The 52,004-nt window shown below is 64.8% G+C and carries 50 protein-coding genes; 29 read left to right on the forward strand and 21 right to left on the reverse strand.

Features of this window, described 5'->3' with window-relative positions; translation table 11 throughout:
• The 7 genes from SPH52_RS21555 to pqqA form a co-directional block, all read right to left on the reverse strand.
• A partial coding sequence (locus SPH52_RS21555) for an alcohol dehydrogenase catalytic domain-containing protein (protein ID WP_411797105.1) occupies positions 1–590 on the reverse strand: 590 nt, incomplete at its 3' end.
• A 149-nt stretch (positions 591–739) separates the two neighbouring features.
• Positions 740–3,229: an insulinase family protein gene (locus SPH52_RS21560; protein WP_411797106.1), complete on the reverse strand. Its 2,490-nt coding sequence runs from the start codon at positions 3,227–3,229 to the stop codon at positions 740–742.
• Complete coding sequence (gene pqqE / locus SPH52_RS21565) at positions 3,226–4,377, reverse strand: pyrroloquinoline quinone biosynthesis protein PqqE (protein ID WP_411797107.1); 1,152 nt, start codon at positions 4,375–4,377, stop codon at positions 3,226–3,228. The genes SPH52_RS21560 and pqqE overlap by 4 nt, the downstream gene beginning before the upstream one ends.
• A complete protein-coding gene (gene pqqD / locus SPH52_RS21570) occupies positions 4,370–4,654 on the reverse strand; it encodes a pyrroloquinoline quinone biosynthesis peptide chaperone PqqD (protein ID WP_411797108.1) in 285 nt (94 codons plus the stop codon). Before pqqD ends, pqqE begins: the two co-directional genes overlap by 8 nt.
• Complete coding sequence (pqqC, locus tag SPH52_RS21575; protein ID WP_411797109.1) at positions 4,654–5,436, reverse strand: pyrroloquinoline-quinone synthase PqqC; 783 nt, start codon at positions 5,434–5,436, stop codon at positions 4,654–4,656. The genes pqqD and pqqC overlap by 1 nt, the downstream gene beginning before the upstream one ends.
• 67 nt (positions 5,437–5,503) lie before the next feature.
• Complete coding sequence (gene pqqB / locus SPH52_RS21580; RefSeq protein WP_411797110.1) at positions 5,504–6,430, reverse strand: pyrroloquinoline quinone biosynthesis protein PqqB; 927 nt, start codon at positions 6,428–6,430, stop codon at positions 5,504–5,506.
• Between the two features lie 86 nt (positions 6,431–6,516).
• Positions 6,517–6,588 (reverse strand): pyrroloquinoline quinone precursor peptide PqqA, encoded by a 72-nt coding sequence (pqqA, locus tag SPH52_RS21585; RefSeq protein ID WP_081786101.1) that lies wholly within the window; start codon positions 6,586–6,588, stop codon positions 6,517–6,519.
• A gap of 332 nt (positions 6,589–6,920) precedes the next feature.
• On the opposite strand from pqqA, the gene SPH52_RS21590 reads away from it, so the two are divergent.
• From SPH52_RS21590 to SPH52_RS21625, 8 genes are all read left to right on the forward strand, one after another.
• Positions 6,921–8,744, forward strand: coding sequence for a methanol/ethanol family PQQ-dependent dehydrogenase (locus SPH52_RS21590; protein WP_411797111.1), 1,824 nt, complete (start codon positions 6,921–6,923; stop codon positions 8,742–8,744).
• 108 nt (positions 8,745–8,852) lie between these two features.
• A complete protein-coding gene (locus tag SPH52_RS21595; protein ID WP_411797112.1) occupies positions 8,853–9,419 on the forward strand; it encodes a c-type cytochrome in 567 nt (188 codons plus the stop codon).
• Between the two features lie 42 nt (positions 9,420–9,461).
• Positions 9,462–10,304: a quinoprotein dehydrogenase-associated putative ABC transporter substrate-binding protein gene (locus tag SPH52_RS21600; RefSeq protein ID WP_411797113.1), complete on the forward strand. Its 843-nt coding sequence runs from the start codon at positions 9,462–9,464 to the stop codon at positions 10,302–10,304.
• Entirely contained in the window at positions 10,301–10,948 is a 648-nt protein-coding gene (locus SPH52_RS21605; protein WP_411797114.1) for a hypothetical protein, read from the forward strand. Before SPH52_RS21600 ends, SPH52_RS21605 begins: the two co-directional genes overlap by 4 nt.
• A 61-nt stretch (positions 10,949–11,009) precedes the next feature.
• Positions 11,010–12,221: an ABC transporter substrate-binding protein gene (locus tag SPH52_RS21610; protein WP_411797115.1), complete on the forward strand. Its 1,212-nt coding sequence runs from the start codon at positions 11,010–11,012 to the stop codon at positions 12,219–12,221.
• Positions 12,209–13,216 (forward strand): PQQ-dependent catabolism-associated beta-propeller protein, encoded by a 1,008-nt coding sequence (locus SPH52_RS21615; RefSeq protein WP_411797116.1) that lies wholly within the window; start codon positions 12,209–12,211, stop codon positions 13,214–13,216. The genes SPH52_RS21610 and SPH52_RS21615 overlap by 13 nt, the downstream gene beginning before the upstream one ends.
• Positions 13,213–13,983 (forward strand): ABC transporter ATP-binding protein, encoded by a 771-nt coding sequence (locus SPH52_RS21620; protein WP_411797117.1) that lies wholly within the window; start codon positions 13,213–13,215, stop codon positions 13,981–13,983. The genes SPH52_RS21615 and SPH52_RS21620 overlap by 4 nt, the downstream gene beginning before the upstream one ends.
• Positions 13,980–14,783, forward strand: a complete 804-nt coding sequence (locus SPH52_RS21625; RefSeq protein WP_411797118.1) for an ABC transporter permease — start codon at positions 13,980–13,982, stop codon at positions 14,781–14,783. Before SPH52_RS21620 ends, SPH52_RS21625 begins: the two co-directional genes overlap by 4 nt.
• 4 nt (positions 14,784–14,787) lie before the next feature.
• Here SPH52_RS21625 and SPH52_RS21630 read toward each other — a convergent pair whose 3' ends face one another.
• The 4 genes from SPH52_RS21630 to SPH52_RS21645 all read right to left on the reverse strand — a co-directional run bounded on the left by SPH52_RS21630 (position 14,788) and on the right by SPH52_RS21645 (position 17,278).
• Entirely contained in the window at positions 14,788–15,183 is a 396-nt protein-coding gene (locus SPH52_RS21630; protein ID WP_411797119.1) for a c-type cytochrome, read from the reverse strand.
• Between the two features lie 7 nt (positions 15,184–15,190).
• A complete protein-coding gene (locus SPH52_RS21635; RefSeq protein WP_411797120.1) occupies positions 15,191–15,553 on the reverse strand; it encodes a hypothetical protein in 363 nt (120 codons plus the stop codon).
• Between the two features lie 205 nt (positions 15,554–15,758).
• The gene (locus SPH52_RS21640; RefSeq protein ID WP_411797121.1) at positions 15,759–16,136 is read right to left on the reverse strand and encodes a hypothetical protein; all 378 of its coding nucleotides are present in this window, start codon (positions 16,134–16,136) and stop codon (positions 15,759–15,761) included.
• Positions 16,137–16,282: 146 nt separating this feature from the next.
• Positions 16,283–17,278 carry an LLM class flavin-dependent oxidoreductase gene (locus SPH52_RS21645; RefSeq protein WP_411797122.1) on the reverse strand — a complete coding sequence of 332 codons (996 nt, stop codon included), beginning with the start codon at positions 17,276–17,278 and terminating at the stop codon, positions 16,283–16,285.
• Between the two features lie 189 nt (positions 17,279–17,467).
• Here SPH52_RS21645 and SPH52_RS21650 point away from each other — a divergent pair, with 189 nt between their 5' ends.
• From SPH52_RS21650 to SPH52_RS21670, 5 genes are all read left to right on the forward strand, one after another.
• Entirely contained in the window at positions 17,468–19,102 is a 1,635-nt protein-coding gene (locus tag SPH52_RS21650; RefSeq protein ID WP_411797123.1) for a BCCT family transporter, read from the forward strand.
• Positions 19,103–19,189: 87 nt separating this feature from the next.
• A complete protein-coding gene (locus SPH52_RS21655) occupies positions 19,190–19,366 on the forward strand; it encodes a hypothetical protein (protein WP_411797124.1) in 177 nt (58 codons plus the stop codon).
• A 12-nt stretch (positions 19,367–19,378) separates the two neighbouring features.
• Positions 19,379–20,077 carry an extensin family protein gene (locus SPH52_RS21660; protein ID WP_411797125.1) on the forward strand — a complete coding sequence of 233 codons (699 nt, stop codon included), beginning with the start codon at positions 19,379–19,381 and terminating at the stop codon, positions 20,075–20,077.
• Between the two features lie 72 nt (positions 20,078–20,149).
• Complete coding sequence (locus SPH52_RS21665; RefSeq protein ID WP_411797126.1) at positions 20,150–21,097, forward strand: cobyrinic acid a,c-diamide synthase; 948 nt, start codon at positions 20,150–20,152, stop codon at positions 21,095–21,097.
• An 80-nt stretch (positions 21,098–21,177) separates the two neighbouring features.
• Complete coding sequence (locus SPH52_RS21670; protein WP_411797127.1) at positions 21,178–22,395, forward strand: toxic anion resistance protein; 1,218 nt, start codon at positions 21,178–21,180, stop codon at positions 22,393–22,395.
• 32 nt (positions 22,396–22,427) lie between these two features.
• On the opposite strand, the gene SPH52_RS21675 is transcribed toward SPH52_RS21670, so the two are convergent.
• The 4 genes from SPH52_RS21675 to SPH52_RS21690 form a co-directional block, all read right to left on the reverse strand.
• Positions 22,428–22,772, reverse strand: a complete 345-nt coding sequence (locus SPH52_RS21675; RefSeq protein ID WP_411797128.1) for a hypothetical protein — start codon at positions 22,770–22,772, stop codon at positions 22,428–22,430.
• 67 nt (positions 22,773–22,839) lie between these two features.
• Positions 22,840–24,108: a GGDEF domain-containing protein gene (locus SPH52_RS21680; protein ID WP_411797129.1), complete on the reverse strand. Its 1,269-nt coding sequence runs from the start codon at positions 24,106–24,108 to the stop codon at positions 22,840–22,842.
• Positions 24,105–25,469 carry a substrate-binding periplasmic protein gene (locus SPH52_RS21685; protein ID WP_411797130.1) on the reverse strand — a complete coding sequence of 455 codons (1,365 nt, stop codon included), beginning with the start codon at positions 25,467–25,469 and terminating at the stop codon, positions 24,105–24,107. Before SPH52_RS21685 ends, SPH52_RS21680 begins: the two co-directional genes overlap by 4 nt.
• 249 nt (positions 25,470–25,718) lie before the next feature.
• On the reverse strand, positions 25,719–26,843 hold the full coding sequence (locus tag SPH52_RS21690; protein ID WP_411797131.1) for a PQQ-dependent sugar dehydrogenase: 1,125 nt from the start codon (positions 26,841–26,843) through the stop codon (positions 25,719–25,721).
• A 126-nt stretch (positions 26,844–26,969) separates the two neighbouring features.
• Between SPH52_RS21690 and SPH52_RS21695 the strand changes: the two genes are divergently transcribed.
• Both SPH52_RS21695 and SPH52_RS21700 read left to right on the forward strand, forming a co-directional pair.
• On the forward strand, positions 26,970–28,355 hold the full coding sequence (locus SPH52_RS21695; RefSeq protein ID WP_411797132.1) for an MFS transporter: 1,386 nt from the start codon (positions 26,970–26,972) through the stop codon (positions 28,353–28,355).
• Complete coding sequence (locus SPH52_RS21700) at positions 28,352–29,101, forward strand: sulfite exporter TauE/SafE family protein (RefSeq protein WP_411797133.1); 750 nt, start codon at positions 28,352–28,354, stop codon at positions 29,099–29,101. Before SPH52_RS21695 ends, SPH52_RS21700 begins: the two co-directional genes overlap by 4 nt.
• Positions 29,102–29,114: 13 nt before the next feature.
• On the opposite strand, the gene SPH52_RS21705 is transcribed toward SPH52_RS21700, so the two are convergent.
• A complete protein-coding gene (locus SPH52_RS21705) occupies positions 29,115–30,350 on the reverse strand; it encodes an E22 family MetX-like putative esterase (RefSeq protein WP_411797134.1) in 1,236 nt (411 codons plus the stop codon).
• Positions 30,351–30,505: 155 nt separating this feature from the next.
• Here SPH52_RS21705 and SPH52_RS21710 point away from each other — a divergent pair, with 155 nt between their 5' ends.
• The 6 genes from SPH52_RS21710 (at position 30,506) to SPH52_RS21735 (ending at position 37,461) form a co-directional block, all read left to right on the forward strand.
• The gene (locus SPH52_RS21710) at positions 30,506–31,033 is read left to right on the forward strand and encodes a TIGR02281 family clan AA aspartic protease (protein ID WP_411797135.1); all 528 of its coding nucleotides are present in this window, start codon (positions 30,506–30,508) and stop codon (positions 31,031–31,033) included.
• A gap of 26 nt (positions 31,034–31,059) precedes the next feature.
• Positions 31,060–32,049 carry a YihY/virulence factor BrkB family protein gene (locus tag SPH52_RS21715; protein WP_411797136.1) on the forward strand — a complete coding sequence of 330 codons (990 nt, stop codon included), beginning with the start codon at positions 31,060–31,062 and terminating at the stop codon, positions 32,047–32,049.
• A complete protein-coding gene (locus tag SPH52_RS21720; protein ID WP_411797137.1) occupies positions 32,046–33,086 on the forward strand; it encodes an NAD(P)H-dependent flavin oxidoreductase in 1,041 nt (346 codons plus the stop codon). Before SPH52_RS21715 ends, SPH52_RS21720 begins: the two co-directional genes overlap by 4 nt.
• Positions 33,087–33,128: 42 nt before the next feature.
• The gene (locus SPH52_RS21725; protein ID WP_411797138.1) at positions 33,129–34,859 is read left to right on the forward strand and encodes a VRR-NUC domain-containing protein; all 1,731 of its coding nucleotides are present in this window, start codon (positions 33,129–33,131) and stop codon (positions 34,857–34,859) included.
• Positions 34,856–37,177: an ATP-dependent DNA helicase gene (locus SPH52_RS21730; protein WP_411797139.1), complete on the forward strand. Its 2,322-nt coding sequence runs from the start codon at positions 34,856–34,858 to the stop codon at positions 37,175–37,177. The genes SPH52_RS21725 and SPH52_RS21730 overlap by 4 nt, the downstream gene beginning before the upstream one ends.
• A gap of 104 nt (positions 37,178–37,281) precedes the next feature.
• Positions 37,282–37,461 (forward strand): PLDc N-terminal domain-containing protein, encoded by a 180-nt coding sequence (locus SPH52_RS21735; protein WP_411797140.1) that lies wholly within the window; start codon positions 37,282–37,284, stop codon positions 37,459–37,461.
• A 30-nt stretch (positions 37,462–37,491) separates the two neighbouring features.
• Here the strand turns inward: SPH52_RS21735 and SPH52_RS21740 are convergent, their stop codons facing one another.
• From SPH52_RS21740 to SPH52_RS21750, 3 genes are all read right to left on the reverse strand, one after another.
• Positions 37,492–37,698, reverse strand: coding sequence for a DUF3565 domain-containing protein (locus tag SPH52_RS21740; RefSeq protein ID WP_411797141.1), 207 nt, complete (start codon positions 37,696–37,698; stop codon positions 37,492–37,494).
• Positions 37,699–37,728: 30 nt separating this feature from the next.
• On the reverse strand, positions 37,729–38,253 hold the full coding sequence (locus SPH52_RS21745) for a GspH/FimT family pseudopilin (RefSeq protein WP_411797142.1): 525 nt from the start codon (positions 38,251–38,253) through the stop codon (positions 37,729–37,731).
• 120 nt (positions 38,254–38,373) lie between these two features.
• The gene (locus SPH52_RS21750; protein WP_411797143.1) at positions 38,374–38,637 is read right to left on the reverse strand and encodes a PP0621 family protein; all 264 of its coding nucleotides are present in this window, start codon (positions 38,635–38,637) and stop codon (positions 38,374–38,376) included.
• Positions 38,638–38,735: 98 nt separating this feature from the next.
• Here SPH52_RS21750 and SPH52_RS21755 point away from each other — a divergent pair, with 98 nt between their 5' ends.
• Entirely contained in the window at positions 38,736–40,367 is a 1,632-nt protein-coding gene (locus tag SPH52_RS21755; protein ID WP_411797144.1) for an NAD+ synthase, read from the forward strand.
• A gap of 66 nt (positions 40,368–40,433) precedes the next feature.
• Here SPH52_RS21755 and SPH52_RS21760 read toward each other — a convergent pair whose 3' ends face one another.
• Positions 40,434–41,252 carry an outer membrane protein assembly factor BamD gene (locus SPH52_RS21760; protein ID WP_411797145.1) on the reverse strand — a complete coding sequence of 273 codons (819 nt, stop codon included), beginning with the start codon at positions 41,250–41,252 and terminating at the stop codon, positions 40,434–40,436.
• A gap of 118 nt (positions 41,253–41,370) precedes the next feature.
• Between SPH52_RS21760 and rluD the strand changes: the two genes are divergently transcribed.
• From rluD to ilvN, 5 genes are all read left to right on the forward strand, one after another.
• Positions 41,371–42,330: a 23S rRNA pseudouridine(1911/1915/1917) synthase RluD gene (gene rluD / locus SPH52_RS21765; RefSeq protein WP_411797146.1), complete on the forward strand. Its 960-nt coding sequence runs from the start codon at positions 41,371–41,373 to the stop codon at positions 42,328–42,330.
• Positions 42,331–42,339: 9 nt separating this feature from the next.
• Complete coding sequence (gene pgeF / locus SPH52_RS21770) at positions 42,340–43,095, forward strand: peptidoglycan editing factor PgeF (protein WP_411797147.1); 756 nt, start codon at positions 42,340–42,342, stop codon at positions 43,093–43,095.
• A 138-nt stretch (positions 43,096–43,233) separates the two neighbouring features.
• Complete coding sequence (gene clpB / locus SPH52_RS21775) at positions 43,234–45,816, forward strand: ATP-dependent chaperone ClpB (RefSeq protein WP_411797148.1); 2,583 nt, start codon at positions 43,234–43,236, stop codon at positions 45,814–45,816.
• A 553-nt stretch (positions 45,817–46,369) separates the two neighbouring features.
• Positions 46,370–48,094: an acetolactate synthase 3 large subunit gene (locus SPH52_RS21780; RefSeq protein ID WP_411797149.1), complete on the forward strand. Its 1,725-nt coding sequence runs from the start codon at positions 46,370–46,372 to the stop codon at positions 48,092–48,094.
• A complete protein-coding gene (gene ilvN, locus SPH52_RS21785) occupies positions 48,094–48,585 on the forward strand; it encodes an acetolactate synthase small subunit (protein WP_411797150.1) in 492 nt (163 codons plus the stop codon). The genes SPH52_RS21780 and ilvN overlap by 1 nt, the downstream gene beginning before the upstream one ends.
• A gap of 51 nt (positions 48,586–48,636) precedes the next feature.
• Here ilvN and ilvY read toward each other — a convergent pair whose 3' ends face one another.
• Positions 48,637–49,524 carry an HTH-type transcriptional activator IlvY gene (gene ilvY, locus SPH52_RS21790; protein ID WP_411797151.1) on the reverse strand — a complete coding sequence of 296 codons (888 nt, stop codon included), beginning with the start codon at positions 49,522–49,524 and terminating at the stop codon, positions 48,637–48,639.
• A 176-nt stretch (positions 49,525–49,700) separates the two neighbouring features.
• Here ilvY and ilvC point away from each other — a divergent pair, with 176 nt between their 5' ends.
• Positions 49,701–50,717: a ketol-acid reductoisomerase gene (gene ilvC / locus SPH52_RS21795; RefSeq protein ID WP_411797152.1), complete on the forward strand. Its 1,017-nt coding sequence runs from the start codon at positions 49,701–49,703 to the stop codon at positions 50,715–50,717.
• A 152-nt stretch (positions 50,718–50,869) separates the two neighbouring features.
• The gene (gene pssA, locus SPH52_RS21800; RefSeq protein ID WP_411797153.1) at positions 50,870–51,748 is read left to right on the forward strand and encodes a CDP-diacylglycerol--serine O-phosphatidyltransferase; all 879 of its coding nucleotides are present in this window, start codon (positions 50,870–50,872) and stop codon (positions 51,746–51,748) included.
• Positions 51,749–52,004 lie beyond the last annotated feature (256 nt).

Consider the following 52,004-nt stretch of genomic DNA (forward strand, 5'->3'; position numbering starts at 1 on the left):
GCACCCAGGCCGAACACCGCCACGGTGGAGCCCGGCTCGACCTTGGCGGTGTTGAGCACCGCGCCGATGCCGGTGGTCACGCCGCAGCCGAGCAGACAGATCTTGTCCAGCGGCGCCTCCGGCGAGACCTTGGCCAGCGAGACCTCGGGCAGCACGGTGTACTCGCTGAAGGTGGAGCAGCCCATGTAGTGGTGCAGCATCTTGCCGTCGAGCGAGAAGCGAGAGCTGCCGTCGGGCATCAGGCCCTGGCCCTGGGTGGCGCGCACCGCCTGGCACAGGTTGGTCTTGCCCGAGCGGCAGAACTTGCACTTGCCGCACTCGGCGGTATAGAGCGGGATGACGTGGTCGCCGGGCTTGAGGCTGGTGACCCCTTCGCCCACCGCCTCGACGATGCCGGCGCCCTCGTGGCCCAGCACCGAGGGGAACAGCCCCTCCGGGTCGGCGCCGGAAAGGGTGAAGGCGTCGGTATGGCAGACGCTGGTCGCAACGATACGCACCAGGACTTCCCCGGCCCTGGGGTCCTGCACATCGATTTCGGTGAGCTCGAGGGGCTGGCCCGCGGCCATGGCGACGGCGGCGCGTGATTTCATGGCAGGTCTCCCTGGGTTGTTTGTTGTCGTGGGCCGCGTGAGGCCGTGAAAGGGTCGACGCTGATGACAGTCTAGGTGAGGCGGGGCAAACGGATTGTGACGTAGCGACACAACAGAGTTGCCTACCGGCAACATTGCTGCAGCGTGGTTTACGCGCTGGCTTCGTCCGGGCAGTGGAGCCACCAGCGCACTGCCAGGCAGCCCGCGGTGAGCTCGTTCGCCAGGGAGAGGAGATCGTCGGAATCCAGCTCCGCCAGCGCCTGCTCCTCGGCTTCCCAGGGTAGCGGCTGCCAGGGGGCGCAGGCGTTACCTGCCGCTTCCTGGCGGCGTAGCGCCTGCCATAGGCGGGCAATGGCTTCGGCGTGAGTCTCGGGGCGGCCGGCGTGGCTGAGCAGGCCGTGCCGGTGGCGTGCCATTTCCGCCGGGGAGAGCTGCACCAAGGCTTCACCCTGCCGGGTCAGAAAGTCGAGAATCGCCTGGCGCAGCTCACCGGCCTCGGTACCGGGGGATTGCACCACATAGCCCAGTCGCGGGAAGCCCGACGACTCGCGATAGCGCACCGCCGCCACGTAGCCCAAGGCACGGCGCTGCCGCATCTCGGAGTGGAAGGCGGCATCGTGGCACTGGGCCAACAGCTGCAGCAACCAGCGGCTGCGAGGGGTGTCGTCGGGGCCAGCGACTTCCAGCATGGCGGCATGGTCGTTGCCCTGGAAGTGCAGCCAGTGGGTATCTGCTTGCGCTTCATGATGCGGCTCGTCAGCCGGCGCTGGCGTGCTGGCCAGTCGCTCGGCCAGGTGCTGGATGATCGTCTCGGCCGCCTGTGTATCGGCCTTGCCGCTCACCCAGCCCAGCAGACGCCTGGGTCCGGCGGCATGTGCCGCTGAAGGTGGCAGGGTCTCGAGTCGTGCCAGCATGCGCTGGGCCAGCAGCCCTTCGGTGTGGCTGCTGGAAGTTAGCGGTGCCGTCTGCGGCCAGCAGGCCACGGCCAGTTCCACCAGCGTGTCGAGGCGCTCGGCCGTACCCGTGGCGATGAGCCAGTCGCCGCGGGCATCGCCCATACAGCTCAGCTGCATGCCATGGGCGGCAGCGGCCTGGCGCAGCGGCAGGGTGTTCTGACGCCACTGGGCCAGGCGTGCGGCCTGCTGCGACGCTGGTGCGGGCCAGCCCAGGCACAGGCTGCCCGGCGGCGTATCCGCCAGTTTCACCGGGTCGCCGCTCCAGAGCGTAAAACGCTCGTCCCGATGCAGCTGGCGCGGAGTCGGTTCGCTGGCACAAGGGCGGAGCGGGCGGATGGCAAGCGCGGGAGGTGCCCGCCAGGGCAGCGGCACGCTCTCGCTCGGCAGCGGTTGGACATGCCAGGCGGTGCCGGTTTCCGCCAGCGTCGCCCAGCGCTGCGGCGTGAGGGGAGATTGCCACAGCAGCCGGCATTGCTCGGGAGCGAGCCAAGGCAATAGCGACTCGGTAGACGCGTCGGCCGACTGGGGCATGTCTTGGGGACTGGCTACCAACTGAGTGGCATGTCGACGAGGCCAGGCATCGAGATCTACCGGAGCAGGGGGCAGGGAGGATAGCGGCTCGGCAAGCGCACGCTCCAGTGCGCTGCGACAGGCGGTCAGCATCGCCTGTACTACCTCCAGGTCGGGCGCCGGCGAGAGGCGCAGGGCCAGGGCGCGGCCCATCCCCTCAGGATTGAGTTTCACCTCGAGCCGGTCGAGCTCGGCGGCGGCCTGCAGGGTGGCGGCGAGGCGGCCATCCGCCAGCCGGGCTGCCACGCTGGCCAACCAGTCGGCATGCACCCTCACCTGCTCCTCGGGCAGGGGCCAGAAGAGCTCCAGCATCGTGGCGCTGGATCGGGTCTCGGGTGGATGCCAGGCCACACCGCCCGGCTCACTCCAGCGCCAGTTTCGCACCAGCCTCATGGTTTCTCGCGCCGGCAGTGCCGCGCCATGCCGTGCGAGCATCTCCAATTGCTCCTCGAGCGGTAGCGGCCCCAGCAAGACCAGCGCCATACGTTCGGCGCCGTAGTGCAGACGATGAAAATCGCGGAGCTGGGTGATCAGTCGCGCCGTGTCATCGCCCAGTGTCTGGCGGTTTCCGGCATGGCAGAGCCGGGTAGGATCTCCTTCGCGACAAAGCCGGCCAAGTGCTGCCAGTCGGTGCAGGGCGGGGTCGGCCAGCCGGGCCTGGAACTCCGCATCGAGCACCTCCACCTCCTGGGCGATGCGCTCAGCCTCGAACTGAGGGCGGGCCAGCATATCCACCAGCCGGGCCAGCCCTTCGTCGGCATCGTCGGGCGGCAGGTGCAGGTGTATGTCGGTGGCGGTTTCGTCGGTACGCGCGTTGTAGCGTCCGCCACGCTCGCCGACCCAGCGGGCCAGCTCGCCCGGGTCGGGGAAGTTTGTCGACCCCAGGAACAGGGCGTGTTCGAGCAGGTGGGCCAGGCCGCGGCAGTCGCCGGGCTCGTCCAGATAGCCCACGCCCACCGCACCGACCAGACGCTGCAGGCGAGCACCTGGCACCTCCGCTGCAGCGATAGTCAGGCCGCTTGCCAGCCGGGTTTCGCACAAGCGACTACCCGGCGGTAGCCCTGCGCGCCGGGCAGCCTCATCGTCCTTGGAGGCAGTCGTTGGAGCATTCATGTACGGCAGAACACTCGCGATTCGTGCACGTTGCGCAGGGTCAGCGCCTCCATGGAGGGTGTGCTGGCATCGGCCTCGCGGCGGGCGGCTTCGACAAGGTGGTGATCCGGCGACAGCGAGCAGACCGGGTCGGTGGCCGTGGCGTCGCCGGTCAGCAGGTAGGCCTGACAGCGGCAGCCGCCGACATCCTTGTGGCGTTCGTCACAGCTACGGCAGGGCTCGCTCATCCAGGCGTCGCCACGGTAGCGATTGAACGGCTCGCTGTCGTACCAGATCTCCCTGAGGCCAAGGTCGCGCACGTTGGGGAAGCTCATCGGCAGCATTCGCGCGCTGTGGCAGGGCAGCACCGCGCCGTCAGGGGCCACGGTCATGAAGATCGAACCCCAGCCGCCCATGCACGCCTTGGGACGATCGCCGTAATAGTCGGGCACCACGAACAGCAGGCGCATGTCGCGGCCGCGCTCGGCCAGACGTTCGCGCCAGCGGGCAGTGGTGGCTTCGGCGGCCTCAAGCTGCGCCCGGCTGGGCAACAGCCCCTCGCGATTCAGCTGCGCCCAGCCGTACATCTGGCAGTTGGCCAGCTCCACGGCGTCGGCACCCAACTCATCGCATAGGGCGATGATGTCGTCGAGGCGGTCGATGTTATGACGGTGCAACACCACATTGAGCACCATGGGGTAGCCAGCGGCCTTGACCGCTCGCGCCATGGCGAGCTTCTTGGCGTGGGCCTTGGGCGAGCCGGCCACCGCTGCGGCGACTTCGGGATCGGAGGCCTGCAGGCTGATCTGGATATGGTCGAGCCCGGCTTCGTGCAGGGCCGCGATGCGCGCCTCGTCGAGGCCCAGCCCGGAAGTGATCAGGTTGGTATAGAAGCCGAGCCGGCGTGCCTCGGCCACCAGTGTCTCGAGGTCCTGGCGCACCAGCGGCTCGCCGCCCGAAAAGCCCATCTGCACCGCGCCCATGGCGCGGGCCTGGGTCAGCACCTCGATCCACTCGGCGGTGGAGAGCTCCTCCTTCACCGCGGCGAAGTCGAGCGGGTTGGAGCAGTAGGCGCACTGCAGCGGGCAGCGATAGGTGAGCTCCGCAAGTAGCCACAGCGGGGCGCCGGTGGCGCCGTTGACGGCAGCGGTATGGGTACGGTCAGTCATGTTGGATCCACCCTTGTCGGGCGGCATCGAGCAGGAATTCATACACGTCCTGTTCGATCGCCGCGGCGGGAGCATCGGGGAACCGGGCCTGCAGGTTCGCTACCACGTTCGCCACGTCGCGCTGGCCGTCGAGCTGGGTGAGGATGGCGCCGGCACTGTCGTTGAGCTGCACCATGCCCTCGGGATAGAGCAGCACGTGGCGGCCCTGGGCCTCCTCCCACTGCAGGCGCCAGCCGGGGCGCAGGCGGTAGACGATGGCTGGTTCGATCATGGTCATCATAGCCCCCGGTGGTAGACGCGCCGGTCGGTGACGCTGTGGTAGGGCGGCCGCTCGAGCTGGTAGGCCAGAGTCATGGCATCGAGCATCGACCATAGCACGTCGAGCTTGAACTGCAGGATCTCCAGGGCGCGCTGCTGGGTAGCAGCGGTGGTGCACACCGACAACGCCACCTCCAGGCCGTGGTCTACATCGCGGCGCGCCTCCTTCAGGCGCTTGCGAAAGTAGCCGTAGCCGGCCTCGTCGATCCAGGGGTAGTGGGTCGGCCAGGTGTCGAGTCGACTCCTGTGTGCCTCGGGGGCAAACAGCTCGGTTAGCGAGGAGATAGCCGCTTCCTGCCAGCTTGCTCGGCGCACGAAATTGACGTAGGCATCCACCGCGAAGCGTACACCCGGCAGTACGTGCTCCTGAGCCCACAGCTCGTCGCGGGTCAGTCCCACCGCCTGGCCCAGGGTCAGCCAGGCCTCAATGCCGCCACCATCGTCGTCGTGACCGTCGTGGTCGAGCAGACGCTGGATCCAGCGCCGGCGCGTGGCGGCATCGGGGCAGTTGGCCAGCAGGGCGGCGTCCTTCTGGGGGATGTTGACCTGGTAATAGAAGCGGTTGGCCACCCAGCCACGTATCTGCTCCGGCGTGGCGCGCCCCTCGGCCATGTCGACCTGGTAAGGGTGATGGATATGGTAATAGGCGCCCTTGGCCAGCAGGGCCTCGCGGAAAGCCTCGGGAGAGAGGGCCGGCGCGTCGGTCTCGGCCGCGGCGAAAGGGGATGCGATAGAGCTCATGGGGCGCTTCCTTCCCTTGCATGGCGTAGTGATGATTATTGTTGTGACGTTATCCGAAGTCTCCGGTTCATATCTCCAGGCGCATGCCGTCGACAGCAACCTCAATGCCGGCTTCGCCCAGCATGGTTCGTTCGGGCGAGCGCTCATCGAGGATCGGGTTGGTGTTGTTGATATGGATCAGCACCCGGCGGGTGGTCGGCGGCAAACGCCCCAGCTCTTCCAGCAGACCGCCCGGCCCGGCCAGGGCCAGGTGACCCATGTCGGTGCCGGTCGACTTGCCCACCCCGGCACGTAGCAGTTCGTCGTCGTGCCACAGGGTGCCGTCGACCAACACGCAGTCCGCTTGGCTGAGGTAGCCGCGCACCCGCTCGTCGAGCCGGCCAAGTCCCGGCGCATAGAACAGCCGTGTGCCACGCTGGCGGTCCTCGATCAGCAGGCCGATGTTGTCGCCCGGGGTCGGTGCGCCGCGGCGCGGCGAGTAGGGCGGCGCGTTGCTGTCGAGTGCCACTGCGGTGAACGACAGGCCCGGGCAGGCAGGTACCTCGAACTCGGCCTCGAGGTGCGCTTCGTCGATGTCGATGGGCCGCCAGTTCAAGCCGCCCCAGTGCTCCAGCATGGTGAACAGCGGAAAACCGCTGCTCAGATCCTGATGCACGTTGGGTGTGCACCACACGTCGAAGGGGCATCCTTCGCGCAGCGACAGCAGGCCGGTGGCATGATCGATCTGCGCATCCACCAGCAGCACCCCGCTGATGCCGCTGTCGCGTGGGATCCTGCGCGGATGAAGCTCGGGGTTGGCGGCCAACTGGGTGCGGATGTCGGGCGAGGCGTTGCACAGTAGCCAGCGTTCGCCGTCGCTACTGATGGCGATCGACGATTGGGTTCGGGGGGTTGCCTCGATGCGGCCTTCTCTCAGGCCGCGACAGAGGGAACAGTTGCAGTTCCACTGGGGAAAACCGCCGCCTGCGGCTGCGCCCAGGACCAGTACATGCATGCAGAGCTCCCTGTCGGTGACAAACGAACGACCGGCTGACGCCCTAGATGAACGTCAGCCGGTCGATACTGCTTCATGCGTTGGGTTCAGCGATTGGAGATATATAGCGTGACTTCGAAACCGAGACGGAGATCGGTATAAGCAGGCTTGGTCCACATAGGAGGCCCTCCACGTTGGGTGGATTTCATTGCATGCACTCCCCAGTAAAGCAGCGAATTGCACTCTTGCCTTTCGACCTAAGTCGAAGAAAGAGATGTAAGCCACGAATGTAACGGCATGAAACGCCGCTGTGGTGCGGCTTGGTGGTTAAGTCAAAGGATTGTTGCCAAGGGGCAATAGTCTTTTGAGCTAAAAGCAGTGCCTAAATCACTACTGTTGCCCTGTGGTTACGCAAAGTTGTGCTAGACCTTCCAGAGTCAATACCTGAAATACAACTACACAAGATGTGCCGCTTCCCCAGGCACACCTTCAGTGAGACGGAGACGACGCCATGCTTAGGGAGACCGGTTACGGAATCGCGGCCATAGGGTTGTTGGCCGCGTCGGTGGCACATGCCAACCAGAATCAACTCGAGCTCCAGCAGAACCCGGAATACTGGGCGACCCAGCTGGGCAACTACCAGGGCAACCGTTTCAGTGAGCTGGACCAGATCAACCGCGACAACGTGGGTGAGCTACGCTCTGTCTGGCAGTTCTCCACTGGCGTACTGCGTGGCCATGAAGGTGGCCCCCTCTACGTCGGCGACGGCCGGCTATACATACATACCCCCTTCCCCAACAAGGTATTCGCCCTCGACCTGGAAGACGACGGGCGTGTGGTCTGGAGCTACGAGCCGGACCAGGACTCACGTGTCATACCGGTGATGTGCTGTGACACGGTCAATCGCGGGCTGGCCTACGCCGATGGCCGCCTGTTCCTCGGCCAGGCCGACAATACCCTGATCGCTCTGGATGCCGAGAGCGGTGAGCTGCTGTGGGACGTCAGCAATGGCGACCACACCGTTGGCGAGACCAATACCATGTCGCCGCTGGTGGTGCACGACAAGGTGTTGATAGGCGTCAGCGGCGGCGAGTACGGCATTCGTGGCCACATGACCGCTTACGACGTCGAGACCGGTGAACAGGTCTGGCGTGGCTACTCCACCGGGCCTGACGATGAAGTGCTGATCGATCCCGAGACCACCACCATGCTGGGTGAGCCCATCGGCGAGGCCGACCTCGGCGTCTCCACCTGGCCCGAGGGTGAGTGGGAGCGCGGCGGCGGCGCGCCCTGGGGCTGGGTCACCTACGACCCCGACCTCGACCTGGTCTACTACGGTACCGGCAACCCCGGCACCTGGAACCCCGAGCAGCGCACCAAGGATGGTGAGCCTGCCGACAACAAGTGGGCGATTACGGTATTTGCCCGTGATCCCAATGACGGGACGGTCAAGTGGGTCTACCAGAAGGTACCCTTCGACGAGTGGGACTACGACGGCGTCAACGAGAACCAACTGATCGACGTCGAGTACGAGGGCGAGCAGCGCAAGGGCCTGGCGATCATCGATCGTACCGGGTTCGGCTTCCTGCTCGACCGCGAAACCGGCGAACTGCTGGTGGCTGAGAAGTTCGCTCCCGAAACCAACTGGGCCGATGACTACGACATGGAGACCGGTCGGCCCAACGTCAACGAGGAGTACAGCACCTACCGCCAGGGTGTGAACGTCAATACCACTGACATCTGTCCTACCGCCATGGGCGCCAAGAACATGCAGCCGAGCGCCTACTCTCCGCGCACCGGGCTGATCTATGCCGGCATCAACCGGATCTGCATGAACTACGAGCCATTCGAAGCCGAGTACGTGGCCGGCCAGCCCTACGTCGGCGCCACCCTGACCATGATGCCTTCGCCGGCTCAGAACGGCGGCATGGAAGGCCGCATGGGCAGCTTCATCGCCTGGGATCCGGTAGCGGGTGAAACCGTGTGGGAAGTGGACGAGCGCTTCGCAGTGTGGAGCGGGGCATTGGCCACGGCCGGTGACCTGGCCTTCTACGGCACCCTCGAGGGCTATGTGAAGGCGGTGGACATCGAAAGCGGCGAGGAGCTGTGGCGCTTCAAGACTCCCTCCGGGATCATCGGCAATGTCAATACCTTCCAGCACGAGGGCAAGCAGTACGTGGCCGTGCTTTCCGGCGTTGGTGGCTGGGCCGGTATCGGGCTCGCGGCCGGCCTGGAGAACCCCGAGGACGGACTGGGTGCGGTGAGCGCTTTCTCCGCTCTGGGCGACTACACCAAGCTCGGTGGCGTGCTGACGGTCTTCGCCCTGCCGGACTGAGCCGGCTGGCTGGTGACCGGGCGGGTATGGCAGCCGCCATACTCGCCCACTCTCCTCTTCTCGGCGTGTCGTTTCCGGCGCGTCTGGAGCTGTAGAAGGAAGTCCTGCATGACGCTATCTGCACGTGCTTATCGCTGTTCTCTTTTCATGTTCGTCATTGGCCTGTTGGCATTGGGATTACCCGTGGCCGGCTTGGCCGACGAACATCGCATCACTGGCGAAGGGGTGGGTGCCTTCGTCGTCGAAGACGGCAAGGTCGACCCCGATACCTACCAGGGCTACATCGCCTATACCCGGTCCTGCATGGCCTGCCATGGTCCCGATGGCCTGGGCTCCTCCTTCGCACCCAACTTGATCCGAGTGGTCGAGCGCAGAGGCTGGGAGAACTTTGCCGGCACCATCGCCTCCGGGCGCGAGGTCCAGCCTGGCCAGGTGATGCCCTCCTTCGCCGATGATCCCTACGTCATGGGCAACATCCCCAAACTCTTCAGCTACCTGCGCGCGCGCGGCGAGGGTGGTCTTGGGCGCGGACGGCCACAGATCATCGAGTCGATGCAGGAGCAGGACGAGGAGAACGGCGAACGAGGAGATGAGGCCGAAGAAAAAGCCGAGCAAGATGGCAAAGAGGAGAAAGAGGAGAAAGACGAGGCTGCCGAGGAAGCGAACGCCGAGTAACGTAGCACTGTTCGCAAGGTTCTTTCCGCAAGCGGAGGATGCATGAGAGCAGCCTGTCGTCAGATGGTACGAGCCGTGACCCTGGTCCTTGGCCTGGTCACTTTCGGCGTCGCCGTCGCCGAACCTCCCGAGCGCCAGGAGCGCGAGACCCTGCGGGTCTGCGCCGACGGCAACAATCTTCCTTTCAGCAACCAGGCCGGTGAGGGCTTCGAGAACCGCATCGCCGAGCTGTTGGCCGAAGACCTGGGGGTACCGCTGACCTACGTGTGGGCGCCTCAGGTCATGGGCTTCGTACGGCATACCCTGGAGCTGCGTGTCTGCGACGTGATGATCGGTACCGTGGCCGGCTATGAGTTCGTCCAGAATACCAATGCCTACTACCGTTCGGTCTATGCCCTGGTGGTGCCCGAGGACTCCGAGCTCGAGGCGACCCGACTGAGCGACCCGGGTTTCGCCGGGCGGCGCATCGGCGTGGTGGCGGAGACCCCGCCGCTGGTGCCGCTGCGGCGCAGTGGGGCAAGGATCCAGGGCTATCCGCTGATGGTCGACACCCGGGTGCGCGCGCCGGTGCGCGACGCCATCGAGGACGTTGTCAACGGCAACACCGAGGGGGCTGTGCTGTGGGGGCCGCTGGCCGGCTACTACGCGGCCCGGCAGGACCCGCCGCTCAAGGTCATTCCTCTGGTCGACGACGACTCCGGGGCGCAGCTCGATTACCGCATCACCATGGGGGTGCGGCGCGGCGAGCCCCATTGGAAGGACCTCATCAACGATTTCATCGACCGTCACCAAGAGGAGATCGACGCCATCCTGATCGAATACGGGGTGCCGCTGCTCGACCGCCGTGGTCGGTTACTGGGCGTTGATGAGGGAGGTGACTCATGAACCGATTGGGTCGACTGCCTTCGTCACTGCTGTCGCTGGGATTCGCCATGGGCCTGACGCTGGCCGGTGTGGCCCAGGTCGAGGCCCAGCGGGCGGCGGCAGGGCCGCCGGACTGGCCCTGCGTGCAGCGCCTGATCCCCGAACTGGCCTGGGGCACCATGTGGACCGGGCCACCGCTGGACGAACTGGAGCAGTCCTGGTGGGAAGACGAGGAGATCGGACGGGTGGTGCGCTTTGCCACCTCGCGCTCGACTCCCGATGAGCAGGCGCTGGAACGGGTCCGGGAGTTCGTCGACTCGGTGGATGATGAGGACGCAGAGCAGCGGCTAACCCTGCTCTTTTCCGGTTTGTTCGAACTCACCGACCGCGAACGCAGGCGCACCATCGAGGGGATTCGCCGAGCCTCCCGGGCGCAGCTGACACGCCTGGAGACGATTTCCGCCATGGTCGACGAGCTGGAGGAACGGCGTGCCGCCGACGAGGCGGATCAGGTCGGAATAGAGCAACTCTCCGAGACGCTGTTCTGGGAGCAGCGGACTTTCCAGCAGCGCCAGCAGGCGCTCCCGGCCATGTGCGACCAGCCCTACCTGCTGGAAGAGAAGCTGTCGCGGATGGTGCGGGTCATCATGGCACGCATGCCGTGAAGGGGCTGTAGTGGGAAGCATAACGACAACAGTGGCAGCGCAGACTGCCTGAGGAGCACGCATGACAACTCTACCGCGTTCCCTTCGCTGGCTGGCGATGGGTGGGCTGGTCTGCGGCCTAGGGTGGCCGACGTTGCTGCCTGCCGATACGCCGACTCCCATCGTCGTGGGTTACCTGGGCATGGAGCGACCCGATGACCAGGAGCCGCTCTCGGTGCTCGATCCGGTACTCGATGACGAAGGGGTTCAGGGCGCCCGCCTGGGCATCAACGACAACAACGCCTCGGCCCAGTTCCTGGGACAGGAGTTCGTCCTTCACGAGGTAGAGGTGGCCCAGGGAGAAGATATCGGCGAAGCCCTGGAGAGCCTGATCGAGCAGGGCGCGGAGTGGATCGTCAGCGGCCTGCCCGGTGAGGCATTGAGCGAGCTGATGGCACACCCCGCCCGCGGCGACCGCGTCGTGTTCAATGCCTGGGCGCCGGACGACGAGCTGCGCGGCGAGGCGTGCCACCCCGAGCTCTACCACACCACCCCCAGCCGGCGCATGCTGGCCGATGCCCTGGCCCAGTTCCTCGGCTTCAAGCAGTGGAATCGCTGGGCGCTGGTCTACGGCAACACCGACGAGGATCGCATCCTCGCCGACGTGCTGCGTGCCTCGGCCGAGCGCTATGGCCACCGTATCGTGGGCGACCAGATGTGGCCACACGACCCCCTGGCGCGCCGCGCCGAGGGTGGCTTCCATGCCATCCAGCGCGAAATCCCGGTGTTCGTGCAGGAGCTGCCCGAGCACGACGTGCTGGTGATCGCCGACGAAACCGACTACTTCGGCGAATATTTCCCCTATCAGACCTGGGCGCCGCGCCCGGTGGTGGGCACCCAGGGGCTGATCGCCACACCCTGGCATCGCGCCCATGAATCCTGGGGAGCGGTACAGCTGCAGCGTCGCTTCGAGAAGCTCGCCGACCGCTGGATGACGCCGCGCGACTTCGGTGCCTGGCTGGCGGTGCGTTCGCTGGGCGAGGCGGCCGCCAGGACCGGTTCCGTCGAGCGCCAGGCAATCCTCGAGTACATGCTCAGCGAGGAGTTCGAACTCGCTGGCTATCTGGGCTTCCCGGTCAGCTATCGCACCTGGAATCACCAGCTGCGCCAGCCCATCCTGATCACCGGGCCGCGCATGGTGGCCTCGGTGTCGCCACAGGAGGGCTACCTGCATCCACGCACGCCACTCGATGCATTGGGCGCCGACGAGGGGGAATCGACATGCCGTTTCTGAACCAAGGGAACACAATATTTTCCTTCAAGCATGCCGCTCTCGGACTGGTGCTGGGCAGCCTGCTGATGTTGCCTTTGGCCGCCCAGGCCGAGCGCATCTTCGTCTCTAACGAGAAGGACAACACCATTTCGGTCATCGATGGGGTGAGCCTCGAGGTGGTGGAGACCATTAGCGTCGGCCGCCGCCCACGCTCGATGGCCTTCAGCAGCGACGGCAGCGAGCTGTTCGTGGCGGTGGGCGACGACGAGGCCATCGACATGATCGACTTGGAGACGCTGCAGGTAGTGCGCAGCCAGTCCTCGGGCGATGACCCGGAGGTGATTCGCGTCGACCCCAACCGGCCCTACATCTATGTCTCCAATGAGGACGACAACATCGTCTCGGTGCTCGACTACGAGCGGCGCACCTTGGTCACCGAGATCCCGGTGGGCGTCGAGCCCGAGGGGCTCGGCATCAGCCCCGACGGGCGCTGGCTGGTCTCCACCACCGAAACCTCCAATATGGCGCACATCATCGACCTCGAGATCATGGAGTCGGTGCACCATCGCCTGGTGGGGGCTCGACCGCGACACGCCGAGTTCAACCACGACGGCAGCGAGGCCTGGGTCTCCTCGGAGATCGCCGGCACCGTAACGATTCTCGACATGGAGGAGACCTTCGACGTCAAGCACACCATACGCTTCGACGTGCCCGGCGTACCGCGGGAAACCGTGCAGGCGGTGGGTGTCGTGTTGACCTCCGACGGCCGCTACGCCTTTGTCGCCCTGGGCCCCTCCAACCGGGTCGCGGTGGTCGACCAGCAGAGCTACGAGGTGCTCGACTACATCCTGGTCGGCCAGCGGGTGTGGCACCTGGCGCTCAACGGCGACGAGAGCCGGCTCTACACCACCAACGGGGTCAGCGGTGACGTCACCATGATCGAGGTGGACGGCCTGCGGGCGGTCAAGTCGATTCCGGTGGGGCGCTTCCCATGGGGTGTGATCGTCGAGCCGTGAGTGAAGCAAGCCTCCACCGCGAGGAGCCAGCGCCTGCCCTCGAGATCGGCCGACTGAGCTTTGCCTATGGTGCCAAGCTGGCGCTCGATGACATTTCCCTGGCCGTGGCGGCCGGGGAATTCGTCGTGCTGCTTGGGCCCAACGGCGCTGGCAAGACCACCCTGTTCTCGCTGATTACCCGGCTGCACGACCGCCGCAGGGGCGAGATCCGCATCGGCGGCTTCGACGTGCGACGCCAGGCGGTGCAGGCCCATGCCCGCATCGGCGTGGTCTTCCAGCAACCAACCCTGGATCTCGATCTCAGCGTGGCACAGAACCTCGCTTATCACGGCGCCCTGCATGGCATGGGAATCGGCGAAGCTCGGCTGCGCGGAGAGGCGCAGCTAGAACGGGTAGGGCTTGCCGATCAACGCCGCACGCGGGTACGTCAGCTCTCCGGCGGCCAGCGGCGGCGGGTGGAGATCGCCCGCGGGTTGATGCACTCGCCGCGCATGCTGCTGCTCGACGAGCCCACCGTGGGGCTTGACATCGCCTCGCGCCGCGATCTCGTCGAGCACGCTCACCGGCTGTGTGTCGAGGAGGGGGTGGCGGTGCTGTGGGCCACTCACCTGATCGATGAGGTGCGTCCCGGTGACCGGGTGCTGGTGTTGCACCGTGGTCGCTTGCTGGCCGACGAACGGGCCGAGGCACTGCCCTCCCGGCTCGGCGTAGGCAGTCTGGGCGAGGCTTTCGACCGCCTGGTGGATGGGGAGGAAACAAGCGAATGATGGCATGGCTGCACTGCCTGCGTGGCGTAGTGGGGCGTGAACTGTTGCGCTTCGTGCACCAGCGCAGCCGCTTCCTCGCCGCCCTGGTGCGTCCGCTGGTGTGGCTATTCGTGTTCGCCGCCGGTTTCCGCATGGCGTTGGGCGTGGCCATGACCGAGCCCTACCAGACCTACATCCTCTACGAGGTCTACATCGTGCCGGGGCTGGTAGGCATGATTCAGCTGTTCAACGGTATGCAGAGCTCGTTGTCCATGGTCTACGACCGCGAGATGGGCAGCATGCGGGTGCTGCTGGTCAGCCCCTTCCCGCGCTGGTACCTGCTGGTGTGCAGGCTGCTGGCCAGCACCCTGGTGTCGGTGGTGCAGGTCTACGTGTTCCTCGCCATCGCCTGGACCTACGGCATCCAGGCGCCCGTGATGGGCTACCTCTACCTGCTGCCGGCACTGCTGGTGACCGGCTTCATGGTCGGTGCCCTGGGGCTGCTGCTCTCTTCCTTCATCCGCCAGTTGGAGAATTTCGCCGGGGTGATGAACTTCGTCATCTTCCCGATGTTCTTCCTCTCCTCGGCGCTCTACCCGCTGTGGCGCATCCGCGAGGGCAGCTATCTGGTCTACCAGATCGCCGCGCTCAACCCCTTCACCCATGCCGTGGAGATGATCCGCTTCGCCATGTACGAGCGCTTCAACGCTGATGCGGTGATGATCAGCGTGACGGTTGCGCTGGTGCTGCTGGCGCTGGCGATACTCGGTTATAACCCTTCCCGCGGCATGATGGCCCGCAAGGGGCCTGCCGGTGACTGAGTGCTCAGGGCGCGGCGATGCTCTCCAGGTAGTCGATGATGCGCTGGCGCGAGCGCTCGTCGAGCCCCCACAGCACCATGCGAGTGCCGGGCAGGAAGCTGTCTGGGCCGGCGAGGAAGGCGTCGAGGGTATCGCGGTTCCACACCAGATCGGCTTCCTCGAGGACCGCGGAGTAGTCGAAGTCATCGAGGCTGCCGGCCGGTCGGCCGATCAGGGCGTGCAGGCTGGGGCCGGCCAGGTGCTGGCCGGGCTCGACGCTGTGGCAGCCGATGCACTGCGAGCGGAACAGGCGTTCGCCCTGGGTGTGTTCGGCAGCGGTACCTGGCGTGGTTGTGAACGGTATGACCAGCAGTGCCAGGACTGTTGGCGGCAGGCCGAAAAGCCGACGAGAGCGCGACACGGGCAGCTCAGAAGCAGCGCAGATTGGCATCGGCCTGGGCCTGACGCAGTGCCTGGAGCTGGTCCTGCATGCCGCGCTCGGTGCGGAACAGCACACCCAGCTCGCCGCGCTGGTCCTGCATGCCCAGCACCGTCTCGACCTGCTCGTAGGTCTCGTAGGGCAGGTGCTCGGCGATCACGTCGATGCTGCAGGAACACTTCTGCATGGTGAGGTAGTTATTGCCGTTGGACGCCATGCAGCCCAGCACGTAGTCGACACGCGCCTCGGTGGGGTAGTCGTTGGCCAGGCTCGGTACGGCGAGGAGAAGAAGCAGGCAGGCAAGGGCCATCTGGCGCAGTACGCCGGCCGCTGTCGTCCGAAGTCGAGGCATTGTTGTTGTCTCCGGAAGCATCGGGGTGTGGCTTCAAGTTATGGCAAACAGATGTTTTTTGCCAGCGGGAGCACTAACTTATCGAGGCCATGAGGAAAGGCTATTGGTTGATAGCGAAGCGCAACGATAACGTAGCGGTGTCGGTTAATACCGACTGTCTGCATCCCTGCATGACATCTTCATGACCTGCCTTGGCAGGTCTTTTTCATGGCGGGTCCTTGCGCTCGTCGTCGTGGACCTCATAGTCGCCTTCCAGCAGTTCATGCTCGTCGGTAGCGCGGCTTCCGCGGTAGTGGGTCTCGTGATAGTGGTAGCCGCTACCGGCCTCCTTGGCCTGTTCGGCGCGGATCTGCTCAAGGCGCTTCTTCATGCGGTAGCGCACGATCGGCAGCATGGCCCAGCCGAGCAGCAGAAAGAACAGACCGAGTACGGTGCCGACGATCAGCAGCAGGCCGAACAGTAGCCAGGTCAGGATCAGCTTCAATCCACCCAGGGGGCCGCGAGGTGTGTGATTCGCCCGGGCCCGCCACTGCTGGGCGGCCTGCCAGGCGGCGTTGCGACGAGGATCGTTGGGATCGAACATGCACGTCTCCGATGGTGACGCCGCAGCGCGGCGTGCGAAATGACTGTCCCTTTGAGACTGTGGGACAAGGATCGTTCCCTGGGGCTATGCGACCAGTCGCCACAGGGCGTCTATGCCGTAGGTCACCGTGAACAGCGATAGCGGCATCATGCACGCCATACCTCGCTGATGATCTCGTAGCTGCGCAGGCGGTCCGCGCTGGCGTAGGTATCGGTGTTGAGCATGAGTTCGTCGGCGCCGGTCTGTTCCAGGAAGCGCTCGAGCCCGACGCGCACGGTGTCGGGACCGCCGATCACCGCTGCGCCCAGGAACTGCTCCACCTGGACCTGCTCCATGGGCGTCCAGTCGAGGGTCTCGACCGGAGGCAGCGAGCGGGTGCGCTTGCCGCGCACCATGCCGAGGAACTTCTGACGGGTAGTAGAAGCGAGGAACTGGGCGTGCTCATCGCTCTCGGCGGCGATCACCGGTAGCCCCACCATGGCGTAGGGGCGCTTGAGCACCGCCGAGGGACGGAAGTTGTCGCGGTACAGCCGCAGCGCCTCATGCAGGTAGCCCGGGGCGAACTGGGCGGCGAAGGCGAACGGCAGGCCTTCGTGGGCCGCGAGTTGGGCGCTGTAGCCGCTGGAACCGAGCAGCCAGAGCGGAACTTTGGTGCCTTGGCCCGGTACGGCGCGCACACGCTGGTCCGGTCTCTCCTCGTCGAGGAAGCCTTGCAGTTCAGCCAGCAGCTCGGGGAAGTTCTCGGCACCGGCATAGGGGTCGCGGCGCAGTGCGGTCATGGTGGCACCATCCGAACCGGGTGCGCGGCCCAGCCCCAGGTCGATGCGCTCCGGGTAGAGCGTTTCCAGGGTGCCGAATTGTTCGGCGATCACCAGGGGGGCATGGTTGGGCAGCATGATGCCGCCGCTACCCACCCGGATGCGCGAGGTGGCGCCGGCAATGTGGCCGATCAACACGGCGGTAGCGGCGCTGGCAATGCCGTCGAGGCTGTGATGCTCGGCCAGCCAGTAGCGGGTGAAGCCGAGGCGCTCGGTCAGCTGAGCGAGTGCCACGCTCTCGGTGAAGCTGTCGGCAATGGTGCCGCCTTGCCGAATCGGCGCCAGATCGAGTACGGATAGCGGGGTGCTGGAAAGTCGGGACATATTAAGCTCGTCAAAAAACCTTAGCCTGCTTGGTTTCTCCAGAATCGTCGTGTCGCCGCCGGGATGCAATGGTTTTATGGCTAGTCACTGGCTTATGGCCTGTCATTGGCGGCAGCGGTAGCGAATTGTGTGGCGCTGGGGTTGGCCTGCTAGGATGAGGGCGTTCACGGACGGAGCGAGGAGCGCCATATGGCCAACCACGGAGGGCAGCGGGTCTTTACCGTATCGGCCCTGATCATTCTGGTATTGGTGGCCGCCGGTGCCAGCTTTCCCGAGGCATTTGGCAATGTCGCCGCTACCGCGCTGGCCGGGGTCACGCGGCTGTTCGGCTGGTTCTACCTCTTTTCGGTGTTCGGTTTCGTGGTCTTCCTGCTGGCGCTGGCCTTGAGCAAGTATGGCAAGATCCGCCTGGGGCCGCAGGACAGCACGCCGAGCTTCAGTTTCTTCTCCTGGGTCAGCATGCTGCTGGCGGCGGGCTTCGGCGTGGGGCTGGTGTTCTACGGCATGGCCGAGCCGATGCTCCACTACATCGAGCCGCCCTATGGCGACGTATCCGCCGAGAGCGCCGAGGCGGCGCGCTACGCCATCCAGTACAGCTACTTCAACTGGGGCATTCACCAGTGGGCGGCCTTTTCGGTGGTCGGGCTGATCATCGCCTACTTCCAGTTCCGCAAGGGGCAGGCTGGCCTGGTCTCCTCGGTGCTGTCGTCGATCGCCGCCAAGTACCCTCGGGTGCGCCCCTACGCGCCGACCCTGGACGTGTTCGCCGTGGTGGCCACGGTGATGGGGGTGGCGACCTCGCTGGGGTTGGGTGTGCTGCAGCTCAACGGCGGCTTCAATGCGGTATTCGGCTTGCCCGAGAACGTGCTGTGGCAGTTCATCATCCTGTTCGTGATGTTCCTGGCTTACATGGCCTCGACCTGGTCGGGGCTGGACAAGGGCATTCGACGGCTCTCCAACCTCAACATGATCTTGTGCATCGGGCTGATGCTTTATGTGCTGATTACCGGCCCCACGGTGGCGATCCTGGAAACCATTACCTTGGGCATCGGCGATTACCTGCAGAACTTCATCGGCATGAGCCTGCGCATCTCGCCCTTCACCGATAACACCTGGGCGGCCAACTGGACGATCTTCTACTGGGCCTGGGTGATCGCCTGGTCGCCGTTCGTTGGTACCTTCGTGGCGCGGGTGTCGCGCGGGCGCACCATCAAGGAGTACGTGTTCGGCGTGCTGATCGTACCGCCGCTACTGGCCTGCCTGTGGATCGGCGTGTTCGGTGGCGCCGCCTTGCACATGGAGCTGGCCGGCGATGCCGGCCTGGCGAGCGCCACCGAGGCCAACATCACCGTGGCGCTGTTCGAGATGTTCGATCTGATGCCCTTCACCGGCGTGCTGTCGGTGATCGCCATGCTGTTGATCTTCATCTTCCTGGTCACTTCTGCCGACTCGGCGTCCTATATCGTGGCGCAGATGACCGATAACGGTTCGATCAATCCGCCGCTGTTCAAGCGGGTGATCTGGGGCGTGCTGATCGCAGCCATCTGCCTGACCCTGATTGCCGCCGGCGGGTTGACCGGGTTGCAATCGGCGGCGGTACTCTCGGCGCTGCCCTTCACCTTCATCCTCTACGGCATGATCGTGGTACTGATCCGTGAACTGCGCGCCGACCGTCAGGCCATGCTCACCCAGCTCTATCGACGCCATGGTGAAACCCCGGTGGGAGCCGATGCCTTCGAGGCTGAGCTATTGGGCGAACAGGAGCGGCTGCGTCGCGCGCCCAATGTCATCAACCGTCGTATCAATCGCCGCGAAGGCGGTTAGGAGAGATGCATCCTGGCAGCGATTGCCTGTAGCCAGCTGCGTTCGCAGGTCGTAAGCTTGAGAAGAATGGGGAATCGGACGTCTACCATGTCTCTCATCGGCTCACGCCGTCGTGCGCTTCAGCGAGGCGCCACCCGCCGTCGGCAGCCGAACCGCTGGCGTCAGAACAATTTCGATCGCTGGCTCGACCGTGCGGTGGACATTGCCGTGCTCACTGCCCTGGCGGTAGGGGGTGTGGCACTGGTACTTCACCTGTTGCTGTAGCGCCGAGGCGAGATGCGCTTTCTGCTGGTACTGATCGTGCTGATTGCTGTTGCGGGTGCGACCTGGTGGCAGTTCGAGGAGCAAATCCCCTCCCACTGGCACCCTTGGAAACCGCTGAGCGTCGACGACCCCCTGACTCCTGTCACCAAGTGGAAGCTGCACCACCTGGCCGATGATCGCGAGGCGTGTCTGGTGGCACTCGATACGGCTCCGGAGGGGACGCTGCGGATGACGCCGCTCGATGACCACGAGCCGGCACCCGGCTGCCCGCTGAGTAACGTGGTGCGCGTTCACGGTAGCGACGTCGAGTTCAATGCCAGCTTCGTCGCGCGCTGCCCGCTGGCCCTGGCCTGGGTCATGTACGAACGTCAGCGGCTGCAGCCGGCAGCCGAAGCCCATTTCGGCACCCGCGTGGCAAGCGTTGAACACTATGGCAGTTTCGCTTGTCGCAACGTCTATGGTCGCGAAAGCGGCCGGCGCAGCGAGCACGCCACGGCCGAGGCCCTCGATATTGGCGCCTTCCGCCTGGAGGACGGGCGTCGGGTTTCCCTGCTGGAACACTGGGACGACGAGGGCGCACGGGGGGCCTTCCTGCGCGAAGCGCGCGATGGTGCCTGTGACCTGTTCGGCAACGTACTGGGGCCGGCGTACAACCGCGCCCATGCCGATCACTTCCACTTCGGCATGCGTGGCTTCCGCCTGTGCCGCTGAGGTTGCCATGCTCGCACGGCGTCGTCGGCCCCCGTACACTCAGAAGCATCTACCCGCTGGCGCACGAGGCTTATGCTGGGATTCTTGCAGGGATTCGCTTACGGGCTTTTCGTTACCTGCCTACCATGGTGTCTGGTCGGGCTGGCCAACCCGCGGTTGGCGGTCGCCACGGAAAACCCCAACCGCTTACAGGTGCTGTTCCGCTACTGCCTGCTGGTGCCCTTCATCAGCATGGTGCTGTGGCTGACCTCGCTGTGGGGCGGTTTCGGGCCGAGCCTTGGCGGCTGGCTCGCCGGCCTGGTGGCGGTGGGGGTGTCGCTGCCGGTGGAGCGCGGCTGGCGTCGCTGGCGTGCGCGTCGCCACCAGCGCCGGTTGCAGGAACGGCTCGCGGCCGAAAGCGAGCGGCGGCGTGCCGAGCAGGAGCGCGCCGCGCGGGAGATCGGCGTGGCCGAGCTGGATCCGGCCCGGCCGCCGGTGGGCGCCGACGAGCTGGTGCTGTCGCTGTGCCGGGCCAAACTGCAACTGCTTGAGGTAAAGCGTGCCGACCTGGCGAGCCAGGTCGACCGCTTCTACACCCGCTATGCTCACGTGATGGAACTGCTGACAGCCCGCTTCGACCGCAGCGAGCTGGCTTTCGAGCGCTCCCGAGGCCTGATCACCGAGGTCTGTCTCGGTGCGGTGGACACCTTCACTTCCATGGCGGCCCAGGCGCGTGGCGTGATGGGGCTGGATGGCGACTACGTGCGCCGACGCCTGGAGCAGGAAGGGAGCAAGCTGTCCGTCGAGGAGCGCATCGCGCTCAAGCGACGCCTCGAACTGATCGAGGAGACCGATCGTCGCCTGCGGCGCCTGGTGGCGCGCAACGAATCGGCGCTGACCCTGCTCGACGATACGACGGTGGCGTTGGCCCGGGTCGAGACGGGGCGTCCGCAGGCCACGCTAGCTACCGATAGGGCGCTGGAGGAATTGCGGCGCTTCATCGAGGGGGCGGAGCGCTACAGCCGCAATGAACGCCGTTGAGCGTCTTGCTGGCCGATGTTGAGCCATGTGCCGGCATTGGTTGCTAAGGTGTGGGGAAAGAGCCTGAAGGGGAAGCGCTTATGAACCAGTCGTCCGAACGTGGCTCGCCGCTCTCGCTGCCGCCGGTGGAGCAGATCGCCAGTGAACTCGAGGAGGTCGCGCCCGAGCCGATGAATAGCGAAGAGATCGTGATCGACGATCCGGAGCTCGAGCAGTTGGCGGACTCCTTCGTCGACGAGGTGCTGGCCAGTGAAGGCGCTGCCCTCGAGCGTCAACGACGTGCGGTGGATGAGATGGGCCTCGAGCTGCAGCAGCAGGCGGCGCATCACAGCGAAATGCTGCAGGCACCGCTGCGCAAGCTGGCCCATCAGGGTGACGAGGGCGGCCCGGTGGCCAAGGCGCTGATCGACCTGCGTGGGCACATGCAGGATCTCGACCCGCACCAGCACCGCCTGGCGTCGGGGCCGTTCGATCGCCTGTTGGCGCGTATTCCCGGCGCCGGCAGCCGTGTACAGCGCTACTTCCGCAAGTTCGAGAATGCCCAGCAGGCGCTGGACGCCATCATTGCCGACCTGGAGGCGGGGCGCGACATGCTGCGTCGTGACAACATCACGCTCAGCGACGACCAGGAGAGCCTGCGTCAGCTGCTGGGGCGGCTGCAGCGCCAGGTCGACCTGGGGCGGCTGATCGATCGCCGCCTGGTGGAGGCATTGGGTCGGCTCGGCGACACGCATCCGCAGCGCGCCTTCATCGAGGAGGAGCTGCTCTTCCCGTTGCGACAGCGCATCGTCGATTTGCAGCAGCAGCAAGCGGTCAGCCAGCAGGGCGTGCTGGCGCTGGAAGTGATCATCCGCAACAATCGCGAGCTGATTCGCGGCGTCGACCGGGCGATCCATGTCACCGTGTCGGCACTCACCGTAGCGGTGGCCGTGGCACTGGCGCTGGCCAACCAGCGTCTGGTTCTCGACCGCGTCGAGTCGCTCAATACCACCACTTCGGAGATGATCGCCGGCACGGCGAAGACACTGCGCCAGCAGGGCGTGGAGATCCAGACTCGCGCCGCCTCGGCCCAGCTCGACATGCAGGCGCTGGAGCAGGCCTTCGACGATGTACTGGGTGCCATCGACGATCTGTCCCACTACCGCCAGGAAGCGCTGCCTCAGCTTGATGCCCAGATCGATCGCCTGGCGCAACTGGCGCGCCGCGGTAGTCATTCGATCGACAAGCTGCAACGCGGCAGTGAGGTTCACTCATCCGATGCGGAGGAGAAGGAGCCGCCATCCCCGCGCGAACCTTAGGCTACCTTGGCTGCTGGCCAGCTTTCTGTGCTCTAGGGTGAACCCCCAGGGGAGTGCCGGGGGGTGTCATCCTCGTCGACGTCCGTGGGCGGTGGCTCGTGCCGCTGGGCGTCGCGCAGCGCCTTGCGTAGCAGCTCCCAGGCATCGTCGAGTCCCTGCTGCAGGGAGTCCCAGGCGGCCTCGCTGGCATACTGCAGCTCCTCGAGCCGGCGGCGGGTTTCGTCGCGCCGCCGCCGGAGCCGTTCGAGGTCGTCATGATAGCGAGTCTGTGCCTCGGCGCTTGCCTTGCGCGCGCGGGCGGCCAGTGCCTCGATCTCGGCGTTCCATTCGTCCAGTTGGGTCTTCATCTGTTCGATGAATTCATCGCGTCTGCTCATGCGGCTTCTCCGCTCTGATTGCTACTCCTATCGATTCCCCGCTTCCGGGCCGGTTCCCTGGCCGTGCTCAGGTCTGGGCGGCCACTTGGTCGCGGCCCTGACGTTTGGCGCGATAAAGCTGGCCGTCGGCCTGGGCCATCAGCTCATCAACGCTGGCGTTATCGTGTGCCGGTACGCTGCTGGCTACCCCGAGGCTGGCGGTGAGCCGGCCGGATTGGGTCGAGTAGGCATGGGGGATGCCCAGTGCGCGAATCTCCTTGCGGATCTGGTCGGCGACGCGTAGGGCGCCCTGCAGGTCGGTGTCGGGCAACACGCAGACGAACTCCTCACCGCCATAGCGTGCCACCAGGTCGGAAGCGCGATTGACCGCTCGGGTCAGCGCCTCGGCGACGGCCCTCAGAGTATCGTCACCCGCGACGTGTCCGTAGTGATCGTTGAACTCCTTGAAGTGGTCGATATCGATGAAGACTACCGAGAGGGCATACCCGTTGCGCCGGGCGCGCTGCCACTCGCGGGCGATGAAGGCGTCGAAATGGCGACGGTTGGCGATACCGGTCAGACCATCCATGGTGGAGATCTGATGCAATTGGTCGCGCTGATCGAGGCCTTCCTGGAAGGCCAGCATCAATTGATCGACGCTCTCCACCAGATGACCCAGCTCATCGTTGCCGTGACGGCCCATGTCGGGTTTGGGCCAACGACCGGGTTGGCGCGGATCGGTACCGGCTATGGCCGCATGCACTCGGAGCAGGGGCCGGGTCACGAACCCATGGAAAACCAGGGCAAGCAGGGCCGCGATGGCCAGCGCCTTGGCGACACCCAGCGTGAAGATGAGCAGACTGCGGTCGGTGAAGTCGCTGATCAGGCGGTCGAGGGCCAAGGTCAGCTCGAGCTCGCCCACTGGCTGGGGTGAGTGGTCGGGACCAGCCAGATAGTACAGCGTTTGCTGATATTGAAGGATGTCGCCGAACAGGGCATGAGCCACCCAGCCGGAGACGGGCTCATACTCGCGTTGGCGCGTGGCCATGGCACGGCCGAAGTCGTCACTGATGGTCACGCTCGCCACTTGGCCGCCGCTGAACAGGCCATCGGCGACCTGCGTCGCCAGCTCGGGATTGAGCTGAAAGGCGGCCTCGGCGGCGGTGCCATGTACCAGCTCGAGCCGATAACTCGTGTCGCGAATGATCTCTTGGTGCATGGCCCGGGCATCGAGAGCCAGCTCTATGGTACCGGCGAGAATGCTTAGCAGCAGCGCGATGGCCAGGGTGAGCCCGGCCTGTTTGGCGGTCAGGCTGCGTCTGCCGTGCTGGCGTTCCATGCCAGGGGGGTGGCTCACTGTTGTGCCTCCATGTCGACCAACGCCCGGTCAAGCGCTGCCTGCAGTCGAGCAATGAACTGATCGGGGACCGAGGGGTGACAGGCGAGGTAGAGATCAACCTCGTTGAATACGAACAGGCGGCGCAATGGCAACTCGACTTCCTCGGCGAGGAACCGGGCCGCCTGCTCACCAGTGACCCAGACATCGATCAGCCCGGCTCGCAGGCGACCAATATTTTCGCGCTCGGCACTGGCTACGATGATGGGAACGCCTTGATTGGCGGCGTATTGGCCAACGGCATCCTCGCGAAAGCTGCCCACTCGCAGCTCCGCGAGGTCGTCCAGAGAGCTGGCCTCGATGTCGGCATCCTCGAGAGCAAAGGCAGCCCAGGTACTCGACACCAACGGACCGACCCAGGTGAACAGCGATTCTCGCTCCGGCGTACGAGTGGTCGAATAGACACAATGGCGCTCGCGCAGTTGGGCCTCGGTAAACGCCCGCGCCCAAGGCAGCAGGCGGAAATCCGCATCGAGGTCGGCGTCATCCAGTGCGGTCCGTAGCAGTTCGGTGGCGCTTCCGGTAATCCTGCCGTTATCGTCCCGATAGTTGTAGGGCGGGTATTCCTCGGTATTGAAGGCAATGGTGGTACCGCCGAGGATCTCGTTGAATACGCCCTGCTCACGCAGATGGTCCAGTGCCGCCTGCATGCGTGCGATCAGGCTGGGGTCGGTGTCGCGGTGCAGGGCATAATAGAGATCGGATTCACTGATGGTCAGCGTGGGAATGTAATCGGCAGCAGGAAGCCCCTCCTCCTGCATCAACCAGAAGGCGACATCTTCGCCGTAGGCCCACAGGTCGACGCGGCCACGTTCCAGCATACGCAGAGCGCTGACATTGGAAATCGCCGCATGGATCTGGCTCTCCGGCACTCCGGCTTCCTGTAGCCGCTGGGCGCCGATATCCTCGCGGATGACGGCGATGCGATAGCCGCCGGCGATGACATCCTCGATGTCATGCAACTGGATGCCGCTGTCGCGACGGGCAATCAGCGTGACCTTGTTGGTGGCGATGGGGCCCACCCACTGGAACAACTCCTCACGCTGCTCGGTGCGCGTGGTGGAGAATAGTACCGTGCCCGGCTCGGAGAGGGCGGTATCGTAGCCGCGTGCCCAAGGGTAGTAGAGAACGTCTTCGCGGGATAACGGAGTGTCGGTTTCGGCAAAGATACGCTCGAGCAGCTCGATGGAAATGCCTTCGAGGCGCTCGTTCTGACGGTAGTTGTAGGGTGGGTATTCCTCGGTGATGAAGGTCAGCCCGGTCAGGTTGGCTGCCGCGGGAAGGGGCAGCAGTGCCAGCATCAGTATTAGCCACTTCTTCATGCGCCCTGTTCCTGCCTGCTTGTTGTTCTGACTGTCGCATGGTGGCGTCAGTCACGGTTCTAAGCCGCTAGTCTGCGCTTGCCTACCCAGGCATGACTGCACGAAGCCGGTAGCAGGACAATACTGCTTAACCCAGGTTAACAAAGATAATGCCCGTGGGATCGTAAGAAGTGAAGAACACCGCTCTCCACGCTGCGTGAACTAGTGCGGCCGGCCTGTCAACGGGCCGGCCGAGTCAGGGATAGGATGTCATTCCTCGGGCTCAAGGCGATAGAGCGTGCCTCTCTCATCGCCGACGAGAACATAAAGATAGCCGTCGGGCCCCTGTCGCACGTCGCGAACCGGGCCTCGTGTCTCGTCGAACAGCTCTTCTACTGCGGTAACTTCGTGACTGTCGCTCATTTCGAGGCGATAGAGCTGTCCGCTGTCCAGTCCGCCGATGAGCAGGTTGCCTTCCCAGTGTGGGTAGTATTCGCCATTGACCACGGCCAGGCCGGAAGGCGATACGTCTTCGGAGAAGCGATGGACCGGCTCGATGATTTCCTCTTCGGTGAACAGCTCGCTACTGGCGACTTGCTCGAGAATATCCGAGTCTTCGTCCTCCTCCTCTGCCCAGCCATGTTTCTCACCACGCTGGATCAGAAGAAGCTCGTCATGACCGTTGCCGCGGGCTTCCACGGCCCAGACATTGCCGCGGTCGTCATCCACGGCCAACCCCAACACATTGCTATGCCCCCAGGAGTAGATCTCCGGTAGATAGCCGGCGTCTTCGAGCATCGGGTTGTCATCCGGTGCCAGACCCTGTGGGTCGAGGCGCAGGACCGAGCCGGCATGGTCCTGGGTATCCTCGGCCCGCTCGGGGGAGCCGCGGTCACCGACGGACATCAGCAGGGTGTCGTCACCCATCCAGGCCAGGCGTGCACCCCCGTGGGGGCCGGGCTCGGAGCGGCGGTTCTGTTCGAACAGCTCCTCCACCTCCACCAGCTGGTCCCCGGCCAAGCGGCCGCGCGCCAGGGCCGTGGCGGTGGCATCGTCGTCTCCGCTGGAATAGGCGAAGTAGAGCCAGCCGGTGTCGGGGTAGTCGGGAGAGGCGGCGATGTCGAGCAGGCCTCCCTGACCCTCGACGTGAATGCCAGGCAGGCCTTCGACCTCCTGTCGCTCGCCGTTGTAGAAGGTCTGGATCTGCCCCGTGCGCTCACTGACAACGAAGAGCTCGCCGGGCAGTACGGCCAGACCCCACGGATGCTCGAGGTCTTCTGCCACCGGCACCAGGCGCAGCTCCTGTTGCTCGGTGCTCAGTGACGTTTCCTCGGCATGCACCGTTGCCACGGCCATGGTCAGCACCGCCAGTGGAATAGCGCTCAAGCGTTCCATTGCTTGCCTCCAGTCGGGAATGTAGCTCTCAGTGTAGTGAAAGCACTCTTGTCGTCATTCTTGCCCCGATAAGCTGGTAGTCTAGGCGCTTCGATCAGGGCAGGCAGGGAGAGGAGGCAGGCATAGATGAGCGCGATACCGGCCGCTGGCGGTACGGCACCCCGGCAGCGGGCGCCGAAGAAGGAGATCTTCGGCTGGGCGATGTTCGATTTCGCCAACCAGGCCTATACGCTGCTGATCATCACCGTGGTGTTCGGCGAGCTGTTCACCACCGTCATCGTCGGAGACCGCGGCGACGGCTTTCGTCTGGCCAACCTGCTGTGGAGCCTGGCACTGGCCACCAGCTACCTGCTGGTGGTGATCACCGGCCCCCTATGCGGTGCGGTGATGGATTACCGGGCGGCCAAGAAACGCTTCCTCTTCATCAGCTATATCGTCACCGTGTTGGCCACTGCGCTGCTTTATTTCGTGGCCCCGGGCTATGTCATGCTCGGGCTGCTGCTGATCGTGGTGTCCAACTACGCCTACTCCATGGGCGAGTCGTTCATTGCCGCCTTCCTGCCCGACCTCGGCCCGCCGCAGGATCTCGGCAAGATTTCCGGCTTCGGTTGGGCGCTGGGCTATGTGGGCGGGCTGTTTGCCGCCGGCTTCACCCTGGTGGCGCTGGGCGAGGCTACCGCCGACAACTTCGAGCGTATCCGTTGGGTGGGCCCGTTCGCCGCGGCATTCTTCCTGGTTACCGCCATTCCTACCTTCCTCTGGGTAAAGGAGCGCAGCACGCCCCAGCCCCACGCCAAGACCTACCGTGAAATCGCCTGGGAGCGCGTCTCCACTACGCTGCACGAACTCAAGCACTTCCGTGACCTGGGCATCTTCCTGGTGTCACTGCTGTTCTCCATGGCCGGGGTCTATATCATCATCGCCTTTGCCTTCATCTACGGCGCCCAGGTGATCGGCTGGGACGAGGCGGTGCGCAACATCATGTTCATCATCGTGCAGGTCACTGCGGCGGCAGGGGCGCTCGGCTTCGGCTTTCTGCAGGACCGTATCGGCACCAAATTCACCTACCAACTGACCCTGCTGCTGTGGGTAGCGGCGATATTCGCCATCTGGGCCACGCCAGAGGTTACGGCTTTCCTCAATGCCAGCCTGGGGCTGGACTGGGAGGCGCAGCACCTGTTCCTGTTCGTGGGCTGCCTGGCGGGGCTTTCACTGGGCTCCAGCCAGTCGGCCAGCCGCGCCCTGGTGGGGCTGTTCTCGCCCACGCGCAAGGCCGCCGAGTTCTTCGGCTTCTGGGGCCTGGCGAACAAGCTGGCCGGTGTGATCGGCATCATCGGGCTCGGGCTGCTGCAGTCGGTGGTGGGGCTGCAGGCGTCGATCCTGCTGTGCGCCGCGCTGTTCATCGTGGCGATCCTGATCTGCCTGGCGGTCAACCAGGCCCGGGGGCAACAGGCGGCCGTCGAGTGGGAGGCACGTAACGGGCACGCCATACTGAGAGATGCCGAGCAATGAGCCTGGATCCCTTGCTGCTGGCGCTGGTGGCGGTAACCTTTGTCGTCGCAGGTACCGTCAAGGGGGTGATCGGCATGGGCATGCCGACAGTGTCTCTGGCACTGCTCGCCGCCACGGTTGGGTTGCCATCGGCCATGGCCTTGCTGCTGGCACCGACCATCGTCACCAACGTCTGGCAGGCAGTGGTGGGGGGATATCTGCAGCAGATCCTGCGGCGCCTGTGGCCCTTCCTGCTGGCCTCGGTGGTGACCGTATGGTTGGGCGTGGTCGTATTGGCCAGAGTCGACGTGCGCTGGCTCTCCGGCCTGCTGGGCGTATTGATCGCCTTCTATGCCCTTTCGGGGCTGTTCAATCTCGGCCTCGGCAAGCTGGTCAGCCGTGGCCGACATGCGGCTCCGATCAATGGCGCCCTGACTGGCCTACTCACCGGCATGACCGGCTCCTCGGTGTTTCCCGGCGTGGCCTATCTGCAGGCTCTCGACCTTCCGCGGGACATGCTGATCCAGGCCATGGGCGTACTGTTCGTGGTCACCACCCTGGCGCTGGGGTTCTCGATGGGAGAACAGCGCCTGCTCAGCTTGGAGCTGGCGCTGCTCTCATTGGGTGCGGTGGTACCGGCTATCCTTGGCATGCAGCTCGGTCAGCGGTTGCGCCAACGGCTTTCCGAGGCGACCTTTCGACGTGTCTTCCTCAGCGGCCTGCTGGCCATGGGCGCCTACCTGCTGCTGCGTTCCCTAGCGGGCTAGCTCGTCAGGTGCCTCACTCGGTGAGGAAGGTGCGTATCCGTTCGCCAGCCTGGTCGATGCCAAGCACGCCATCCAGATGGCCGCGCTTGCCATCCAGCGTGACCAGCTCGACGGAGGCGCCACCGTCTTCGATCAGCTCGGCGGTCTCGCGTACGCCCTCCGCTGCAAAAACCAGGTCGTTCTCGCTGTACAGGATCAAGGTGGGTGCATCGATGCGGGCCAGACCCTCCTCAAGGCTTTTACCATGGCCGGTGAGGAACGCCTGGTTGGCCTTCACCAGGTAGAGCAGGTGGTTGGCATCGGCGAGTTCGGCGCGGGAGGCGGCGATATCGTCCAAGGTCTGCTCGATGGCGTAGCGGGCGTCGAGTTCGCGGGCAGGGTCGGCATCCTCGTCGGCCCAGCTGCGATCGAAGGTCTCGTTGGCCCACTGCCAGTGGTTGGCGTTCAGCGTCACCAGCTTGAGCGATTCACGCAGGCCGTCCAGTGGCGGTTTGCCGTCGTAGTAGTCGCCCTGATTCCAGTTGGCATCCAGACGAATGGGCGCGCTCCAGGCGCTGAGGGTGGCGAGCAGCCAGGGGTCGGCAACGCCGCCGCCGATCACCGGGATCAATCGTTCGACGCGCTCGGGGTAGGCACTCGCCCACTCGTAGGCCTGCAGTGCGCCCATCGACGCTCCCATTACGGCATGCAATCGCTCGATACCCTGGCTTTCGAGCAGGGCTTTCTGCACTTCGACGAAATCGCGGATGGTAACCAGTGGGAAGTCGGTTCCCCATGGCTTGCCGGTCTCGGGGTTGGTGGTGGCCGGCCCGGTGGTGGTCACGTTGGGGGCGTGGGCGTTGAGGTTGACCAGCGTGTCCGAGGCGATGATGTAGTACTCGTCGGTATCGAGCGGCTTGCCAGGGCCGATGATGGCGTCCCAGTAGCCTGGCGCCTCGTCGTCTTCGGCATAGCGTCCCGCAGCATGGCTGGTGCCTGAGAAGAAGTGGGTGAGCAGGATGACATTGTCCTTGGCCTCGTTGAGCGTACCGTAGGCCTCCCAGCCGATATGCACCGGGGCGATGGTTTCGCCGCTGACGGTGGTGTACTCCTCCATCTCGAAGACCTGCTTTTCCACTAGTCCATCCCAGGCCGCCGCTGGCGTGCCGGCCAGCAGCAGAGTCATGCTCAGGAAGATCACGCCGAATACCGATGCGACCGTGGAATGACGGAAAGCGAAAGCGGTCGAATGTTCGATGCTATCGTGCATGTGGCTATCCTTGTTGTTATCGAATCGATGTCGTACGGCGATGGCTCGGTGCATGCCGCGAGTTGCCTAGCCAAGAAAAATTTGGCGCCCTTCATTACAGACAGCGGATTCGAGGGTGTCAAAGCGGACTGGCCGCACCAATCAGGAGTCCTGTGATGCAGCGAGAGTGCGGTTCGATCCGGCGTACCGGGATGGGCATGATGCTGCTGTTCTGGGCTGCGTTCATCGGCTTTGGCAGTTGGTGGTTCCACGGCTTCCTCGAGTCACAGCGCAACCCCAATGCCCACCTGGTCAATGCCGTGGCTGGATCAGAGGATCCGATCGTGCTCGAGCGCAACCGCTCGGGCCACTTCGTGGCGACCGGGCGAATCAACGGCGAGCCGATCGAGTTCCTGCTCGATACCGGTGCCACCTACGTCGCCGTACCTGCCCACTTCGCCGAGCGGCTGGGGCTGGAGCGTGCGGGGTCGGCCTGGTTCAACACCGCCAATGGACGTGTGCGTGGCGACCTCACCTGGCTCGATGAGGTCAGCCTGGGAGGATTCACCGCTGCTGGGGTGCGCGGTTCCATCAGCCCGGGGCTCGAGGGTGACGTGGCGCTACTGGGCATGAGCTTTCTCAATCGGTTCGACATTGAGATCCGGGATGCTCGAATGGTCCTGCGCCCCGCGCAGCGACCCTGATCCCGTGCAGGAATACTGAGGAGTGCATGGCGAAATTCTGGCGCGGCCGAAGAGCCGAAAAACCCAACCAGATACCCGGCCCTGGATGGCTGGACGTCTTCTGGAGAGTCAAGGAGCAGGCCGCGGACGATCGGGTCAACATGCTGGCGGCCGGTATTGCGTTCTACGCGCTACTGTCGCTGTTTCCCGCCATTGCCGCGGTCATTTCGCTGTGGGCGCTGGTCTTCGACCCCATGGAGATAACCGGGCAGATCGGTGAACTCAGTCGTTTCATGCCGCCTGGGGGGGCCACCTTGGTCAACGAGCAGGCCCAGCAAGTCAGCGAGAACACCGATACCGGCCTCAGTCTGACGGCCCTGTTCGGCCTGGCAGTGGCGATGTTCGTGGCCTCGAAGGGCGTGCGAGGGCTGCTGGTCGGGCTCAACGTGGTCTATGGCGAGGAGGAGCAACGTGGCCTGGTGCAGCGTATGCTGGTGGTCGCTGGGCTGACCATCGGACTGATCGTGATGTCGCTGGCAGCCACCGTTTTCGTGGCCCTGTACCCTCTTGTCGTCGACTGGCTCCTCCTGGAAGGCCCCCTCGTTACGCTGATCACCTGGCTGCGCTGGCCGGCTTTGCTGCTGCTGATGATGTTCGTGATCGCGGTGCTCTATCGTTTCGGCCCTTATCGTCGCTCGCCGCGCTGGGAGTGGGTCAGCGTAGGCACCGTTGTGGCGACTCTGCTGTGGCTGCTCGGCTCCGGTGGGCTATCGCTCTATGTCAGCCAGTTTGCCAACATGGACGAGCTGTATGGGTCGCTGGGAGCCGTGGTGGTGTTGATGCTGTGGTTCTGGCTCTCCTCGTTCGTCGTATTGCTCGGCGCCGAGATCAACGCTGAAATGGAGCGGCAGACACGGCACGACACCACGGTTGGCAAGCCTCGACCGATGGGTGAGCGCGGCGCGTTTGCGGCCGACACGCTGGGCTCCAAGCGCCCGTGGCAAAAAGATCAACGACGACAGGGGGAGAATCCATGAGCCTGACCCGCCGGATCGGTATCGAGCTTGCCATCCTGCAGGCGCCCATGGCGGGCGTGCAAGGCGGTAAGCTGGCCGTGGCCGTCAGCGAGGCGGGTGGCCTTGGCGCTTTGCCCTGCGCCATGCTCTCGCCCGAAGCCATGGAAGCCGAGCTGCAGCACATCCGCAGTGCCACGGCTCGGCCGCTCAACGTCAACTTTTTCTGCCATGTACCGCCGACGCCGGACGAGGCACGGCTAGCTCGCTGGCACCGGGCGCTGGCGCCCTACTATGCCGAGTACGGCCTCGACATCGACAGCGTGCCGGCAGGGGCGGGGCGCCGCCCGTTCGACCAGGCGGCCTGCGACGTCCTCGAACCCTTCCGTCCCGAAGTGGTCAGCTTCCATTTCGGCCTGCCGGAGCCGGCGCTGCTAGAGCGGGTCAAGGGCTGGGGGGCGTGGGTGCTGTCGTCCGCCACTACCGTCGAGGAGGCACGCTGGCTCGAGGCCCACGGTGTCGATGCGGTGATCGCCCAGGGCGTGGAGGCGGGCGGCCATCGCGGCATGTTCCTCGACGAAGACATCAGCACTCAGCTCGGTACCTTCGCCCTGTTGCCGCAGGTAGTGGAAGCCGTCTCGGTGCCGGTGATCGCCGCCGGCGGCATCGCAGATGCGCGCGGTGTGGCTGCGGCTCTGGCGCTGGGAGCGTCGGCTGTCCAGGTCGGCACCGCTTTCCTCTGCTGCCATGAAGCCACCACCTCGACACTTCATCGTCGCGCGCTGCAGAGCAAGGCGGCAAGCCATACTGCCCTCACCAACCTCTATACCGGTCGACCGGCTCGCGGCATCGTCACCCGGTTGATGCGCGAACTCGGCCCGCTCAGCGACGTGGTACCGGCCTTCCCCCTGGCCACCGCCGCCATAGCCCCACTGCGCAGTGCCGCCGAAGCGGCGGGCCACGCCGATTTCTCGCCGCTGTGGGCGGGGCAAAACGCCAGCGCCTGCCGTGAGGTACCGGCCGGCGAGGTGGTGCGCGCTCTCGCCGCAGGCTTGAGCTGAGGCGAGGCTGGCGAGATGTCGTAGGGCTGATATCATGGATGCATGAACAGTATTCCGCGCCTTGTCTCGGCCACCGCTTCGCTCGACGACCCTTTCTACTACCTGGCGAATTTTCGCTTCGTCCTGGGCTGGGTGGTCGATTATCACGCCGACCTGCTGACCGAGGACGAACACGGCTTTCTCGCCGCGTTCGAGGCTCTGCCGCAAGCCTCCCAGGCGTTGCTGGTGCGCATGGTGATGCGCAAGGGCGAGCTCTTTCGTACCGGCAGACTCGTCTATGCCGAGATTGGCGGTACCGAGTGCGCTCTGGCGCCGCTGGTGGATGGCGGCTGGGTCGAGGCGGATCCGGTGCTGACCCAGGGCGAGCTGTTTCGCCTGCTGCGTCTGGCCGAACTGCGCCGGGCGCTGGCGGAGGAGATTGCCGCCGTGGGGCTTTCGCCCAAAGCGAGCAAGGTTGCGCTGGGCGAGGCGCTGCTGGCGCAGGAGAGCCAGGCCAAGCGCTTGGCCGAGTGGTGGCCCGAGGCCAACGAGGCGCTGGCAGGAGAGCGCATCGTGCGGCTGGCCGTGATGCCGTGGTGCGATCGGCTGCGGCTGATGTTCTTCGGCAACCTGCGCCAGGACTGGGCCGAGTTCGTGCTCACGGAACTCGGGCTGCAGCGCTTCGAGCGAGTCGAGCTGACGCCGGGGGCGCGTGCTTTTCACCGCCGCGAGGAGGTGGATGCCTACCTGATGTTGCACAGGCTGCGCGAGCGTCTCGAGGCGGGCGAGCCAGCCGAGCGGCTGGTCGCTGAAGTTCCGACAATCGCGGAAGACAACGCCTGGTTGGCGCAGCGGCGGGGCCGGCTGCTGTTTCGCCTGGGCCACGCAGCCGAGCGTGCCGGTCAAGAGGCGCTGGCGTTGACGCTCTATGGTGAAAGCGGCGCAGGGCAGGGTGGCCAAGTGGAGGCGCGCATACGCCGCCTGCGGCTGCTCGAGCGGTTGGGCGAGCATCGGCAGGCCCATGTGCTGGCTAGCCAAGCACTCTCCTCGGCCGGCTGTGAGCAGGAGGTCCAGGCACTGGCACGTCTGATGCCCAGGCTCTGCCGCCGACTGGGGCTCGCGCCGCGGGGTCATGAGCCTGAAGTGACACCGCTGCGCCTCGACCTCTGCCTGCCACGCCACGACTCGACGAGCGTCGAGCAGGCCGTGGCCGAGCACCTGAGTCGTCCCGATGCCCCGGTCTACTACGTTGAGAACGCCCTCTTGACCGGTCTGTTCGGTCTGCTCTGCTGGCCGGCGATGTTCGCACCGCTGCCCGGCGCCTTCTTCCATCCCTTCCACATGGGGCCGGCAGATCTCTATCGCGACGACTTCGTGGCCCGCCGTCGTGAACGCTTCGAGGCCTGCCTGGCTCGCCTGGATGACGGTTCCCACGGCGAAGCGATCTGGTGCACCTGGCGCGAGAAGCACGGCTTGGCATCGCCCTTCGTCTACTGGGACGTGCTCGACGAGGGGCTGATCGAGCAGGCCCTCGCATGCCTTCCCGCTGAGCATCTGCGGGCCTGCTTCGAGCGCCTGCTGGCCGACCTCAAGGCCAATCGCGCTGGTTTGCCCGATCTGATCCAGTTCCTGCCACCCGGCGCCGAGGGCGGGTCGCGCTACCGGCTGATCGAGGTGAAAGGCCCCGGCGACAGGCTCCAGGATAACCAGCGGCGTTGGTTGGCCTTCTTCCAACGTCATGACATGCCCGCCGCGGTCTGTCACGTGACCTGGCAGCAGGGCGGGGCGTCATGAACGCTGTCGCGACGAGTGGCGAAGCGCCGCTCTATCGTGTGGCGGTGAGGGCCCTGTGCGACTTCACCGCCCGCGAGGGCGATCTCGACCTCCGCTTCACCCCTTCGCCCAGCGCTCGTGAAGGCATCGCCGGCCATGCCCTGGTGGCGGGACGTCGTGACCAGAGTTATGAGCGCGAACTGGCCCTGAGCGGGCATTACCGCGGCCTTGCGGTCAGCGGGCGGGCCGATGGCTTCGACTCGGCGCTGAACCGCCTCGAGGAGATCAAGACCCATCGCGGCGACCTCTCGCGCATGCCCGCCAATCAGCGCGCTCTGCACTGGGCCCAGGTCAAGGTCTACGGGGCGCTGCTGTGCGCCGAGCGAGGACTGGAGTCGCTGACCGTGGCGCTGGTCTATTTCGATATCGGCAGCGAGCGCGAGACCCTGCTGACCGAGGAGGCCAGTGCCGCCGAGCTCAGCGCCTTCTTCGAGGCCCAGTGCGAGCGCTTCCTGAGCTGGGCCGAGCAGGAGGCACGCCATCGCCAGGCACGCGATACCGCCCTGGCCGGGCTGAGCTTTCCCCACGCCGAGTTTCGCCCCGGGCAGCGCGAGCTGGCCGAGGGCGTCTACAAGGCGGCGGCCACCGGACGCTGCCTGTTGGCCCAGGCGCCTACCGGCATCGGCAAGACCGTGGCCACGCTGTTTCCTACCCTCAAGGCGATGCCACGCCGGCGGATCGACCGGCTCGCCTTCCTGACCATGAAGACCCCGGGACGGCGCCTGGCGCTGGAGGCGCTGGCGCAGCTGGGGGCCGCCAGCGACTGCGACGAAGGTGGGGAGGGGCGCCTGCCGCTGCGGGTGCTGGAACTGACGGCGCGTAGCAAGGCCTGCGAACACCCGGACAAGGCGTGCCATGGCGACGCCTGTCCGCTGGCCGCCGGCTTCTACGACAAGCTGCCCGCCGCGCGCCAGGCCGCGGCTGAGCGTGGCTGGCTCGACCGCGAAGCGCTGCGCGAGGTGGCCCTCGAGCATGACGTATGCCCCTACTACCTGGGCCAGGAGCTGGCGCGCTGGAGCGATGTCTGCGTGGGCGACGTCAACCACTACTTCGATGTCTCGGCGCTGCTGCACGGTCTGGCCCAGGCCAATGGCTGGCGCCTGGCGCTGCTGGTGGACGAAGCCCACAACCTGGTAGAGCGGGCTCGGGGCATGTACAGCGGGGAGCTGGATCAGCACGCTTTTGCGACGCTGCACCGCAGTGCCCCTGCGCCGCTGGTGAAGCCCCTCGGCCGGCTGATGCGCCAATGGCAGGCGCTGGTGCGCGAGCAGGGCGGTGCCGACGAAGGGCAGCGGGGCCGCCCCGCCTATCGGGTACTCGATGATCTGCCCGGTCGCCTGGTCGGTGCGCTGCAGCAGGTGGCGACGGCGATCGGCGACTATCTGGCCGAGCATCCCGGCGGCGCCGACCCGATGCTGCAGGAGCGGCTGTTCGATGCCCTCGGCTTCGGCCGTCTGGCCGAGTCGTTCGGCGAAAACTCGTTGTGCGACCTCTCACGCCATGGCCGCGGGCGCGCGGTGCTGGGGCTGCGCAACCTGATACCGGCGGACTTCCTGGCCCCGCGTTTCACCCAGGCACACAGCTGCGTGCTGTTTTCGGCCACGCTGTCGCCGGCCCACTATCATCGCGACCTGCTCGGGCTGCCGGACGACTGTGTGTGGCAGTCGGTGGCCTCTCCGTTTCGCAGCGATCAGCTCGAAGTGCGCATCCCGGGCGGTATCTCGACGCGGCTGCGCGACCGCGAGGCCTCGCTCGAGCCCATCGTCGCCGAGCTGGCCGGGCAGTACCGCAGACAGCCGGGGCTCTACCTGGCCTTCTTCAGCAGCTTCGCCTACATGGCGGCGGCGGCGGAGCGACTGGCGCGGTTCCACCCCGAACTGCCTCATTGGTGTCAGATCCGCGGCATGAGCGAAGACGAGCGCGACGCCTTCCTGGCCCGCTTTCGCTCGGGCGGGCAGGGCATCGGCTTCGCGGTGCTAGGCGGGGCCTTCGGCGAGGGTATCGACCTGCCCGGCGAGCGGCTGATCGGGGCTTTCATCGCCACCCTCGGCTTGCCGCCGTTCGATCACTTCAACGAAACCCTCAAGACCAGGCTCGAGGCGCGGTTCGGTAGCGGCGATGCCTACGCCTATCGCATTCCGGGGCTGATCAAGGTGATACAGGCTGCCGGCAGGGTCATCCGCAGCCCCCAGGACCGCGGCACGCTGGTGCTGATGGATGATCGTTTCCAGCGCCCGGATGTGAGACGCCTGCTGCCAGAGTGGTGGCGAGTCGGTTGAGATGAGTTACTTGGGCTTACCTGGCGTAACAGTTTCGGATTGTTACCTCTACCGCAGCGTGCTACTTCTTGAACAACACTTACCGCTGGACAAGGAGACGTCTGATGGGAATCGAAGTGAGCGGTCTGCTGGGCCTGATATGGCTGATCATCCTGGTCTGGGCCATCGTCAAGGTAGCCAAGAGTCCGGCTGGCCCCATTGCCAAGCTGCTTTGGATCATCGTGCTGCTGCTGTTTCCACTGGTGGGCCTGATCATCTGGCTGTTGATGGGCCCAAAGGGATAGGAATGGCAGGCACGAGCTGTGGGAGAGGTTTCACGGATTGTCTCGCGGCTCGCCCCGTTCGCATTTGACGCACTCAAGCTCGAGGCCGAGGCGCGAGCGGCGTCCGGCCTCTGTCGTGACCCAGGGACGCTCGAACCAGGGCGGCTGGTGACGGACATGCTGGTTGTGGCCGCACGCCAGCTCGGCGACCCAATGGTTTTCTTCGTCCCGATGGTAACCCACGATGGCTTGTCGCATTCAGGCTCCTGTGGCGAGGCGACAATAGCTTCAGCAACTCATTGCGTTGCCCGAACGCACCCGGCCGAAGTTGCTCAGTACCAGTTGGGCGCCATAACCGTGGCGGCCGCAGATACGGAAGGTACCGTTGTGTCCCGCAGGTCGCCCCAAAACGCCATAGCGTACCGGCTTACCATCCTGACGATAGCTGACGCTGACGCCGCGGCCGGCCTCGACCACCCTTAGCAGAGCATCCTCGTGGAACTCATTGCCCGACAGTGGGCCGAGCACGATGGCCAGCGGGGCGCTCCAGTCGCTGGTGTCGCAGCGCTTGCGGTCGGGGCTGGGGCAGACGATGACCGCGCTGCGCCGGGTGATGGCGGTATTGCGTCCCAAGGAGAGCGCCACCCGCAGCCGATGTGCTTCGGCGGTTACTTCCTGGCGGGCGTTCATCGCCTGCAGGCCGGGAACTGCCCAGCCCATCAGCAGACCGGCCACAACGATGACGACGAGAAGTTCGATGAGAGTAAGGCCGTGCTGGTGCAAGGCGCTAGCCGAGGTACGAGCCGCGTCCATGAAGCTCTCCTGAAGTGATGTCCCCTGGTCAAGAGGCATTCACTCTAGTCGAGCCTGCGATGCAGTCCATCAGTCATTGCCGATGGAGTTTGTAAGCGATTGCCGCCATGGCTTGCCAGCCTACTCCTCGGGACGCTCCTCCTGCAGGAAGCGATCGCGATGGGCGCTGCTGCAAAACCACTCACCCTGCTCGCGCAGGGCATCGGCCTCCGGTACGTGCACCTTGCACCAGGCGCAGCGCACCATCTGGCCGCCCTCTTCATGGGAAGCGTCGGGCAACTGGTCTTCTCGATCGAGCTTCCACTGGCGGTACATGCGATAGAGCTGGAGGCCGGCGAAGAACAGCACGGCGAAGATAATCAAGCGAATGAGCAACAGATTCATCCTTATTCGTCTCCCTGATGAGGGCTAGCGGCTTTGCCAGCCGGACGCCCTTGCGGGACAATGTAATGACTTCGGATTCTCAAGAGATTTCTACGCCCATGCAAGATTTGACGCTGGTGATGGCGCAGTTGGACCCGCTGGTGGGGGACATCCCCGGCAACGCCGATCGTGCCATCGAAGCCGTTCGCGAGGCGCGCATCGAACATGGTGCCGACATCGTGGTGTTTCCCGAGCTGTTCCTGAGCGGCTACCCCCCCGAGGATCTGCTGCTGCGCCCTTCCATGGAGACCCGCCTGCGCGAGGCGCGTTCCCGTATGGCGGCAAAAATGTCCCGCGACGTGCTGGTGATCATCGGCTATCCCGGCCGCCGCGAGGGGCTGGGCTACAACCTGGCCGGGCTGCTCTACAACGGCGAGTGGATCGGAGAGTACGCCAAGCAGGTGCTGCCCAACTACCAGGTATTCGACGAGCGCCGCTACTTTGCCACCGGCGAGCAGAGCCTGGTGATCGAGCACAAGGGTGCCAGGCTCGGCATCCTGATCTGTGAAGACATCTGGGACGGTGGCCCGGTACGCGCAGCCCGCGATGCGGGAGCCGACATCATCGTCACGCTGAACGCCTCGCCGTACCATCAGGACAAACCGGCCGAGCGCCTGTGCCTGCTCGAGCAGCGTGCATCCGAGGTGTCGCTGCCGCTGGTCTATGTCAACACCATCGGCGGCCAGGACGAACTGGTCTTCGACGGCGGTTCGGCCTGCGTTGATGCCGAGGGTCAGGTACGCGTGGTAGCGCCCTACTGGCAGGCGGGGCTGATGCCGGTGCAGTTCATCCAGGAGGCGAACCGCTGGGTGCCGCAGGAGGGCGAGATGGAGCCTGACGAAGAGCCCGAGGAGAGCCTCTACTGTGCGCTGGTCAGCGGTGTGCGTGACTACGTCAACAAGAGCGGCTTCCAGGGCGTGGTACTGGGGCTCTCCGGTGGCATCGACTCGGCCCTCACGCTTGCCATTGCCGTGGACGCCTTGGGGCCGCAGCGGGTCCATGCGGTGATGATGCCCTACCGCTATACCGCCGATATGTCCCAAGAGGATGCCGCCGAGCAGGCGCGGCTGCTCGGCGTGCACTACGAGGTGCTGCCGATCGAGCCGATGGTCGACGCCTTCATGGCCACGCTGGCCGAGACCTTCGCCGGCACCGAGCGTGACACCACCGAGGAGAACCTGCAGTCGCGCTGTCGCGGCGTGCTGCTCATGGCGATCTCGAACAAGAAGGGACTGATGGTGCTGACCACCGGCAACAAGAGCGAGATGGCGGTGGGCTATGCCACGCTTTATGGCGACATGGTGGGTGGCTTCAATGCGCTCAAGGACGTCTACAAGACCTGGGTCTATCGTCTGGCCCGTTGGCGCAACACCCAGTCGCCGGCGATTCCCGAGCGCGTGATCACCCGCCCGCCTTCGGCCGAGCTGGCGCCCGACCAGAAGGATACCGACTCGCTGCCCGATTACGACACGCTCGACGCCATCCTGGCGCGCTATATCGAAGGTGATATGAGTGCCGAGGCCATCATCGAGGCCGGTTTCGATCGCGATGACGTTTACCAGGTGGTCAAACTGGTCGATCGCAACGAGTACAAGCGGCGCCAGGCGCCGGTGGGCGTGCGGGTGACGCCGCGCGGGTTCGGCCGAGACCGCCGCTACCCCATCGTCAACGGCTGGCAGCCCGGCGACTGACGCAGCAAACGAAAGAACCCGCGAGCATGCTCGCGGGTTCTTCATCTCGTTCCGAGGGGTGACGGATCAGGCGGAGAGCGACTGGGCCCGCACGTGCTGCGGCTGGAAGGTACGGCCACGCAGACGATCGTTGCTCGGGTCGTTCTGGATCAGCACCTGGAGCACCTCACGGGCGCGGTCGCGCATGTCGAGACCGAGATAGCCCTCGACCATCACCGCCAATGCATCGCGAGTGGCCTCGGCCTCGGGATAGTTCTCGATTACCCAGCGGCCACGCTCGACGGCGGCCAGGTAGGCGCCCTTGCGCAGGTAGAAATCGGCGACGTGCAGCTCATGCCGTGCCAGCACATTGCGCAGGTAGACGATGCGCTGTTCGGCGTCGGGCGCGTAATCGCTGGCCGGGTAGCGTGCCACCAGCTCGCGGAAGTCGGCATAGGCGTCGCGTGAGGCGCCCAGGTCGCGCTTGGAGATGTCGATCAGGCGCAGTCGCTCAAGGCTGAAACGACCCGCCTGCCACGAAGCCAGCCCACGCATGTAGAGCGCATAGTCGGCCTGAGGGTGGGTGGGATGCAGCCGGATGAAGCGACTGGCAGCGGCGCGCGTGGCTTCCCAGTCCTGGGTTTCGTAGTAGGCGTAGATCAGCTCGAGTTGGGCCTGTTCGGCATGGCGGCCGAAGGGGTAGCGCGTGTCGATGGCCTCGAGGCGCGAGATGGCAGTGGTGTAACGTCCGCCATCGAGCGCACTGCGTGCTTCCTCGTAGAGCTGCTGCTCGGCGACATCTTCGAATTCGTCTTCTTCCGTGGCGGACCTGCCAGCACAGCCGGTAACCAGTGCGGTCACCAGGAGCAGGGCGACAAGGCGTGTGGCGATGGGGGAAACGCGCATCGTGATCCTCGTGTCTAACAACCCGTGTCGGCCATGGTAGGATTGGCCATAACCCGACCACTATAAAGCACCTTGCGTGAAAACGCAGTCCTCCGGTGCCTGCCGACGAAAGCCTCTTATGCCCCAGACCGTGGAAGCCCAGCAGCGAGTGCCCATCTCCCTGGCCGGGAGCCGCCTCGACCAGGCCGCTGCCGAACTCTTCGCCGATCATTCCCGCGAGCGCCTCAAGAACTGGATCAAGGAAGGGGCGCTGACAGTAGACGGCCGCCCAGCCAAGCCCAAGGACAAGATGGCCGGCGGCGAGTGGCTGCAGTTGGCGGCCATCCTCGAGGAGGAAGCGCGCTTCGAGCCCGAGGCGATTCCGCTCGATATCGTGCATGAGGACGGCCAGGTGCTGGTGATCGATAAGCCGGCCGGGCTGGTGGTACATCCAGCCGCAGGTAACCGGGATGGCACCCTGCTCAACGCCCTGCTGCATCACTGCCCGAGTCTGGCAATGGTGCCGCGGGCCGGCATCGTCCATCGCCTGGACAAGGACACCACGGGCCTGATGGTAGTGGCCAAGACGCTTGCCGCCCAGACCGCACTGGTGGAACAGCTCCAGGCGCGCACGATGTCGCGGGAATACGATGCGGTCTGCGTCGGAGTGATGACCTCGGGTGGCACGGTGGATGCTCCCATCGGTCGGCACCCGAAGGATCGCAAGCGACAGGCGGTGCACGCCAGTGGCAAACCTGCGGTGACCCACTATCGCGTGGTCGAGCGCTTCCGCACCCATACCCATGTGCGTTGCCGGCTCGAGACCGGCCGTACCCATCAGATCCGTGTGCACATGGCCCATCGGCGCTTCCCGCTGGTTGGCGATCCGGTATACGGTGGTCGTCTCAAGCTGCCGGCCGGAGCGAGCGACGAGCTCAAGGATCTGCTGCGGGGCTTTCCCCGCCAGGCCCTGCATGCCAGGAAGCTGGCCTTCCGGCATCCTGCCAACGGCGAGACGGTCGAATTTCGAGCGCCGTTGCCCGACGACCTGCTGCTGTTGATCGATTACCTGCGTAACGACCACGAGATCATGCGCTGAGGAGCCCGGATGAGCGACGCCCCCCACCTGCAACCGACCCTGATCGAGCCCGATTGGCCGGCGCCCGCCAGTGTCGGTGCTTTCGTCACTACGCGCGAGACCGGGCCCAGCCAGGACGAGTTTGCCTGCTTCAACCCGTCCGATGGGGTAGGTGACAACCCTGCCCACGTGGCGCTGTGCCGGCGACTGATAGGCAATGAGCTCGACGACGAGCGGCCGCTGTTGTGGCTCAAGCAGGTGCACGGCGCCCGGGTACAGGCGAGCTATACGGACAGCGTTCCCGAAGCCGACGCTTCGGTGGCCTTCGATCGCGGCCATGCCTGCGTGGTGCTCACCGCCGACTGCCTGCCAGTGTTCTTCTGCGATCGTCAGGGCACCCGGGTCGGCGTCGCCCATGCGGGCTGGCGCGGCTTGGCCGGCGGTGTGATAGAGGCTGCTGTGGCAGCGCTCTCATCCCCTCCGGAAGAGCTGATGGCCTGGCTGGGGCCGGCCATCTCCAATGCCCAGTTCGAAGTGGGGCCGGAAGTGCAGCAGGCCTTCGTTGGCGTGCACCCGGAAGCGGCAGCGGCCTTCGACCCCAGCCCCTATCGCCTGGGGCACTACATGGCCGATCTCTACAAGCTCGCCCGCCTGCGCCTGGAGCGGCTCGGCGTTGCCTATATCAGCGGTGGCCACTTCTGCACCGCCTGCGAGCCGCGCTTCTACTCACACCGCCGCGACGACGGCAAGACCGGGCGGATGGCCAGCGTGATCTGGTTACGCTGATCTGAGTCAAGCCTGCAATGCTTTCTCTGGCTGGCGACTTGAAAGCCGGCCACGCTGACTCCATTGAATCTGTCAATACGATATGACAGGGCCAGGCGGTGCGTCCGAACGTGCCGCTACCCCGATGGAGGAAAGCGAATGCGTTTCGACAAGTTCACCGCCAAGCTGCAGAACGCCGTGGCCGATGCCCAGTCCCTGGCCGTGGGCCGGGGCCACAACCAGCTCGAGCCCGGCCATCTGCTGTTGGCGCTGCTGGATGCTCGTGACACCGGCATCAAGGCGCTTATCCAGAAGGCTGGTGGCGACGCCGCGCGACTGCGCGACACCCTGGCCGGACATCTCGACGACCTGCCCAAGGTCGGCCAGTTCACCGGCGAGGTGCAGCCCTCGCGCGATCTGATCAAGCTGTTCAACCTGACCGACCGTGAGGCGCAGAAGCGCGGCGACCAGTACATCGCCAGCGAGCTGGTGCTGTTGGCCGCCCTGGAAATGGGACACGCCGTCACCAAGCTGCTGACCCAGGCCGGCGTGACCCGCAAGGCGCTGGAAGGCGCCATCGACAGCGTGCGCGGCGGCGAACGGGTCGATGATCCCAACGCCGAGGAGCAGCGCGAGGCGCTGGAGAAGTACACCCTCGATCTCACCGAGCGTGCCGCCGAGGGCAAGCTCGACCCGGTGATTGGTCGTGACGACGAGATCCGTCGCACCATCCAGGTACTGCAGCGGCGTACCAAGAACAACCCGGTACTGATCGGCGAGCCCGGCGTGGGCAAGACCGCTATCGTCGAGGGCCTGGCCCAGCGCATCGTCAACGGCGAGGTGCCGGAGGGGCTCAAGGACAAGCGCGTCCTGTCGCTGGACATGGGTTCGCTGCTGGCCGGGGCCAAGTTCCGCGGTGAGTTCGAAGAGCGCCTCAAGTCGGTACTCAAGGAGCTGGCCCAGGAAGAGGGCCGGGTGATCCTGTTCATCGACGAGCTGCATACCATGGTCGGCGCCGGCAAGGCCGAGGGCGCAATGGACGCCGGCAACATGCTCAAGCCGGCGCTGGCGCGGGGGGAGCTGCACTGCGTAGGGGCGACCACCCTCGACGAGTATCGCAAGTACATCGAGAAGGACGCTGCGCTGGAGCGGCGCTTCCAGAAGGTGCAGGTCGACGAGCCTTCCGAAGAGGATACCGTGGCGATCCTGCGCGGCCTCAAGGAGCGCTACGAGGTACACCACAAGGTCGATATCACCGACGGCGCCATCATCGCTGCGGCCAAACTCTCGACGCGCTATATCACCGACCGCCAGCTGCCCGACAAGGCCATCGACCTGATCGACGAGGCCTCGTCGCGCATCCGCATGGAGCTCGACTCCAAGCCTGAGGAGATGGATCGCCTCGATCGCCGCCTGATCCAGCTCAAGATGGAGCGTGAGCATCTCAAGAAGGAGACCGACGAGGCCTCGCGCAAACGTCTGGAGAGCTTGCAGGCCCAGATCGACGAACTCGAGCGTGAGTACGCCGATCTCGACGAGATCTGGAAGGCCGAGAAGGCCAGCATCCAAGGGGCGGGACAGTTCAAGGAGGAGCTCGAGAAAGCCAAGATCGAGCTGGAGCAGGCACAGCGCAAGGGTGACCTGACGCGCATGTCAGAGCTGCGCTACGGCGTGATTCCCGAGCTGGAGAAGAAGATTGCCGAGTCCAGCGAGGCCGAGGCCGACACCTCGAAGCACAAGCTGCTGCGCTCCAGCGTCACCGAGGAGGAGATCGCCGAGGTGGTGTCGCGCTGGACCGGAATCCCCGTGTCCAAGATGCTCGAGGGCGAGCGCGACAAGCTGCTGCGCATGGAGGAGGCGCTGCACCTGCGGGTGATAGGCCAGGAGGAGGCGGTCACCGCGGTGGCCAATGCGGTGCGCCGCTCGCGTGCCGGCCTCGCCGACCCCAACCGCCCCAACGGCTCGTTCCTGTTTCTCGGCCCTACCGGGGTGGGCAAGACTGAGCTGTGCAAGGCGCTCGCCAGCTTTCTGTTCGATACCGAAGAAGCGATGGTACGCATCGATATGTCGGAGTTCATGGAGAAGCACTCCGTGGCTCGGCTGATCGGTGCGCCCCCCGGCTATGTCGGCTACGAGGAGGGCGGCTACCTGACCGAGGCGGTGCGCCGCAAACCCTACTCGGTGCTGCTGCTCGACGAGGTGGAAAAGGCCCACCCGGACGTCTTTAATATCCTGCTGCAGGTGCTGGAGGACGGGCGCCTGACCGACGGCCAGGGGCGCACGGTGGACTTCCGCAACACCGTCATCGTGATGACCTCCAACATGGGCTCGGACATCATCCAGCGCATGGGCGGCGCCGAAGAGCAGTACGAGGAGATGAAGCAGGCCGTCATGGATGTGGTGGGCATGCATTTCCGCCCCGAGCTGATCAATCGCATCGACGAGGTGGTGGTGTTCCACGCCCTGCGCCAGGCGCAGATCGAGGCCATCGCCGGCATCCAGCTCGACCGTTTGCGCTCACGTCTGGCCGAGCACGGCATGCAGCTCGAGGTCAGCGACGAGGCGATGGCCCAGCTCGCCCTGGCGGGCTTCGACCCGGTATTCGGCGCCCGGCCGCTCAAGCGGGCGATTCAGAGCCGCATCGAGAACCCGCTGGCACAGGATCTGCTGGCCGGCCGATTCACTCCCGGGAACATAATACGTGTCGAGGTGGAGGACGATAAACTCGTGTTCAGTAGCTGATACACAACGTTACTCGTTAGGTTGCTACAGCTGCCGACGAGCGTCCTACACTGGTTGATAGGTTGCGTCCTGTAACCCCCTTGCCCGCCCGCGACACCGCCGGCGGGTTTTTTTAGAGTGCGCTTCCTTACAACGCCATTTCACTCTAAACCGCATCACGGTTGACACTTTCGCTAGGCTGTTGGAATCTTGAGCGTTCCTGATTTGCGGGCGCGGATTCCTGCGGGCAACCCCCCATCCCCGCGCGAAGGGTAGGCCGTGTGGCCTCTACCCGCCGAAGGACTACCGGAATGCGGCCAACCGCCGCTTCTGGCCAATGCCCCGACGCGGCGATCCGCCGTGATAGGGAAAAGCCGATTGATGCTGTGAGCGATGAGACATTGGCGACAGCAGCCAGGCGGCGTTCCCGAAGAGAGTGCAGGCCCCAATAGGGCTAAATGCCAGGGTTTGGCATCAGGTGTCGGCTTCGCCGACAGCGGCATACCGCCGCACTCGAACCCGTGCTCATCCATGGGCGCGGATCGCACTCGAGACCTCCAGGGGAGATACACAAGTGGAATTGCTTTCCGGCGCGGATATGATCGCCCGATTCCTGCAGGATGAAGGCGTCGAATACATTTATGGCTATCCGGGCGGCGCGGCACTGCATATCTACGATGCGCTGTTCCGTCAGGACAAGGTCAAACACATCCTGGTACGCCATGAGCAGGCGGCCACCCATGCCGCGGACGGCTATGCCCGAGCATCCGGCAAGCCCGGCGTGGTGCTGGTCACCTCCGGCCCCGGTGCCACCAACGCCGTCACCGGCATTGCCACCGCCTACATGGACTCGATTCCCATGGTAGTGCTGTGCGGCCAGGTCATGAGCCACCTGATCGGCGACGACGCCTTCCAGGAAACCGACATCATCGGCGTGACTCGCCCGATCGTGAAGCACAGCTTTTCGATCAAGCATCCGACCGAGATTCCAGAAGTTCTGAAGAAGGCCTTCTACCTGGCCGCGACGGGGCGCCCCGGGCCGGTGGTGGTCGACATACCCAAGGACATGACCGCGCCCACCGAGCGCTATGAGTACGTCTACCCGAAAAAGGTCAAGATGCGCTCCTACAACCCGGTGGCGCGGGGGCATACCGGCCAGATCAAGAAGGCCGTGGAGATGATGCTCAAGGCCAAGCGGCCGGTGTTCTATACCGGCGGTGGGGTGATCACCGGGCGAGCCTGCGAAGGCTTGACCGACCTGGTCAAGCGCCTCGGCTATCCCATCACCACCACGCTGATGGGGATCGGCTCCTATCCGCAAAGCGATCGCCAGTGCCTGGGCTGGCTGGGCATGCACGGCTCCTATGAGTCGAACATGGCCATGCACCACGCCGACCTGATCATCGCCATCGGCGCGCGCTTCGACGACCGCGTGACCAACAATACCTCCAAGTTCTGTCCCACGGCCAAGATCATTCATGTCGACATCGATCCCAGCTCCGTTTCCAAGACGGTGCGTGCCGATGTGCCGATCGTCGGGCCCGCAGCCAGCGTCATCGACGAGATGATCAGTCTGGTGCAGGGCAAGGAGATCGCCCATCCCGAAGCACTCGACGAATGGTGGCAGAAGATTGACGGCTGGCGCGAGGAGCGCCGCGGCAAGCTCTACGAGCCGTCGAAGCCGGGCGAGCAGCTCAAGCCACAGGAAGTGATCGAGGCGCTGTGCGAGGTAACCCGTGGCGAAGCCTACGTCACCACCGATGTAGGCCAGCACCAGATGTTCGCGGCGCAGTACTACAAGTTCGACAAGCCCAACCGCTTCATCACCTCGGGCGGCCTCGGCACCATGGGCTTCGGCTTTCCCGCCGCCATGGGCATCAAGCAGAACTTCCCCGACGAGCAGGTGATCTGCGTCACCGGGGAGGGCAGCTTCCAGATGATGATGCAGGAGCTCTCTACCTGTAAGCAGTTCGGTGGCGGAGTGAAGATCATCAACCTCAACAATGCATCGCTGGGCATGGTGCGCCAGTGGCAGGACCTCAACTACAAGTCGCGTCATGCGCACTCCTACATGGAGTCGCTGCCCGACTTCTCCAAGCTGATCGAGGCATATGGCTTCACCGCACTGCGAGTGGAAACCATGGAAGAGCTGCGCCCGGCGCTGGAACGCACCTTCGCCGACAAGCATGAACTGGTATTCGTGGATGTCATCGTCGACCCACGCGAGCACGTCTACCCGATGCAGGTGCCTCTTGGCTCCATGCGTGACATGCTGCTTTCCAAGACGGAGCGGACCTGATGCGCCATATCATCTCGATTCTCATGGAAAACGAACCGGGCGCACTGTCTCGCGTGGTAGGGCTGTTCTCGCAGCGCAACTTCAACATCGAGACGCTAAACGTGGCGCCCACCGAGGACCCGTCGCTGTCGCGGCTGACCGTGACCACCATCGGCGACGATCGGGTGATCGAGCAGATCACCAAGCACCTCAACAAGCTGATCGACGTGATCAAGCTGGTCGACCTCACCGAGGGTAATCACATCGAGCGTGAGCTGATGCTGGTGAAGGTCAAGGCGCTGGGAGCGGCGCGCGACGAGGTCAAGCGCACCGTCGATATCTTCCGCGCGCAGATCGTCGACGTCACGCCGAGCCTCTACACGGTACAGATCACCGGGGATGCCCCCAAGCTCGATGCCTTCCTGCAGGCCATGGGGCCGGTGGGTATTCTCGAGGTGGCGCGTACCGGTGTTTCCGGCATCGCCAGGGGTGACAAGGTCCTCAGTCTCTGAGCTTGCCGAATCCATGTCGACTAGCCGCCCCCAGGGGCGGCTTTTTCGTCTTCAGCGCTCGGTGACCGTATCCCACAGCGCCTGTATCAGCGGGCTCTTCAAGCGGTGATGCAGAACGCACAGCCCGACGTCGTAGTGGGGCAGCTCCGGCTTGACCGGCAGTATGCTGACTCGCTGGGCCAAGGGGCTGTTGTCGAGCACGATCTTTGGCACCACACCGATGCCGAAGCCTAGCCCCACCATGCTCACGATCGCCTCGTGGCCGGCCACCTGGGCATAGATCGTTGGCGCGACTCCCAGTGCCCTGAACCAGGTGTCGGCATACTCGCGAGACAGTCCGGCTTCGGACAGGATCATCGGCACGCCTTGCCACTGCTCCACTGAGGGGGAGTCGGGGCTAGCCGGAATCCACGCGGCCTGTTCCACAGGAGCGATGAATACCAGCGGTGATCGAGTCAGCGACTTGAAGGCCAGGCCCGCCGGTGCGCTGCGTGGGCGAGGAGTGATCGCCATGTCCTCTTCGCCTGCCAGCACACGGCCCATCGATTCTGCCGGGTCGCCGGTATGCAGCTTGAGCTCGATGCGAGGATGGCGCTGGCGTACATCGCTGAGCAAGTCGTAGAGAAAACTGTAGCTGGCGGTGACCGAGCAGTAGATGCTGATCTCTCCGGCAAGCTCGCCGGCCTTGCTGCTCAGCTCATGACGCAGCAGCTCCCAGCGATGCAGGGTTTCGCGCGCGTACGCCTGGAACGCACGCCCCTGGCTCGTCAGGGCGACATGACGGTTGTCGCGTACGAACAGCGGCACGTCAACGCTCTCCTCGAGCTGACGAATGGTGCGGGAGAGCGTCGAGGGGCTGACATGGCAGAGTTCGCTGGCACGACCGAAGTGCAGCGTATCGGCCAGAGCGAGAAACTGTTTGAGAGGGCGCGTATCCATTCCGCTATTATTGCATGATCTGGCATGTGATATTGCAAATATCGCGTTTTACGCAACGTCGATGCGGCGCTAAGGTAGGCGAATCGAATGAGCCGACTCCCAGCGCCACGACAGATGGCGCGGGTGGCCATCAACGCTGACACAACCTTCGCCAATTTCGTTTTCAGGAGCACCTCATGCACGTTTACTACGACAAGGACTGCGATCTCGCCCTCATTCAGGGCAAGAAGGTCACTATCGTGGGCTACGGCTCGCAGGGCCATGCCCATGCCAACAACCTCAAGGAGTCCGGTGTCGACGTGACCGTCGCGCTGCGCTCGGGCTCGTCCTCTGCGGCCAAGGCAGAAGCTGCCGGCCTCAAGGTGGCCAGCGTCGAAGAAGCGTGCAAGACAGCTGATGTGGTGATGATGCTGGCTCCGGACGAGAATCAGAAGGCGATCTACGAAAGCCAGATCGAGCCCAATCTGCAGGATGGCGCCACGCTGGCCTTCGCCCACGGCTTCAATATCCACTACAACCAGATCGAGCCGCGCCGCGACCTCGACGTGATCATGGTGGCCCCCAAGGCGCCGGGCCACACCGTGCGCTCCGAGTTCGTCAAGGGCGGCGGTATCCCCGATCTGATCGCCATTCATCAGGACGCTTCGGGCAAGGCGAAGGAGCTCGCGCTCTCCTACGCCGCTGCCATTGGCGGCGGTCGCAGCGGCATCATCGAGACCACCTTCAAGGACGAGACCGAAACCGACCTGTTCGGTGAGCAGGCCGTGCTGTGTGGCGGTGCCGTCGAGCTGGTCAAGGCGGGTTTCGAAACGCTGACCGAAGCCGGCTACGCGCCGGAGATGGCCTACTTCGAGTGTCTGCACGAGCTCAAGCTGATCGTCGACCTGATGTACGAGGGCGGTATCGCCAACATGAACTACTCCATCTCCAACAATGCGGAGTATGGTGAGTACGTGACTGGTCCCGAGGTCATCAACGAGCAGTCTCGCCAGGCCATGCGCAATGCTCTCAAGCGCATCCAGACCGGTGAATATGCCAAGATGTTCATTCAGGAAGGCAACAGCAACTATCCGTCGATGACCGCACGCCGCCGTCTCAATGCCGAGCACGACATCGAGCAGGTTGGCGCCAAGCTGCGCGGCATGATGCCCTGGATCGCGGCCAACCAGCTGGTCGACAAGACAAAGAACTGAGTCATCGGACTCGTTCCGCTGAAGACAAGGGCGCGGGCATTCGCGCCCTTGTCTTGTCTGGCTGATAGCTACAGCGCTTTTCGCCTCGGTATCACCGTGTAGAATGAAGGCAACACCATTGAGTGGCCCCATTCTGGCAACGGACGAGATGAATGAGTCAGGATTCCCGCAATACCGAGCATGATAGCCATCGCGATGGCGCCCAGGCAGGTCCTACCAATGGCCAGGGAGAGCGGCCTGCAGAGGAGGATCTGGCTGCCGCTTTCGTACGCGAGACCGAGGTGATCGAAGAGTCGATCGAGGATGGCAAGAAGGTCCGGCGCAGAGGGATCTACCTGCTGCCGAACCTCTTTACCACGTCGGCTCTGTTCGCCGGATTCTTTTCGGTGGTGGCCGGGATAAACGGCGACTTTACCGCAGCTGCAGTCGCCATCTTCATTGCCATGGTGCTTGACGGCCTGGACGGTCGTGTCGCCCGGCTGACCAATACCCAGAGCGCTTTCGGGGCCGAATACGACAGTCTCTCCGACATGCTCTCCTTCGGCGTGGCGCCGGCCCTGGTGGCGTTCACCTGGATTCTGCAGGATATCGGCAAGACCGGCTGGGTGGTGGCCTTTCTCTACGTCGCCTGCGCGGCACTGCGTCTGGCGCGTTTCAATGTGCAGATCGGCAGCGTCGACAAGAAGTGGTTCATCGGTCTGCCCAGTCCATCCGCGGCCGCCTTCGTGGCTGCCAGCGTCTGGACCTTCCACAGTTTCGATGCCGAGGCCTTCGGCTTCAAGCTGTTGATGCTTATCGTGGTAGCCGCAGCGGGGATCCTGATGGTCAGCAATATCCGCTACTACAGCTTCAAGGACATCGACCTCAAGGGGCCGGTGCCCTTCGTGGTACTGCTGGCCATCGTGCTCGGCTTCGTGGTGATCTCCGTAGAGCCTTCCGTCATGCTGCTGCTGCTTTTCGGTGCCTATGTTGCTTCCGGGCCGACCATCGCCATCATGCGCAAGATGAAGCATTCGCCTCCAGGAGGCTGAGTGCGAGTCTATTCTGCCAACGCCCGCCGTGCGCGGGCGTTGTCGTCTCTGCCCCTCCTGCTTTCTATCCACAGGCCCTCGCCGTTCGGGCCTGTGGAGAACGCCGGTGGACAGCTTGCCTGCCTTGGCCTGTCACGGCCTCGTCACGTGCCTGAAACTTTTTTACAGGAAGGCCTTGCGGGGCATCCGAGGAATGCGTAAAGTACGCATCCGCTGCCGGTGACGAGCAACGTTGCAGGCGGTGGGAAGAGTGGTA

The sequence above is a fragment of the Halomonas sp. A29 genome, assembly GCF_046723295.1.
In the GTDB taxonomy this organism is placed as follows: domain Bacteria; phylum Pseudomonadota; class Gammaproteobacteria; order Pseudomonadales; family Halomonadaceae; genus Halomonas.

Bases quoted from the DNA above. Each gene is read 5' to 3' on its own strand.
- SPH52_RS21730 (WP_411797139.1), top strand. From the start codon at position 34,856: ATGAACGCTGTCGCGACGAGTGGCGAAGCGCCGCTCTATCGTGTGGCG.
- SPH52_RS21650 (WP_411797123.1), top strand. From the start codon at position 17,468: ATGGCCAACCACGGAGGGCAGCGGGTCTTTACCGTATCGGCCCTGATC.
- SPH52_RS21590 (WP_411797111.1), top strand. From the start codon at position 6,921: ATGCTTAGGGAGACCGGTTACGGAATCGCGGCCATAGGGTTGTTGGCC.
- SPH52_RS21685 (WP_411797130.1), bottom strand. From the start codon at position 25,469: ATGAAGAAGTGGCTAATACTGATGCTGGCACTGCTGCCCCTTCCCGCG.
- SPH52_RS21660 (WP_411797125.1), top strand. From the start codon at position 19,379: ATGCGCTTTCTGCTGGTACTGATCGTGCTGATTGCTGTTGCGGGTGCG.
- SPH52_RS21705 (WP_411797134.1), bottom strand. From the start codon at position 30,350: ATGCACGATAGCATCGAACATTCGACCGCTTTCGCTTTCCGTCATTCC.
- pgeF (WP_411797147.1), top strand. From the start codon at position 42,340: ATGAGCGACGCCCCCCACCTGCAACCGACCCTGATCGAGCCCGATTGG.
- SPH52_RS21615 (WP_411797116.1), top strand. From the start codon at position 12,209: ATGCCGTTTCTGAACCAAGGGAACACAATATTTTCCTTCAAGCATGCC.
- SPH52_RS21675 (WP_411797128.1), bottom strand. From the start codon at position 22,772: ATGAGCAGACGCGATGAATTCATCGAACAGATGAAGACCCAACTGGAC.
- SPH52_RS21700 (WP_411797133.1), top strand. From the start codon at position 28,352: ATGAGCCTGGATCCCTTGCTGCTGGCGCTGGTGGCGGTAACCTTTGTC.
- SPH52_RS21725 (WP_411797138.1), top strand. From the start codon at position 33,129: ATGAACAGTATTCCGCGCCTTGTCTCGGCCACCGCTTCGCTCGACGAC.
- ilvY (WP_411797151.1), bottom strand. From the start codon at position 49,524: ATGGATACGCGCCCTCTCAAACAGTTTCTCGCTCTGGCCGATACGCTG.
- SPH52_RS21610 (WP_411797115.1), top strand. From the start codon at position 11,010: ATGACAACTCTACCGCGTTCCCTTCGCTGGCTGGCGATGGGTGGGCTG.
- SPH52_RS21670 (WP_411797127.1), top strand. From the start codon at position 21,178: ATGAACCAGTCGTCCGAACGTGGCTCGCCGCTCTCGCTGCCGCCGGTG.
- SPH52_RS21625 (WP_411797118.1), top strand. From the start codon at position 13,980: ATGATGGCATGGCTGCACTGCCTGCGTGGCGTAGTGGGGCGTGAACTG.
- SPH52_RS21560 (WP_411797106.1), bottom strand. From the start codon at position 3,229: ATGAATGCTCCAACGACTGCCTCCAAGGACGATGAGGCTGCCCGGCGC.
- SPH52_RS21655 (WP_411797124.1), top strand. From the start codon at position 19,190: ATGTCTCTCATCGGCTCACGCCGTCGTGCGCTTCAGCGAGGCGCCACC.
- pssA (WP_411797153.1), top strand. From the start codon at position 50,870: ATGAGTCAGGATTCCCGCAATACCGAGCATGATAGCCATCGCGATGGC.
- clpB (WP_411797148.1), top strand. From the start codon at position 43,234: ATGCGTTTCGACAAGTTCACCGCCAAGCTGCAGAACGCCGTGGCCGAT.
- SPH52_RS21645 (WP_411797122.1), bottom strand. From the start codon at position 17,278: ATGTCCCGACTTTCCAGCACCCCGCTATCCGTACTCGATCTGGCGCCG.
- SPH52_RS21595 (WP_411797112.1), top strand. From the start codon at position 8,853: ATGACGCTATCTGCACGTGCTTATCGCTGTTCTCTTTTCATGTTCGTC.
- rluD (WP_411797146.1), top strand. From the start codon at position 41,371: ATGCCCCAGACCGTGGAAGCCCAGCAGCGAGTGCCCATCTCCCTGGCC.
- SPH52_RS21745 (WP_411797142.1), bottom strand. From the start codon at position 38,253: ATGGACGCGGCTCGTACCTCGGCTAGCGCCTTGCACCAGCACGGCCTT.
- SPH52_RS21605 (WP_411797114.1), top strand. From the start codon at position 10,301: ATGAACCGATTGGGTCGACTGCCTTCGTCACTGCTGTCGCTGGGATTC.
- SPH52_RS21735 (WP_411797140.1), top strand. From the start codon at position 37,282: ATGGGAATCGAAGTGAGCGGTCTGCTGGGCCTGATATGGCTGATCATC.
- SPH52_RS21755 (WP_411797144.1), top strand. From the start codon at position 38,736: ATGCAAGATTTGACGCTGGTGATGGCGCAGTTGGACCCGCTGGTGGGG.
- pqqE (WP_411797107.1), bottom strand. From the start codon at position 4,377: ATGACTGACCGTACCCATACCGCTGCCGTCAACGGCGCCACCGGCGCC.
- SPH52_RS21750 (WP_411797143.1), bottom strand. From the start codon at position 38,637: ATGAATCTGTTGCTCATTCGCTTGATTATCTTCGCCGTGCTGTTCTTC.
- SPH52_RS21695 (WP_411797132.1), top strand. From the start codon at position 26,970: ATGAGCGCGATACCGGCCGCTGGCGGTACGGCACCCCGGCAGCGGGCG.
- SPH52_RS21690 (WP_411797131.1), bottom strand. From the start codon at position 26,843: ATGGAACGCTTGAGCGCTATTCCACTGGCGGTGCTGACCATGGCCGTG.
- SPH52_RS21740 (WP_411797141.1), bottom strand. From the start codon at position 37,698: ATGCGACAAGCCATCGTGGGTTACCATCGGGACGAAGAAAACCATTGG.
- ilvN (WP_411797150.1), top strand. From the start codon at position 48,094: ATGCGCCATATCATCTCGATTCTCATGGAAAACGAACCGGGCGCACTG.
- SPH52_RS21760 (WP_411797145.1), bottom strand. From the start codon at position 41,252: ATGCGCGTTTCCCCCATCGCCACACGCCTTGTCGCCCTGCTCCTGGTG.
- SPH52_RS21635 (WP_411797120.1), bottom strand. From the start codon at position 15,553: ATGCCTCGACTTCGGACGACAGCGGCCGGCGTACTGCGCCAGATGGCC.
- SPH52_RS21710 (WP_411797135.1), top strand. From the start codon at position 30,506: ATGCAGCGAGAGTGCGGTTCGATCCGGCGTACCGGGATGGGCATGATG.
- pqqB (WP_411797110.1), bottom strand. From the start codon at position 6,430: ATGCATGTACTGGTCCTGGGCGCAGCCGCAGGCGGCGGTTTTCCCCAG.
- SPH52_RS21665 (WP_411797126.1), top strand. From the start codon at position 20,150: ATGCTGGGATTCTTGCAGGGATTCGCTTACGGGCTTTTCGTTACCTGC.
- pqqC (WP_411797109.1), bottom strand. From the start codon at position 5,436: ATGAGCTCTATCGCATCCCCTTTCGCCGCGGCCGAGACCGACGCGCCG.
- pqqD (WP_411797108.1), bottom strand. From the start codon at position 4,654: ATGACCATGATCGAACCAGCCATCGTCTACCGCCTGCGCCCCGGCTGG.
- SPH52_RS21715 (WP_411797136.1), top strand. From the start codon at position 31,060: ATGGCGAAATTCTGGCGCGGCCGAAGAGCCGAAAAACCCAACCAGATA.
- SPH52_RS21600 (WP_411797113.1), top strand. From the start codon at position 9,462: ATGAGAGCAGCCTGTCGTCAGATGGTACGAGCCGTGACCCTGGTCCTT.
- SPH52_RS21720 (WP_411797137.1), top strand. From the start codon at position 32,046: ATGAGCCTGACCCGCCGGATCGGTATCGAGCTTGCCATCCTGCAGGCG.
- SPH52_RS21640 (WP_411797121.1), bottom strand. From the start codon at position 16,136: ATGTTCGATCCCAACGATCCTCGTCGCAACGCCGCCTGGCAGGCCGCC.
- ilvC (WP_411797152.1), top strand. From the start codon at position 49,701: ATGCACGTTTACTACGACAAGGACTGCGATCTCGCCCTCATTCAGGGC.